At 66.3% G+C, this 56,646-nt stretch carries 49 protein-coding genes (2 of these 49 only partly in view); 21 read left to right on the top strand and 28 right to left on the bottom strand.

Going from position 1 to position 56,646, the window contains the following annotated elements:
• The 4 genes from EYF70_RS06595 to EYF70_RS06580 all read right to left on the bottom strand — a co-directional run.
• On the bottom strand, positions 1 to 91 hold the beginning of the coding sequence (locus tag EYF70_RS06595; RefSeq protein ID WP_371861707.1) for a GDSL-type esterase/lipase family protein. 704 nt of this gene lie to the left of the window's left edge; 91 of the gene's 795 nt are visible here — the first part of the coding sequence; its start codon is at positions 89 to 91; the stop codon falls past the left edge of the window.
• A 127-nt stretch (positions 92 to 218) separates the two neighbouring features.
• Complete coding sequence (locus tag EYF70_RS06590) at positions 219 to 1,532, bottom strand: glycoside hydrolase 5 family protein (protein ID WP_131144695.1); 1,314 nt, start codon at positions 1,530 to 1,532, stop codon at positions 219 to 221.
• Positions 1,533 to 1,534: 2 nt separating this feature from the next.
• On the bottom strand, positions 1,535 to 3,784 hold the full coding sequence (locus tag EYF70_RS06585) for a beta-glucosidase family protein (RefSeq protein WP_131144694.1): 2,250 nt from the start codon (positions 3,782 to 3,784) through the stop codon (positions 1,535 to 1,537).
• A gap of 55 nt (positions 3,785 to 3,839) precedes the next feature.
• A complete protein-coding gene (locus EYF70_RS06580) occupies positions 3,840 to 5,114 on the bottom strand; it encodes a sugar MFS transporter (RefSeq protein ID WP_174800446.1) in 1,275 nt (424 codons plus the stop codon).
• A 357-nt stretch (positions 5,115 to 5,471) separates the two neighbouring features.
• On the opposite strand from EYF70_RS06580, the gene EYF70_RS06575 reads away from it, so the two are divergent.
• From EYF70_RS06575 to EYF70_RS06555, 5 genes are all read left to right on the top strand, one after another.
• Complete coding sequence (locus tag EYF70_RS06575) at positions 5,472 to 6,476, top strand: LacI family DNA-binding transcriptional regulator (RefSeq protein ID WP_131144692.1); 1,005 nt, start codon at positions 5,472 to 5,474, stop codon at positions 6,474 to 6,476.
• Positions 6,477 to 6,747: 271 nt separating this feature from the next.
• Positions 6,748 to 7,995, top strand: coding sequence for an AGE family epimerase/isomerase (locus EYF70_RS06570; protein WP_371861706.1), 1,248 nt, complete (start codon positions 6,748 to 6,750; stop codon positions 7,993 to 7,995).
• Positions 7,992 to 8,912, top strand: coding sequence for a carbohydrate kinase family protein (locus EYF70_RS06565; RefSeq protein WP_131144690.1), 921 nt, complete (start codon positions 7,992 to 7,994; stop codon positions 8,910 to 8,912). Before EYF70_RS06570 ends, EYF70_RS06565 begins: the two co-directional genes overlap by 4 nt.
• 39 nt (positions 8,913 to 8,951) lie before the next feature.
• Positions 8,952 to 10,361 carry a PQQ-dependent sugar dehydrogenase gene (locus EYF70_RS06560; protein WP_131144689.1) on the top strand — a complete coding sequence of 470 codons (1,410 nt, stop codon included), beginning with the start codon at positions 8,952 to 8,954 and terminating at the stop codon, positions 10,359 to 10,361.
• 271 nt (positions 10,362 to 10,632) lie between these two features.
• Positions 10,633 to 12,252: a methyl-accepting chemotaxis protein gene (locus tag EYF70_RS06555; protein ID WP_131144688.1), complete on the top strand. Its 1,620-nt coding sequence runs from the start codon at positions 10,633 to 10,635 to the stop codon at positions 12,250 to 12,252.
• A 103-nt stretch (positions 12,253 to 12,355) separates the two neighbouring features.
• Here EYF70_RS06555 and EYF70_RS06550 read toward each other — a convergent pair whose 3' ends face one another.
• The 3 genes from EYF70_RS06550 to rpsO form a co-directional block, all read right to left on the bottom strand.
• The gene (locus EYF70_RS06550) at positions 12,356 to 13,402 is read right to left on the bottom strand and encodes a zinc ribbon domain-containing protein (RefSeq protein WP_131144687.1); all 1,047 of its coding nucleotides are present in this window, start codon (positions 13,400 to 13,402) and stop codon (positions 12,356 to 12,358) included.
• Positions 13,403 to 13,575: 173 nt separating this feature from the next.
• Positions 13,576 to 15,693 (bottom strand): polyribonucleotide nucleotidyltransferase, encoded by a 2,118-nt coding sequence (pnp, locus tag EYF70_RS06545; RefSeq protein WP_131144686.1) that lies wholly within the window; start codon positions 15,691 to 15,693, stop codon positions 13,576 to 13,578.
• A gap of 208 nt (positions 15,694 to 15,901) precedes the next feature.
• Complete coding sequence (gene rpsO / locus EYF70_RS06540; protein WP_131144685.1) at positions 15,902 to 16,171, bottom strand: 30S ribosomal protein S15; 270 nt, start codon at positions 16,169 to 16,171, stop codon at positions 15,902 to 15,904.
• Positions 16,172 to 16,334: 163 nt separating this feature from the next.
• On the opposite strand from rpsO, the gene EYF70_RS06535 reads away from it, so the two are divergent.
• On the top strand, positions 16,335 to 16,820 hold the full coding sequence (locus EYF70_RS06535) for a hypothetical protein (protein ID WP_131144684.1): 486 nt from the start codon (positions 16,335 to 16,337) through the stop codon (positions 16,818 to 16,820).
• Between the two features lie 143 nt (positions 16,821 to 16,963).
• Here the strand turns inward: EYF70_RS06535 and EYF70_RS06530 are convergent, their stop codons facing one another.
• From EYF70_RS06530 to EYF70_RS06520, 3 genes are all read right to left on the bottom strand, one after another.
• Positions 16,964 to 18,499 carry a 2-isopropylmalate synthase gene (locus tag EYF70_RS06530; protein ID WP_131144683.1) on the bottom strand — a complete coding sequence of 512 codons (1,536 nt, stop codon included), beginning with the start codon at positions 18,497 to 18,499 and terminating at the stop codon, positions 16,964 to 16,966.
• A 37-nt stretch (positions 18,500 to 18,536) separates the two neighbouring features.
• Entirely contained in the window at positions 18,537 to 19,406 is an 870-nt protein-coding gene (gene pssA / locus EYF70_RS06525; RefSeq protein ID WP_131144682.1) for a CDP-diacylglycerol--serine O-phosphatidyltransferase, read from the bottom strand.
• A 278-nt stretch (positions 19,407 to 19,684) separates the two neighbouring features.
• A complete protein-coding gene (locus tag EYF70_RS06520) occupies positions 19,685 to 20,449 on the bottom strand; it encodes an SIMPL domain-containing protein (RefSeq protein ID WP_131144681.1) in 765 nt (254 codons plus the stop codon).
• A gap of 150 nt (positions 20,450 to 20,599) precedes the next feature.
• On the opposite strand from EYF70_RS06520, the gene EYF70_RS06515 reads away from it, so the two are divergent.
• Positions 20,600 to 22,234, top strand: coding sequence for an alkaline phosphatase family protein (locus EYF70_RS06515; protein ID WP_131144680.1), 1,635 nt, complete (start codon positions 20,600 to 20,602; stop codon positions 22,232 to 22,234).
• Between the two features lie 271 nt (positions 22,235 to 22,505).
• On the opposite strand, the gene EYF70_RS06510 is transcribed toward EYF70_RS06515, so the two are convergent.
• On the bottom strand, positions 22,506 to 24,740 hold the full coding sequence (locus EYF70_RS06510) for a hybrid sensor histidine kinase/response regulator (RefSeq protein WP_131144679.1): 2,235 nt from the start codon (positions 24,738 to 24,740) through the stop codon (positions 22,506 to 22,508).
• A gap of 182 nt (positions 24,741 to 24,922) precedes the next feature.
• Between EYF70_RS06510 and EYF70_RS06505 the strand changes: the two genes are divergently transcribed.
• Genes EYF70_RS06505 through EYF70_RS06495 form a run of 3 tightly spaced genes read left to right on the top strand, consistent with a single transcriptional unit; the run spans position 24,923 to position 27,359 of the window.
• Positions 24,923 to 25,408 (top strand): nuclear transport factor 2 family protein, encoded by a 486-nt coding sequence (locus EYF70_RS06505; RefSeq protein WP_131144678.1) that lies wholly within the window; start codon positions 24,923 to 24,925, stop codon positions 25,406 to 25,408.
• Positions 25,409 to 25,437: 29 nt separating this feature from the next.
• On the top strand, positions 25,438 to 26,616 hold the full coding sequence (locus EYF70_RS06500; protein WP_131144677.1) for a sensor histidine kinase: 1,179 nt from the start codon (positions 25,438 to 25,440) through the stop codon (positions 26,614 to 26,616).
• A complete protein-coding gene (locus EYF70_RS06495; RefSeq protein ID WP_131144676.1) occupies positions 26,613 to 27,359 on the top strand; it encodes a LytR/AlgR family response regulator transcription factor in 747 nt (248 codons plus the stop codon). The genes EYF70_RS06500 and EYF70_RS06495 overlap by 4 nt, the downstream gene beginning before the upstream one ends.
• A 211-nt stretch (positions 27,360 to 27,570) precedes the next feature.
• Here EYF70_RS06495 and ilvC read toward each other — a convergent pair whose 3' ends face one another.
• The 3 genes from ilvC to EYF70_RS06480 form a co-directional block, all read right to left on the bottom strand.
• Complete coding sequence (gene ilvC, locus EYF70_RS06490) at positions 27,571 to 28,587, bottom strand: ketol-acid reductoisomerase (protein ID WP_131144675.1); 1,017 nt, start codon at positions 28,585 to 28,587, stop codon at positions 27,571 to 27,573.
• Between the two features lie 101 nt (positions 28,588 to 28,688).
• Positions 28,689 to 29,180, bottom strand: coding sequence for an acetolactate synthase small subunit (ilvN, locus tag EYF70_RS06485; RefSeq protein WP_131144674.1), 492 nt, complete (start codon positions 29,178 to 29,180; stop codon positions 28,689 to 28,691).
• Between the two features lies 1 nt (position 29,181).
• Positions 29,182 to 30,903, bottom strand: a complete 1,722-nt coding sequence (locus EYF70_RS06480) for an acetolactate synthase 3 catalytic subunit (protein WP_131144673.1) — start codon at positions 30,901 to 30,903, stop codon at positions 29,182 to 29,184.
• Between the two features lie 658 nt (positions 30,904 to 31,561).
• Between EYF70_RS06480 and EYF70_RS06475 the strand changes: the two genes are divergently transcribed.
• The 5 genes from EYF70_RS06475 to EYF70_RS06455 are packed head-to-tail and all read left to right on the top strand — an operon-like array spanning position 31,562 to position 34,260.
• Positions 31,562 to 32,131 (top strand): RNA polymerase sigma factor, encoded by a 570-nt coding sequence (locus tag EYF70_RS06475; RefSeq protein ID WP_131144672.1) that lies wholly within the window; start codon positions 31,562 to 31,564, stop codon positions 32,129 to 32,131.
• Positions 32,128 to 32,535, top strand: coding sequence for a DUF3619 family protein (locus tag EYF70_RS06470; protein WP_131144671.1), 408 nt, complete (start codon positions 32,128 to 32,130; stop codon positions 32,533 to 32,535). The genes EYF70_RS06475 and EYF70_RS06470 overlap by 4 nt, the downstream gene beginning before the upstream one ends.
• 14 nt (positions 32,536 to 32,549) lie before the next feature.
• Positions 32,550 to 33,371 (top strand): DUF3106 domain-containing protein, encoded by an 822-nt coding sequence (locus EYF70_RS31910; protein ID WP_131144670.1) that lies wholly within the window; start codon positions 32,550 to 32,552, stop codon positions 33,369 to 33,371.
• Complete coding sequence (locus tag EYF70_RS06460; RefSeq protein ID WP_131144669.1) at positions 33,358 to 33,888, top strand: RDD family protein; 531 nt, start codon at positions 33,358 to 33,360, stop codon at positions 33,886 to 33,888. The genes EYF70_RS31910 and EYF70_RS06460 overlap by 14 nt, the downstream gene beginning before the upstream one ends.
• A 54-nt stretch (positions 33,889 to 33,942) precedes the next feature.
• Entirely contained in the window at positions 33,943 to 34,260 is a 318-nt protein-coding gene (locus tag EYF70_RS06455; RefSeq protein ID WP_131144668.1) for an HNH endonuclease signature motif containing protein, read from the top strand.
• A gap of 263 nt (positions 34,261 to 34,523) precedes the next feature.
• Here the strand turns inward: EYF70_RS06455 and EYF70_RS06450 are convergent, their stop codons facing one another.
• The 12 genes from EYF70_RS06450 to EYF70_RS06395 form a co-directional block, all read right to left on the bottom strand.
• Positions 34,524 to 35,201: an RNA pseudouridine synthase gene (locus tag EYF70_RS06450; protein ID WP_131144667.1), complete on the bottom strand. Its 678-nt coding sequence runs from the start codon at positions 35,199 to 35,201 to the stop codon at positions 34,524 to 34,526.
• Entirely contained in the window at positions 35,194 to 36,141 is a 948-nt protein-coding gene (locus EYF70_RS06445) for a class I SAM-dependent methyltransferase (protein ID WP_131144666.1), read from the bottom strand. The genes EYF70_RS06450 and EYF70_RS06445 overlap by 8 nt, the downstream gene beginning before the upstream one ends.
• A complete protein-coding gene (iscX, locus tag EYF70_RS06440) occupies positions 36,128 to 36,322 on the bottom strand; it encodes a Fe-S cluster assembly protein IscX (RefSeq protein ID WP_131144665.1) in 195 nt (64 codons plus the stop codon). The genes EYF70_RS06445 and iscX overlap by 14 nt, the downstream gene beginning before the upstream one ends.
• A gap of 1 nt (position 36,323) precedes the next feature.
• Entirely contained in the window at positions 36,324 to 36,665 is a 342-nt protein-coding gene (gene fdx / locus EYF70_RS06435; RefSeq protein ID WP_130188279.1) for an ISC system 2Fe-2S type ferredoxin, read from the bottom strand.
• A gap of 38 nt (positions 36,666 to 36,703) precedes the next feature.
• Positions 36,704 to 38,584 carry a Fe-S protein assembly chaperone HscA gene (hscA, locus tag EYF70_RS06430; RefSeq protein ID WP_131144664.1) on the bottom strand — a complete coding sequence of 627 codons (1,881 nt, stop codon included), beginning with the start codon at positions 38,582 to 38,584 and terminating at the stop codon, positions 36,704 to 36,706.
• Between the two features lie 79 nt (positions 38,585 to 38,663).
• A complete protein-coding gene (gene hscB / locus EYF70_RS06425; protein ID WP_131144663.1) occupies positions 38,664 to 39,179 on the bottom strand; it encodes a Fe-S protein assembly co-chaperone HscB in 516 nt (171 codons plus the stop codon).
• Positions 39,180 to 39,201: 22 nt separating this feature from the next.
• The gene (iscA, locus tag EYF70_RS06420; protein ID WP_131144662.1) at positions 39,202 to 39,525 is read right to left on the bottom strand and encodes an iron-sulfur cluster assembly protein IscA; all 324 of its coding nucleotides are present in this window, start codon (positions 39,523 to 39,525) and stop codon (positions 39,202 to 39,204) included.
• A 57-nt stretch (positions 39,526 to 39,582) separates the two neighbouring features.
• Positions 39,583 to 39,966 carry a Fe-S cluster assembly scaffold IscU gene (iscU, locus tag EYF70_RS06415; RefSeq protein WP_130188275.1) on the bottom strand — a complete coding sequence of 128 codons (384 nt, stop codon included), beginning with the start codon at positions 39,964 to 39,966 and terminating at the stop codon, positions 39,583 to 39,585.
• Positions 39,967 to 40,127: 161 nt separating this feature from the next.
• Positions 40,128 to 41,393 carry an IscS subfamily cysteine desulfurase gene (locus EYF70_RS06410; RefSeq protein WP_131144661.1) on the bottom strand — a complete coding sequence of 422 codons (1,266 nt, stop codon included), beginning with the start codon at positions 41,391 to 41,393 and terminating at the stop codon, positions 40,128 to 40,130.
• Positions 41,394 to 41,447: 54 nt separating this feature from the next.
• Positions 41,448 to 41,930 carry a Fe-S cluster assembly transcriptional regulator IscR gene (gene iscR, locus EYF70_RS06405; protein ID WP_131144660.1) on the bottom strand — a complete coding sequence of 161 codons (483 nt, stop codon included), beginning with the start codon at positions 41,928 to 41,930 and terminating at the stop codon, positions 41,448 to 41,450.
• Between the two features lie 334 nt (positions 41,931 to 42,264).
• Positions 42,265 to 43,035 (bottom strand): uracil-DNA glycosylase family protein, encoded by a 771-nt coding sequence (locus EYF70_RS06400; RefSeq protein ID WP_131144659.1) that lies wholly within the window; start codon positions 43,033 to 43,035, stop codon positions 42,265 to 42,267.
• A 144-nt stretch (positions 43,036 to 43,179) separates the two neighbouring features.
• Entirely contained in the window at positions 43,180 to 43,578 is a 399-nt protein-coding gene (locus EYF70_RS06395) for a hypothetical protein (protein WP_131144658.1), read from the bottom strand.
• Between the two features lie 282 nt (positions 43,579 to 43,860).
• Between EYF70_RS06395 and EYF70_RS06390 the strand changes: the two genes are divergently transcribed.
• On the top strand, positions 43,861 to 47,673 hold the full coding sequence (locus EYF70_RS06390) for an ATP-binding protein (protein WP_131144657.1): 3,813 nt from the start codon (positions 43,861 to 43,863) through the stop codon (positions 47,671 to 47,673).
• Between the two features lie 161 nt (positions 47,674 to 47,834).
• Entirely contained in the window at positions 47,835 to 49,553 is a 1,719-nt protein-coding gene (locus EYF70_RS06385) for a GGDEF domain-containing protein (protein ID WP_229420726.1), read from the top strand.
• Positions 49,554 to 49,614: 61 nt separating this feature from the next.
• On the opposite strand, the gene maiA is transcribed toward EYF70_RS06385, so the two are convergent.
• Positions 49,615 to 50,259, bottom strand: coding sequence for a maleylacetoacetate isomerase (maiA, locus tag EYF70_RS06380; protein ID WP_131144656.1), 645 nt, complete (start codon positions 50,257 to 50,259; stop codon positions 49,615 to 49,617).
• Positions 50,260 to 50,381: 122 nt separating this feature from the next.
• Between maiA and EYF70_RS06375 the strand changes: the two genes are divergently transcribed.
• Positions 50,382 to 50,960, top strand: coding sequence for a gamma-glutamylcyclotransferase (locus tag EYF70_RS06375; protein WP_131144655.1), 579 nt, complete (start codon positions 50,382 to 50,384; stop codon positions 50,958 to 50,960).
• A 46-nt stretch (positions 50,961 to 51,006) separates the two neighbouring features.
• Here EYF70_RS06375 and EYF70_RS06370 read toward each other — a convergent pair whose 3' ends face one another.
• Positions 51,007 to 52,131 (bottom strand): PA0069 family radical SAM protein, encoded by a 1,125-nt coding sequence (locus EYF70_RS06370; protein ID WP_131148928.1) that lies wholly within the window; start codon positions 52,129 to 52,131, stop codon positions 51,007 to 51,009.
• A gap of 259 nt (positions 52,132 to 52,390) precedes the next feature.
• Between EYF70_RS06370 and EYF70_RS06365 the strand changes: the two genes are divergently transcribed.
• The 3 genes in view from EYF70_RS06365 to EYF70_RS06355 are tightly spaced (each overlapping or abutting the next) and all read left to right on the top strand, a layout consistent with a single transcriptional unit that may run on beyond the window.
• Positions 52,391 to 52,978, top strand: coding sequence for a DUF2760 domain-containing protein (locus tag EYF70_RS06365; protein WP_131144654.1), 588 nt, complete (start codon positions 52,391 to 52,393; stop codon positions 52,976 to 52,978).
• Positions 52,975 to 54,852, top strand: a complete 1,878-nt coding sequence (locus EYF70_RS06360; protein WP_229420725.1) for an Hsp70 family protein — start codon at positions 52,975 to 52,977, stop codon at positions 54,850 to 54,852. The genes EYF70_RS06365 and EYF70_RS06360 overlap by 4 nt, the downstream gene beginning before the upstream one ends.
• Positions 54,849 to 56,646: the 5' portion of an Hsp70 family protein gene (locus EYF70_RS06355; RefSeq protein ID WP_131144653.1), read on the top strand. It continues 1,025 nt past the right edge of the window; only the first 1,798 of its 2,823 coding nucleotides appear in the window; it begins with the start codon at positions 54,849 to 54,851; its stop codon lies off the right edge, out of view. The genes EYF70_RS06360 and EYF70_RS06355 overlap by 4 nt, the downstream gene beginning before the upstream one ends.

Genomic DNA, 56,646 nt, shown 5'->3' with positions numbered 1-56,646 from the left:
GCGCGCACGAACGCTTCTCGTCCGCGGCCGAGGCGGCCCCCGAGAACCCCAGCGCGGCCAGCGCCGCCAGCAACATCACCTTCTTCTTCAACTTCATCTCCTGTGTGGTCGTGAACCGGTGGCGGAATGATAACCCGCCACCGGTCCCCAGGGGCCGCCCGAACCGCTCAGGGCACCTTCAAGCGCCGCACTATCGATCGGCCCGGCCGTTGGCCTGCTTACTTGCGCTCCAGCGCATGCAGCCGGTCGGCATAGCCGCGGATCAGCGCGATGGTCGACTTGTCGGTGTCGAACACGGAATACAGGCCCTGCTCTTCCTGTGGCGGGTCGCCCATCAGGTCATTGCCCTCTTTCCACCAGTAGTCGGCGTTGGCGGCGCGGCCGGCGCCACCCCAGGCCCAGAAGTTGAAGCCGGCGATCGGGTCGCCCTGCTCGGCACGGCCGACCACCACGTCGAACACCACCTTGTAGAAACGGTCGCGCACCGTGGTCGGCGCCTTGATGTCGAACGAGGCACCGTCGCGGTCCATGCCGAATTCCTCCAGCACGATCGGCTTGCCCATCTTTTTCGCGTAGTCGATATGCACGTTCAGGTAATGGCTGCTTTTCTCCAGCGCGCCGTTCCAGGTGGCGTCGACCCGCTTCGAATCGATCCAGCCCCAGTTCTTCGGCCACAGGTGATAGGTCAGGTAGTCGACATCCTTCGATGCGTGGGCTTTCTCGAACAGTTCGGCATCGTGCGCCGAGCCGGCCAGCCCTTCGCTGCCGGTGCTGACCAGGTGGTTCCTGTCGAGGCCACGGATGTAGGCCGCCGTGTCGGCGATCCATTTCACGTAGACCGCCTTTTCCTCCGGCGTGGACGAAGCGTTGCCCGGGCGCGGCTCGTTGGCCAGCTGCCACGACATGATCACAGGATCGCCCGCATACGGCTTGCCGGTCACCGTGTTCTTCCGGTTGATGAAGGTGCGGATCACGTTGCGGTACTCGGCCTGCGCCTTCTCGTTCGTGTAGAAGCGCGCCGTCTCGCGCATGTAGGTCTCGTAGTCCTTCGTCACGTTCGGGTCGAGCGCCGGCGTGCCGGCAAACCAGTTCAGGTACTGGGTCATGCCGCCCGACCATTGCCAGAAATTGTTCAGGTAGATCACCGCCGTCATGTCGCGCTTGGCCATCTCGGCCAGCAGGTAGTCCATGCCGGCCAGCAGGCGCTCGTCGTACTTGCCCGGCGCGCTGGTGGTGGCGGGACGCACGGCGCTCTTCATGTCGGTCTTCTCGGAAACGGCCAGCACGCGCAGGTTGTTGATGCCCATCGCCTTCATGGTATCGAGTTCCTTGAGCAGCCGCGGGCGGTCGTTCGCGCCCAGGTATGCGCCGTACCAGAAATTGGCGCCGGCAATGTAGTACGGGTGGCCGTTGCGGGTGAACTGCGTCTTCTTCACGGCCACGAATTCCGGAGCCGCCGCCGAAGCCGCCGGCGCGGTCGCCACAGCCCCCATCATCAGCAGCGAGGCTGCCAGTGCGATCATCTTTTTCATCGTCATCCTTTCTTCTTCATCGTTATCGGTCGGCCCGCCACGTCCAGCACCTGGGCAGGCAGTTGAATCGTCACAGTCTGTGCTGCGTCGTCGCGCGCGTGGCGCGCCAGTTTCACCTGGTAGCGGCCGCCGGCCACGTGCCAGGTATTGGCGCTGCCCTTCACCATGCCGAACAGGCGCGGGTCGATGGCCAGCGTCACGTTCGTGCTGGCGCCGGGCGCCAGGTCCACCTTCTCCCAGCCGGCCAGGCGCTGGGTACTTTCCCATCTATACGAATCCCATTTCGCGGACAGGGGCGACACGTACACCTGCGGCACGTCCTTGCCCTGCACGCCGCCGGTGTTCGTGACGGTGAAGCGCACCTGCACCTTGCCGTCCACCAGCTGCGCCTTCAGGTCCCGGTAGCCGAACTGCGTGTACGACAGGCCGTGGCCGAACGGGAACAGCGGCGTGTGGCCCTTCAGGTCGAACCACTTGTAGCCGATGGCGGCGCCCTCGTGGTAATCGACGGTGAAGCGCTGCTCGGGCTTGGCCGGGTCGCCGTCCAGCTTCGGTCGCGGCAACTGCTGCTCGGAGGCGGGAAACGTGGCCGGCAGGCGGCCCGACGGGTTCACCTCGCCGAACAGCACGCGGGCGATGGCTTCGCCGCCATTGGTGCCCGGGTACCATGCCTCGACGATTCCGGCCACCCGGTCCACCCACGGCATCAGCACGGGGCCGCTGTTCTCCAGCACCACGGCCGTCTTCGGGTTGGCTGCCGCCACGGCGGCGATCAGCGCGTCCTGGTTGTCGGGCAGCGACAGCGACGTGGCATCCAGCGCTTCGCCGACCCACTGGGTGGCGAAGACGAGCACCACGTCGGCGCCGGCCGCGGCGGCAGCCGCCTTGGCCGGATCGCTGCCGCTGTCGAACACCACCTGCGCACCGGGCACGCGGACCTGGATCGCCTTCAGCGGCGACGACGGGTAGTACATGATCGGGCCGGGCCAGGTGGCCGGCAGCAGGCCGGGCACGGCATTGCCGCCGCGCGGATACACCAGCGACGAGCCGCCGCCGGCCAGCACGCCCTTGTCCGCATGCCCGCCGATGACGACGATCTTCTTCGCCTGCTTCGACAGCGGCAGCAGATTGCCGGCGTTCTTCAGCAGCACGATGCCTTCCTCGGCGTCGGCCTGGCTGACGAGGCCATGGGCCTGGTAGTCGATCGCGCCATCCTGCTTCACGGGATGGTCGACCACGCCCTTCGCGAACATCGTGCGCAGCACGCGCAAGGCCATGTCGTCGAGCCGCTTTTGCGGCACGAAGCCGCTTTCCACCGCCTCTTCCAGCGCGCCGCCGAAATAATGCGAGCGGTCGAATTCAAAGCCGGACTGCTGGTCCAGGCCCGCGTTGGCCGCCTCCACCGTGCTGTGCGTGGCGCCCCAGTCGGACATCACGAAGCCCTTGTAACCCCAGTCGCCCTTCAGCACGCCGTTCAGCAGCCACGGATGCTCGCAGCCATACGGGCCGTTGAGCCGGTTGTAGGCGCACATGAACGACCCGGCATCCGTGAGTTCCAGCGCCACCTGGAATGCGAACAGGTCGGACATGCGCAGCGCGGCCGGATCGATCCGGGCATCGAGCTCGAAGCGGCCGGTTTCCTGGGCGTTCAGCGCGTAGTGCTTGATGGTGGAAATCAGGTGGTTCGATTCGATGCCGCGCACCTGCTCGCCCACCATCACCCCGGCCAGCAGCGGATCTTCCCCGCCGTATTCGAAGTTGCGGCCATTGCGCGGTTCGCGCAGCAGGTTCACGCCGCCGGCGAGCATCACGTTGAAGCCGGAGGCACGCGCCTCGGCGCCGATCATCCGTCCGCCTTCGTAGGCCAGCTTGCGGTTCCACGTGGCCGCGGTGGCGATGCCCGATGGCAGCGCGGTGCGCTCGCGCGGCGTGGGGGTGTTCTGCGTGGCCACGCCGATGCCGGCATCGGTCAGGAACAGCGCCGGCAAGCCCAGGCGCGGAATCGGCGGCACGTAGCCGGCCGAGAACGGGATCGCTTCCGGCACCTTCTTGGTCTTGTTGCCGGCGTGGTCCGCGCCGAAGTGGCTTGACACCCAGTTCAGCTTTTCCTTCTGCGTCATTTCCTTCAGGACCAGCGCGGCGCGCCGGTCGGGGTCCAGGCTGCTGTCCAGCCACGGCCTGGCGGGATCGGCGGCCGCGGCCAGGCATGGCAATGCGGCCAGCGCCATCAGGAGTGCTGCGTTGTGCTTCATGGTTTTCCTTGTTCAAAACGCGATCGGCGATCGGCAATCGGCGATCGGCGACCGGTTACTGTTGCACGTACATGCGGGCATAGCGGATGCCGAAGTACAGGATGAAGACATAGCAGGCGGCCGGCACGAAGAACGACCATTGCAGGCCGATCGCATCGGCCAGCGCGCCCTGCACGAACGGCACGATGGCGCCGCCGACGATGGCCATGCACAGGATGCCCGAGCCCTGCCCCGTCTGCGCGCCCAGCCGGTGCAGCGCCATGCTGAAGATGGTCGGGAACATGATCGAATTGAACAGGCCCACGGCGATCACCGCCCACATCGCCACCGCGCCGGTACTGAAGATGGCCAGCAGCAGCAGCCCGATGCTGGCCGCCGCATTGAAGGCCAGCGCCTTGCCGGGGCTCACGCGCCGCATCACGAAGAAGCCGGCGAAGCGGCCGATCATCGCCGCGGTCCAGTAATAGCTGACATACTTCGCCGCCGCGCCGTGATCCAGGCCGGCGATCTGCGGCTCGCCGATGAAGTTGATCAGGAAGCTGCCGATGGCGACTTCGCCGCCCACGTACAGGAAGATGCCGATCGCGCCCAGCACGAGGTGGCGGTGCGCCAGTACGGATGCGTCCACGGCCTGCGGCGTATCGTCGGCATGGCGGATCACCGGCAGCCGGACCAGTGCGAACAGCACGGCCAGCACCAGCAGCGCGGCGGCCAGCGCCAGGTATGGCCCCTGCACCGCCGCCGCCTCCTGCAGGCGGTAGCGGGCCAGCGCCTCGCCGGTCAGTTGCGCCACGTCGGCCGCGGCCGGGAAGCCTTCCAGGATCAGCAGGCCGCCCAGCGTGGGGGCGATGGCCGTGCCCAGCGAGTTGAACGCCTGCGTCAGGGTCAGCCGGCTCGACGCCGTCGCCGGCGGGCCGAGCACCGTGACGAACGGATTGGCCGCCACCTGCAGCACCGTGATGCCGGCGGCCAGCACGAAGAAAGCGAACAGGAACAGCGCATAGCCGCTCGTTGCCGCCGGATAGAACAGTGCGCAGCCGAGTGCCGCGACCGTGAGGCCGGCCACCGCGCCACCCTTGTAGCCGATGCGGCGGATCAGCGCGCCGGCCGGCAGCGAGACGATGAAATAGGCGCCGAAGAAGCAGAACTGCACGAGCATCGCCTGCACGTAGTTCAGTGTATAGACCGATTTCAGGTGGGGAATCAGCACGTCGTTCAGCGATGTGAGCAGGCCCCACATGAAGAACAGCACCGTGATCACGACGAGGGGGAAGGTTTGCTGCGGCTGCGCGGGCGCGCTGCCCTGCGGCGCCAGCGCCGCGGGTGACATCTGAGCCATCGATCGTCTCCTGGTATCCGGCCACGCCGGGTGTTGTTATGGCAATGATTCTCCATAAGCGTTCAGCACGGGTCAAACATGATCGACGAAACGGGGCCAGTTTAGCGGCGTTCACTAAACAGCCAGCGCCACCGGTTCCCCATGGCGCGCTGCAACATGGGCGGCGCGCGCCCACCTTGTTTAGTAAATGCGACTAAACTGCCGCGCCCCGCCCATCGGCTGTTTGACCATGCGCGCGCCGCTGTGCAAGACTGTGCCCATAAAGAGCGGCCAGTGATTCCGTCACCCAGGCGCCGCTCGACCATAACGGAGGCAATCCATGAGCAGAATTCCAGCGGGCGGCCGTCCATGAGGGCCGCCGGCGCAACCCAGGGCGGCGTCACGATCCGCGACATCGCACGTGCCGCCGGCGTATCGGCGGGAACCATCTCGCGGGCATTGAAGAACGAACCGGGGCTGACCGAAGTCACGCGCCAGATGGTGCTGGAAACGGCCCGCGACCTGGGCTACGACTTCTGCAAGCTGCGGCCGAAGCGGCTGCGGCGCCTCACCTTCCTGCTGCATCGCCAGCACAACACGGCTTCCAGCAGCCCGTTCTACTCGCCGGTGCTGCACGGCGCCGAGGAAGCCTGCCGCAAGCAGGGCATCGTGCTGTCGTTCATGGCGGTCGGCCCGGCGGACGGGCTGGTGGACCAGCTGCGCATGCATGCGCCGGATGCCATCGTCTGTGCCGGATTTTTCGAACCCGAGCTGCTGACGGCGCTGCGCGCCACCGGCAAGCCGATCGTGCTGATCGACATGAAGCTGCGCGGCTACAGTTCCGTGAACCCGGACAACATGATGGGCGGCTACCTGGCCACCCGGCATTTGATCGAGCGTGGCCGCGAGCGCGTGGGCTTCATCTGCGGTTCGCTGTCGCACTACAGCATCCGCGAGCGGGCGCGCGGCTACCGGCAGGCCCTGTTCGATGCCGGCATCCTGGCCGATCCGCGCCTGGAAGCGCCGCTGCCCGATGGCGTGGAACTGGAGCAGGGCGCGTGGGAAGCAATGGAAGCGCTGCTCGCGCTGCCGAAACCGCCGGACGCGGTGTTCTGCTACAACGACAGCGCCGCGCTGGTGGCGATGCGCTGCTGCCTGGCCAAGGGCTTGAAGGTGCCGCATGACGTGGCGATCGTGGGCTTCGACGATATCTCGACGGCCGTGCTAGGCCACCGCCCGCTGACGACGCTGCGCATCAACAAGAAGGAACTGGGTGCGCTGGGCGTGGAGCTGTTGCTGAACGGCCGCGCCGACGATGTGGTGGAACGGGTCGCGCCGGTCGAGCTGGTGGTACGCGCCAGCACGGTTTGCTAGGAGGACAAACTCTGCCAGGAAGACAAACCCTGCCCGGAGGACACACGGACCGCCACGCTTCCAAACCTATCCCGTATTAGCCCGGGCATCGCCTGGTGCGTCTGCCGCGGCCCTGGCCGCGCCGGGCACCGCTTTGCCCGCGAAACGGAATGACAGCACAGCGATGTGCACTGTCTTTCGATGCGTATTGCCGATCGTTTTTTACTGCCGATCGATTTGTATTGCCAGACGATTTTCACTACCCGCTCCAAGCCCGGCACTCATCCTTCAAATGAGCATCGGCACAGCGCAAGAACCTTTTAGAAACGGACGATCGATGTTACCAGATTTCCACTCCCGCGAAACGCTGCTGCGGCATATCCGCGACACCCGCAATTTCTACGATCCCCGCTCGGTCGACCCCAGCGGCGGCTTCTTCCATTTCTACAAGGACGACGGCACGGTCTACGATGCGCACACGCGCCACCTGGTCAGCAGCACGCGCTTCGTGTTCAACTACGCGATGGCCTACCGCCACTTCCACGACGCGGCGGACCTGCAGCGCGCGCGCCATGGCCTGGCCTTCCTGCGCGACGTGCACCGCGACCCCGCCACCGGCGGCTACGCGTGGGAGCTGGACTGGCGCGACGGCGCGAAGACCGTCCGCGACGCCACCAACCATTGCTACGGCCTGGCGTTCGTGGTGCTGGCCTATGCGCATGCGCTGCTGGCCGGCGTGGAGGAAGCGCGCGGCTGGCTGGCGGAAACGTACGACCTGATGGAAGCGCGTTTCTGGGAAGCGGAACACGGCCTGTATGCCGATGAAGCGTCGGCCGCCTGGGAAGTGGCGCCGTACCGCGGCCAGAACGCCAACATGCACTCCTGCGAAGCGATGCTGGCCGCGTACGACGCCACCGGCGAAGTGCGCTACCTGCACCGCGCCGAAACGCTGGCGCGCAACATCACCGTCCGGCAGGCGCAGCGCGCGGACGACCTGGTGTGGGAACACTACCGGCAGGACTGGTCGGTGGACGCCGACTACAACCGCCACGACAGCACCAACATCTTCCGCCCGTGGGGCTACCAGCCCGGCCACCTGACGGAATGGGCCAAGCTGCTGCTGATCCTCGAGCGCCACGCCGGCCAGCTGGCCGGGCCGGCCGACTGGCTGCTGCCGCGTGCCATCCACTTCTTCGACACCGCGCTGGCGAAGGCGTGGGACGATCGGCATGGCGGCATCCACTACGGCTTCGCGCCGGACGGTTCGATCTGCGATGGCCATAAATACTTCTGGGTGCAGGCGGAAAGCTTCGCCGCCGCCGCGCTGCTGGGCGCGCGCACCGGGGAACGGCGCTACTGGGACTGGTACGACCGCATCTGGCAATACAGCTGGGAGCATTTCGTCGACCACGCGCACGGCGCCTGGTACCGCATCCTGGGGCCGGACAATGCCAAGCTGACCGATGAGAAGAGCCCGGCGGGCAAGACCGATTACCACACGATGGGCGCCTGCTACGAAGTGCTGGCGGTGCTACCATGACGGAGCCGGTCTTCATCTCCGCCGGCGAAGCGTTGACCGACCTGATCGTGGCCGATCCTGCGCGCACGCAATGGACCGCGCGCACCGGCGGCTCGACCTGGAACGTGGCGCGGGCCATGGCCAAGCTGGGCGTGCCCAGCGCGTTCGCCGGCGCGATCAGCCGCGACGTGTTCGGCGACGCCTTGTGGGAAGCCTCGATGGCTTCCGGACTGGACGCCCGCTTCCTGCAGCGCCTCGACAAATCGCCGTTGCTGGCCATCGTGCACCAGCTCTCGCCGCCCAGTTATTTCTTCGTGGGCGACGACAGCGCGGACTTGCACTTCGACCCGCGCGCACTGCCGGAAAACTGGCGCACGCACTGCCGCTGGATGCATTTCGGCGGCATCAGCCTGGCGCGGCGGCCGCTGGCGGACGCCCTGGTGGCACTGGCGCGCGAGGCGAAGCGCGCCGGCATCCGCATCAGCTACGACCCGAACTGGCGCCTGCTGATGGACGAACGCTACGACGCCACGCTGCGCGCGATGACGGAACTGGCCGACGTGGTGAAGGTCTCGGACGAAGACCTGGCAGGCCTGTTCCGTACCGATGACATCGAAGCGGCGTTCGCCACGCTGCGCAGTTTCAATCCGGCGGCGCAATACCTGTACACGCGGGGCGAACATGGCGCTTCGCTGCACGTGGGCGACGCGGCATGGCATGCGCCGGCGGTGGCCGTGCCGGTGGCGGACACCGTGGGGGCTGGTGACGCCAGCATCGCCGGTTTCGCCTTCAGCCAACTGGCCGCGCCGGCACGGGCCCCGGGCGAGCACCTGCGTTTCGCCGTCGCGGCCGGCGCCGCGGCCTGCATCGGCGCCGGCGCCACCCCGCCAGCGCTGTCGGACGTGGAAAAACTGGTGCTGGAGGCCAACCTCAGTTGAGATTATGATGGCGGATTGCCAACCCGACCGGAGTAATCGATGAAGTTTGTCCTCCCCTTCGCCCTGCTGGGCGTTGGACTCGCCGCCGCCGCCCATGCCGCGCCGGCCGCGAACCAGGTAGCCGAGGCCGCGCGCCTGTACCAGAACAATTGCGCGTCGTGCCACGGCGTGAAGCTGGAAGGCGCGACGGCGCCCAGCCTGGCCGACAACCAGTGGATCCATGGCACGCCCACCCGCGCCAACCTGTCGAAGATCATCGCCAGGGGCTTGCCGGACAAGGGCATGCCGGGCTGGGAAGGCACGCTGGACAAGGCGCAGATCGCCGCGCTGGCCGATTACGTAGCGCCGGGCGGTCGCAAGAACGCCGCTGCGGCCAAGGCCACGGCACCTTCCGCGCCGACCAAGGCCGACGACGGCCTGGCGCGGCTGATACTGCCAAAAGGCTTCTCGATTTCCGTGTATGCCGAGAACGTGGACACGGCCCGCTCGATGGCCGTGTCGCCCGGCGGCATCGTCTACGTGGGTTCGCGCAAGGCCGGCAAGGTGTACGCGGTGGTCGACGAGAACGGCGACAAGAAGGCCGACAAGGTCGTCACCATCGCCCAGGGCCTGGACAACCCGATCGGCGTGACGCTGCTGGACGGCGCGCTGTACGTGGCCGAGATCGGGCGCGTGATCCGCTTCGACGCGATCGACAAGACCTACGCGAACAAGCCGGCCTACAAGGTGGTCAAGGACGACCTGCCAAACGACAAGTGGCACGGCGAGAAGATCATCAAGGCCGGCCCGGACGGCAAGCTGTACATCCCGGTCGGCTCGCCCTGCAATACCTGCGACAGGGACGACGAGGTGTACTCGAAGATCTGGCGCATGAACCCGGACGGTTCGGGCTGGGAAATGGTGGCCAACGGCATCCGCAACACGGTCGGCTTCGCGTGGCATCCGGTCACGAAGGACCTGTGGTTTACCGATAACGGCCCCGATGAAATGGGCGACAACAACCCTTCCTGCGAATTGAACGTGGCGCCGAAGACGGGCCTGCACTTCGGCTTCCCGTACTGCCATGGCGGCGTGGTGCCGGACCCGAAATTCGGCGCCGGCCGCAGTTGCGCGCAATTCACGGCGCCGGTGGCCAAGCTGGGCCCGCACGTGGCCCCGCTCGGCCTGGCGTTCTACACGGGCACGCAATTCCCGTCCCAGTACCGCAACCAGGTGTTCGTGGCCGAACACGGCTCGTGGAACCGTACGCAGAAGATCGGCTACAAGGTCAGCCTGGTCACCTTGCAGGGTAACCAGGAAGTGACGACGACCACCTTCATCGACGGCTTCCTGCAGGGCGACGACGTGAGCGGGCGGCCGGTGGATATCGCCGTTGCCGCCGATGGCGCGATGCTGATCTCCGACGACCATGCCGGGAAGATCTATCGCGTGACCTATACGGGCAAGTAACCGTCGTACTGCATCGATCAGCAACTCACAGGCGTAAACGCAACAGTGGTGCGACGTCGTACCACTTCATATGTTGCGTTGCGTCAATACGCATGCTAAGGTTGGGGTCTTCGCTCCTGGAAAGAGACGGCCCCAACCTTCCGCCCGCCTCCCAGCCCGCAACACGGAATTCCGGCAGCATCGCGCCACGTCCCTGCGCATTCGTCCGCCAAGCTACTTGGCGATCCGACATCGCCAGGGCACGCTCGCCCTGCTCTCAACGGAACCATCCATGTTCAAGCGTCTTACCATCCGAACCCGCCTCATTGCCACCATGGCCGTGCTGGGCCTGCTGATCGCCGTCACCGGCACCGTGGGCATCTATGGCGTCCATTCCGTCAACGTGGCTCTCGAAGAAACCTACGGCAACCAGATGGCGTCGGCGCAGGCCGTCGCCAGTGCAAAGGTGCAGCTGATGCGCGCGCGGCTGGTACAGGATCGCGCGGTCTTCCATCCGGAATCTGCCGAAGTGCCGGCCCTGCTCAAGCGCGCCGAGGATTTCGTCGCCAAGTCGGACACCGCCTGGAAGGAGTACCTCGCCATTCCGCTGGAAGCGGCGGAACAGGTCCTGTCGGACAAGGTGGCGGCAACGCGCAAGGACCTGATCGACAACGGCCTGCACGCGCTTGCGCAGGCGCTGCGCGCCGGCGACGCCGCGCGTGTCGACCATCTCGCCATGAAGGACATGCAAAAGCTGTTTTCCGCCTACAGCGACGCATCGGACCAGCTCGACGAGCACCTCACGCACCTCGCGCAAAGCAATTTCAAGGAAAGCCAGCGCCTGTATGGCACCGTGATGGCGCTGTCGATCGGCGCGGTCGTCGCGGGCATCGTCCTGATCTTCATGGCCTGCGCCACGCTGATGCGCGCCATCATGGGCCCGCTGCGCGAAGCGCTGGAGCATTTCGATGCGATGGCGGCCGGCGACCTGTCGCGCCGTATCGATACGAGCCGGCAAGACGAAATGGGCACGCTGATGAAAGGCCTGGCCAGCATGCAGGAAAAGCTCGCCGACACGGTGCGCATCGTGCGCGAAGGCAGCGGCTCGATCGCCGTGGCCAGCAACGAGATCGCCGACGGCAACCTGGACCTGTCGCGCCGCACCGAACAGCAGGCGGCGAGCCTGGAAGAAACCGCCTCGTCGCTGGAAGAGCTGACGTCGACCGTGCGTCAGAACGCCGACAATGCGCGCCAGGCCAACGGCATGGCGGTCTCCGCCTCGCAGGTGGCGCAACAGGGCGGCCAGATCGTGGCCAAGGTGATCGACACGATGGGCGCGATCACCACGTCGTCGAAAAAGATCGAGGACATCATCGCCGTCATCGACAGCATCGCGTTCCAGACCAATATCCTGGCGCTGAACGCGGCCGTGGAAGCGGCCCGCGCCGGCGAACAGGGCCGCGGCTTTGCCGTGGTCGCCAGCGAAGTGCGCACGCTGGCCCAGCGTTCGGCCGCCGCCGCCAAGGAAATCAAGGAATTGATCGACGCCTCGGTGGCCAGCGTGGAAGCCGGCTCGACCCTGGTGGGCCAGGCCGGTACCACGATGGACGAGATCGTCACGGGGATCGCGCGCGTGGCGGACATCATGGCGGAGATCATGTCGGCCACGTCCGAACAAAGCACCGGCATCGACCTGATCAACGACGCCGTCACGCAGATGGACCAGGTGACGCAGCAGAACGCCGCCCTGGTCGAGGAAGCCGCGGCCGCCGCCGGCTCCCTGCAGGAGCAGGCCGCCACGCTGGAGCAGACGGTTGCCGTGTTCCGGCTCGATCAACAGGCGCCGGCACGCGTCACCGCCACGGTCTCGCGCTCTGCTGCCCGTCCCACTACCCAACTCGCCTGGCAGTAACAAGTAAAAATCGAACCGGGGTCAGACCCCGGTTTCAGGAAATATTGCCAAAAACCGGGGTCTGACCCCGGTTTTTGGCAACTTTTTAGTTTCTTGGCAGAATTTACGCCTTGTTCGCGGCGGCCTGGGTGCCGCAGCTGTAGCAGAAGCGCGTGAAGGCGTTCTTGCGGGCTTCGCAGCAAGTGCAGCGGTTGAACAGGCCGATGCCGCAGTGCGGGCAGAAGTCCAGTTTCGGATCCTTCAGGTCGACCCCGCGTTCGCAGCCGGGGCAGACGCTCTTCCCCATCCGCGCCAGCGCGATGTCATAGCCGAGGCTTTCGCGCCGCTGCGCATCCGGCTGCGCTTCGGCGGTACGCTGGCGTTCCAGGTAGCGCTGCAGGCCGAGGATGGCTTGCCGGCCGACGACCACCGTCAGCAGGATGCCGACCACGTAGCGCACGTAGCCGCCGTAGCTGGGCAGGTAAGGCACCAGTTCGACAAAGAACGCGAACAGCGCGAAGAAGATGAAGCCCCACACGAACGGCCACCATGTGCTCTTGCGCTTGTTCTTCCACAGCCAGCCGGCAATCAGCAGCAACGGCAGGGTCAGCGCGAGGCGGTAGCCGAACACGCGCAGCTCGCGCATGTGCAAGGCCCGGTCGAAGGCGGGATGCGCTGCCTCCTGGAGGGATTGCAGCTGGGTGTGGGCCGCCGCCCGCGCCTGCCGCGCATTCAGCTGGATCTGCTCCTGTTCCTGCACGCCGGTCAATGCCTTCCGCTCCGCCGCGGCCAGGCCATCGAGCTGGCGCGTGCGGGCGATCAGGTCCGGATCCTGGTCGGGCCGGGCCGTGGCGTGGCGGGTGGAGAGCCAGTTGTCGAATGTTTCGCGGGCCGATGCCGTGTTGGCCTTGGCCACCCGGTGCTGCTGCTCGGCCTGCTCGAGGGCGTTGTCGGCGGCCCGTTCATTGCGCTCGGCGACCGCGATCGTGTCGCGCACGGCCGCCAGCCTGGCGGGATCGATGAACTGCTCCAGTTCGATCGGTTCCTCGACAAGATTCAGGTTGTCGACGACCTTGCCGCCCAGGCCGATCAGGAAGCCGGCAAACAGGAAAGCCACCAGCCATAAACCGCGCTGGAACCATTTTTCGGAGAGACGCAGGGCCTTGCTCATCGTGATGCTCCCGGTTAGTTGGACCGGAACGGAGCATAGCGGCTTTCGCCGGCGCGATGCTGTGGCGGGACTCTAATTATGGGCTGGCGGTTCGCGGAAGACCGGGAAATCGACGCCCATAAAAAAACCGCCGGGCTTGCGCACCGGCGGTTCCTGTCATCCGCAAAGGACGATTACTTGGCGGCGGCGCCTTCTTCGGCGGCAGCCTTCATCGACAGCTTCAGGCGGCCGCGATCGTCCGTTTCCAGGACTTTCACGCGCACTTGCTGGCCTTCCTTCAGGTAGTCGGCCACGGCGTTGACACGCTCGTTGGCGATCTGCGAGATGTGCAGCAGGCCATCCTTGCCCGGCATGACTTGCACGATCGCGCCGAAGTCCAGCAGCTTGAGCACGGTGCCGTCGTAGGTCTTGCCCACTTCGACCGACGCGGTCAGCTCTTCGATGCGGCGCTTGGCTTCCTGGCCGGCGGCAGCGTCGACGGAAGCGATGGTGACCACGCCTTCGTCGCTGATGTCGATCTGCGTGCCGGTTTCCTCGGTCAGCGCGCGGATCACGGCGCCGCCCTTGCCGATCACGTCGCGGATCTTCTCGGGGTTGATCTTGATGGTGATGAGGCGCGGCGCGAAGTCGGACAGTTCCGTCTTCACGTGCGGCATCGCCTTCTGCATCTCGCCCAGGATGTGCTGGCGGCCTTCTTTTGCCTGCGCCAGCGCGACCTGCATGATCTCTTTCGTGATGCCCTGGATCTTGATGTCCATCTGCAGCGCCGTGATGCCGTTGGCGGTGCCGGCGACCTTGAAGTCCATGTCGCCCAGGTGGTCTTCGTCACCCAGGATGTCGGACAGCACGGCGAACTTGCCGCCTTCCTTGATCAGGCCCATGGCGATACCGGCCACGTGCGCCTTCATCGGCACGCCGGCATCCATCAGCGCCAGGCAGCCGCCGCAGACCGAAGCCATCGACGAGGAACCGTTCGATTCGGTGATCTCGGACACCAGGCGCACGGAGTAGCTGAACTCTTCCGGCGACGGCAGCGCGGCGACCAGGGCGCGCTTGGCCAGGCGGCCATGGCCCACTTCGCGGCGCTTCGGCGTACCGACGCGGCCCGTTTCGCCGGTGGCGAACGGAGGCATGTTGTAGTGCAGCATGAAGTCGTCAGTGTACTCGCCCATCAGCGCATCGATCTTCTGCGAATCACGGGCGGTGCCCAGCGTGGCGACGACCAGTGCCTGGGTTTCGCCACGGGTGAACAGCGCGGAACCGTGGGTACGCGGCAGGACCGAGGTGCGGATCGCGATCGGACGCACGGTGCGGGTGTCGCGGCCGTCGATGCGCGGTTCGCCGTTCAGGATCTGCGAACGCACGACCTTGGCTTCCATGTCGAACAGGATGTTGCCCACTTCGACGGAGTCCGGTGCGTCGACGCCTTCGGCGGCGGCTTGCGCGGCCAGGTCGGCGATCACTTCGCTCTGCATGGAACGCAGGGCTTGCTGGCGGGCCTGCTTGTTCTTGGTCTGGTACGCTTCGTTGATCTTGGCTTCGGCGAACTGGGCGACCTTGGCGATCAGCGCTTCGTTCTTGGCCGGCGGGGTCCATTCCTGCTCCGGCTTGCCGCCTTCTTCCACCAGCGCGTGGATCGCGTCGATCACGGCCTTCATCTGGTCGTGGCCATAGACCACGCCGCCCAGCATCACTTCTTCGGACAGCTGCTTGGCTTCCGATTCCACCATCAGCACGGCGGTTTCGGTACCGGCCACGACCAGGTCCATCTCGGACGTCTTCAGCTGGCTGGTGGTCGGGTTCAGGATGTACTGGCCGTTGGCGTAACCCACGCGGGCTGCGCCGATCGGGCCGTTGAACGGCACGCCGGCCACGCACAGGGCGGCGGAGGCACCGATCATCGAGGGGATATCAGGGTCGATTTCGGGATTGACCGACAGAACGTGGATGATGACCTGCACCTCGTTCATGTAACCTTCCGGGAACAGCGGGCGGATCGGGCGGTCGATCAGGCGGGACGTCAGCGTCTCCTTCTCCGACGGACGGCCTTCGCGCTTGAAGAAGCCGCCGGGGATCTTGCCGGCTGCATAGGTCTTCTCGATGTAGTCGACCGTCAGCGGGAAGAAATCCTGGCCGGGCTTGGCATCCTTGCGCGCCACCACGGTCGCCAGCACGACGGTGTCGTCCATCGACACCAAGACCGCACCGGAGGCCTGGCGAGCGATCTCGCCGGTTTCCAGGGTCACGGTATGTTGGCCGTACTGGAAGGTTTTCGTAACTTTGTTAAACATGGGTAATCCCTTTCTATTTGCCGACAGATTTTCAGGCGCTGTCGTTCACCTCACCACGGGCGGCTGGCTGATGCCTGGCGCCTTCTTGCCCTACTTTGCCTGGCAAAACGCAAGTGCGTTCCGCTTGGCAATAAATCATGATCCAGAATGCAAAATGCCCGCGTCAGCGAACTGGCGCAGGCATTTACTGAAGCCGGTGATGCAAGTATTACTTACGCAGGCCGAGCTTGGCGATCAGGTCGCGGTAGCGGGTTGCGTCCTTGTTCTTCAGGTAGGACAGCAGGCTCTTGCGACGGTTGACCATCATGATCAGGCCGCGGCGGGAGTGGTGATCCTTGCTGTGGGCCTTGAAGTGGCCGTTCAGTTCGTTGATGCGTGCGGTCAGCAGTGCAACCTGGACTTCCGGCGAACCGGTGTCGTTCTGGCCACGTGCGTTGTCCGCGATGATCGCGGATTTGTTGATGTTTTCTACGGACATGATAAACCTTTCACATGCGATGAGCGGAGTAAGAAACCCTGCACATCGTGAATTACGATAAATGAATAAGCCTGCCCGAAAGGACAGGCCCGCAAGTATAACGGAATTCGCGCGTCCCGTATCGACTTCTCACTACAATTATTGGATGACCCAGGGGAAAAACATGAAAAATCTGATCGTTGCGGCAATAGTGGGGGCGGCATTGGCCGGCTGCGCGCTGGGGCCGCCGCCACAGCCCGGCGAGCCGATGGCCGCCGTCGAAGCGCGCCTGGGCCACCCCAGCGCCCGCTATGCGGCCGGTGGCGAAACCATCCACGAATACGGTGCCGGGGCGTTCGGCCAGTTCACCTACATGGCGCGCTACGGCGCCGATGGCCGGCTGCTGTCGTACGAACAGGTGCTGACCGACGAGAAATTCGCCACCATCAAGCTCGGTGTCGACGACAAGCGGACCATCCTGCACACGCTCGGGCAGCCGGCCGAGACGATGTACCTGTCGCGCCGCGACCTGGAAGTGTGGAGCTACCGATATAAACAGTCGGGCGTGTGGGATGCGATGATGCACGTCCACTTCAGCCGGGATGGCAAGGTGCGCGAGATGATGGCCGGGCCGGATCCGATGCGCGACCACCGGGAAGGGTTTTTCTGAGGGTGCGGCGGGTGAAACTGGGATAGGCACCAATTCATTCGCAGCACGTGCGCTGCTGGTGCTGGTGTCGGACACCTCTGGTGTCGGACACCAGGCCGCTGGCAGGATCGGGTTCCGCTAACCGAACGGTATCGGGGCTGGCCCTACTCCGTCTGCGGATTGACCCGCGCCTTCGCATGCAGCTTGTTCAGGGCGGCCAGGTAAGCCTTGGCGGAAGCGACCACGATATCCGGATCGGCGCCCACGCCGTTGACGATGCGCCCGGCCTGCGACAGGCGCATGGTGACTTCGCCCTGCGATTGCGAGCTGGGGCTGATCGCGGCGATGGAGAACAGCACCAGCTCGGCGCCGCTCCTGGCCTCGCCTTCGATCGCGTTGACGATCGCGTCCACCGGCCCGTCGCCGCTGCCTTCGCACGCGACTTCCCGCTCGCCCATCGCGAACACGACGCGCGCGTGCGGCAGCTCGCCCGTTTCGCTGCGCTGGGACAGCGACACCAGCCGGTAATGCTCGCCCTCCTCGCGCTCCTCGGTGGAGACGAGGGCCATGATGTCCTCGTCGAAGATCTCAGCCTTCCGGTCGGCCAGGTCCTTGAAGCGGGCGAAGGCGGCATTGACATCGCCTTCCGAATCGAGCTCGATGCCCAGCTCCTGCAGCCGCTGCTTGAACGCATTGCGGCCGGACAGCTTGCCGAGCACGATCTTGTTGGCGGTCCAGCCGACGTCTTCGGCGCGCATGATTTCATAGGTTTCGCGTGCCTTCAGGATGCCGTCCTGGTGGATGCCGGAGGCGTGCGCGAACGCGTTGGCGCCGACCACCGCCTTGTTCGGCTGCACGGCGAAGCCGGTAATCTGCGACACCATCTTCGACGCGGCCACGATCTGCGTGGTGTCGATGCCGCATTCGAGGTTGTAGTAGCCGCCGCGCGTGCGCAGCGCCATCACCACTTCTTCCAGCGCGGTATTGCCGGCGCGTTCGCCCAGGCCATTGATCGTGCATTCGATCTGCCGCGCGCCGCCGATCATCACGCCGGCCAGCGAATTGGCCACGGCCAGGCCCAGGTCGTTGTGGCAGTGCACCGACCAGACGGCCTTGTCGGAGTTGGGGATGCGTTCGCGCAGCCGGCGGATCGATTCGCCGAACAGTTCGGGCACGGCATAGCCCACCGTGTCGGGGAAATTGATCGTGGTGGCACCCTCGGCGATCACCGTTTCCAGCACGCGGCACAGGAAATCCTCCTCCGACCGGCTGCCGTCTTCCGGAGAAAACTCGACATCGTCGGTGAAGCGGCGGGCAAAGCGGATGGCCTGGGTGGCCTGCTCGAGCACCTGCTCGGGTTCCATGCGCAGCTTCATCTTCATGTGCAGCGGCGAGGTGGCGATGAAGGTGTGGATGCGCTTGCGGGCGGCCGGCTCGAGGGCCTCGGCGGCGCGGGAGATGTCGCGGTCATTGGCGCGCGACAGCGAGCAGACGGTGGAATCCTTGATGGCGGCGGAAATGGCGCGGATGGCCTCGAAGTCGCCCGGCGAGGCGGCGGCAAAGCCGGCTTCGATCACGTCCACGCGCAGCTTTTCCAGCTGGCGCGCGATGCGGATCTTTTCTTCCTTGGTCATCGACGCGCCCGGCGACTGCTCGCCGTCGCGCAGCGTGGTATCGAAAATGATCAGGCGGTTGCTCATGGGGTCTCGCTCCTTGATATGGCCGCTGATCCAAAGCTCAACGGCGTTCGTTGTCCTCGGGTTCCTCGTCGACCTGCACGATCGACACCGGCTTGCCTTTCGCCAGCCGCACGGCGAACACCACGTAGCCTGACAGCCCGTACAGCACGAACAGCAGGAACATCACCTTCGGCGGATCCAGCGACACCAGCGTGAAGGCCAGCGCGATGAGGAACACGGTGATGAACGGTACCGACTTCTTGAAGTTGACGTCCTTGAAGCTGTAGTACGGCACGTTGGTGACCATTGTCAGGCCGGCGAACAGTGCCAGCGCCCACGAGGCCCACGGGTAGTACACGCCGTGCTCGCCCATGTCGACCATCACCAGCACGAAGCCGGCGATCAGCGCCGCCGCCGACGGACTCGGCATGCCCTGGAAGTAGCGCTTGTCGACCACGGTGATGTTGGTGTTGAAGCGGGCCAGCCGCAGCGCGGCGCCGGCACAGTAGACGAAGGCGGCGATCCAGCCCAGCTTGCCCAGGCCGCGCAGCGACCATTCATAGATGACGAGCGCCGGCGCGGCGCCGAACGACACCATGTCGGACAGGCTGTCGTACTGCGCGCCGAATTCGCTTTGCGTGTTGGTGAGGCGGGCCACCCGGCCATCGAGACCGTCGAGCAGCATGGCCACGAAGATGGCCCAGGCGGCGTGCTCGAAGCGCTGGTTCATCGCCATCACGATCGCGTAGAAGCCGCAGAACAGCGCTCCGGTCGTGAAGGCGTTCGGCAGCAGGTAGATGCCGCGGCGCGGCCGGAGCTCGCCCCGCTCGTTGTACTTGCGGGCGAACCTGCTGAAGGCGCTGCGGCGCGGCGCCTTGCCATTGGGGACGGCGCCGGGCTTGGGCCGGCGGCGAGGGAATTTAGCCATTGAGTACCTGGTGCAAAATTATTGCATGAGCGTGCTGCATCATCCGCTACATCAGCGTGCTACATCAGCGTGCTACATGAGCGAGCTACAGGAGCGTGCTGCATGAGCGTACTACATGAGCATGCGACATAAGCCTGCTGCAGAGCGCTGCGCTATTGTTGTGTTCCGCCAGGGCATTCCTGCCCGGCCGGCTGAACCCTATTATAGAGGAGCACGCGGATCGGGGAGCACTCAGGTCGGGTGGCTGGCGTGCGGGACGATCGTCCCGCCCCTCCTGCTCAGCGGAAGCGCACCTTGCCCACCAGGCGCATCTGCAGCGTGGTCTCGCCCGGCTCGAACGATGGCTCGGCCACTTCGGCCGTATCCATCGCGCGCTTGCTCATCGCCATCATCGGCGCCGGGGCGCCGCCTTCCGGATGAGCGTAGTTGCCGGAACCTTCGAAGTCCACGGTATCCAGCACGGCATCGGTCACCGGCCGGCCCATCGCCGTGGCCACCGAGGCGATGCGCTCGTTCAGGTTCCTGTAGGTGGCGGCGATGCGCTGGTCATCCAGCTTCTTCGTCGCCGCCGGCGTCAGGCCGAAGTTGATCGCGTTCAGCGTCAGTACCTTCTGCGCCGCGGCCACGGTCTTCGGCAGGCCGGCCAGGTTGGTCGTCTTCACCTCCACGTAATGTCCCACGCGCCAGGCGGTGGGCACGCGCGGCTTGTTCCCCGCCATCGGCTGCACCGGCCGGTCTTCCGGATACACCGGGTAGGTGTAGTAGTTCATCGTCGTCAGGCTGGCCTTGGGATCTTCGCGCTTCAGGATGTCCAGGCCCTGCTTCATCTTCTGGTTGACGCGCGAGGCGGCGGCGGCCTTGTCCTTGTCCTGTTCCTCGATCGCCAGCACGGCGGTGGCCTGGTCGTTCGGCGCCGTCACCTCGCCGTAGGCGGGAATGATGACGGTGGTGCCGGTGGTCGGCACCTGCGCGCCCGCGTGGGCGGCGCCGAGCAGGAACGTCATTGCGAGTGCGGCGGGGGCCACGGTTTTCAGCAGGGTCATGAGCCTCTCCTCGGTTGAAATGGTGAGCGCACTTTAACCGATCCGCCACGCGCCGCAGGGAACAGTTGGTGAACGTTTGTAACAGCGCGTCATCGCGCCGGCACACGGATCTGGCATGATGGCGGACTGACCGTTTTACGCGACCAAACAATGAAAGCAACCATCTTCCTGCCGCTGGCCCTGTCGATATCGGTGTCCTTGCCCACCCTTGCCTCGGCCGCCCCCGCCAAACCCAACCCCGCGCCGAAACTGGTCGTCGTGATGGCCGTCGACGGCTTGCCGCAGGAGCAGCTGGTGCGCTACCGCGAGCAGTTCGGCAAGGGCGGCTTCCGGCGCCTGCTCGATGGCGGCGCCTGGTTCAGCGATGCGCACCAGGCGCACGGCACCACCGTCACCGCGGTGGGCCATGCCGCCATCCTCACCGGCGCCTACCCGAACCAGCACGGCATCGTGTCCAACTACTGGATCGACCGCGCCACCGGCCAGCAGATCTACTGCACCGAAGACCGCAACCACCACTACATCGGCGAAGAGACCGCGCCCGACGACGGCACCTCGCCGGCCAGGCTGCGCGTCGACACGCTGGGCGACCAGCTGCGCTATGCCACCGGCAACCGCGCCAAGGTGGTGGCCGTTTCCGGCAAGGACCGCGGCGCGATCCTGCTGGCCGGCAAAGGCGGCACCGCCTATATGTACATGGAAGACAGCGGCAATTTCGCCAGCAGCACCTGGTACATGCAGCAGCACCCGCAATGGGTGCAGCGCTACCTGGCCGGCAAGCCGCAAGACCGCTACTACGGGCAGAAGTGGCGCCCGCTGCTGGCCGACAGCGCCTACGCCGGCGATGCGGAAGGACCGCTGTTCGATTTTTCGTACTACAGCGAGAGCGGCAAGCCCGATGCCGGCTACTACAAGCGCCTCAAGGAAGGGCCGGCCGTAGACGAGCTGACGCTGGACTTCGCCCGCGCCGCCATCGACGGGGAGGCACTCGGCGCCAACCCGGCCGGCGTGCCGGACCTGCTGGGCGTGAGCCTTTCCGGCCATGACTACGTGAACCACCGCCACGGCCCGGAGAGCAAGATGTCGCACGACCACCTGCAGCGGCTGGACCGCATGCTGGCCAGCTTCTTCAGCTACCTGGACCAGCGCGTGGGGGCGGATGAATGGATGATCGTGCTGACGGCCGACCACGGCTTCGCCAACAGCGCCGAATTCTCGCAGCGGCAGCGCATCGATGCAGGCCGCATCGACGGCAAGAAGATGCTGGCCGGGCTGGAACAGCACCTGGCCGCCACGTTCAACGGGGTGAAGCCGATCGCCAACGCCGTGCCGCCGAATATTTATTTCGATGACGCGGCGATCCGCAAGGCCGGGCTGAAACGCGCCGACATCGAGGCGGCCGCCAGCACATGGCTGCTGGCGCAGGCCGGTGTCGCCGACGTGTACACCCGCACGCGCTTCGAGGAAAGCGGCGCCACCGGCACCCGGCAGGACTTGCTGATGCGCCGCGGCTGGCACCGCCATGAATCCGGCGACCTGGTCGTGGTGCCGCGCGCGTACTGGGCATTCGGCTCGGGCACCAGCGGCGCCACGCACGGCACGCCGTACCGCTACGACACCAGCGTGCCGCTGATCATGATGGGCAAGCGCTGGGTCGCGCCGGGCAACTACACGCAGTATGCCGAGGTGGTCGACATCGCGCCGACGCTGGCCGCGCTGCTGCAGGTGCGGGCCCCGGCCGGCGCCGAGGGGCGCGTGCTGACGGAAGCGCTGCGCCGCCGATAGGGCTGGTGCCGGACATTGCTTCCAGCGGAGTCAGTGTCCGGCACGAATGGCGTTAGCTTAAGCGTTACCGGACACATCGAAAGCGCATGCATTCACCCCAACAGCGAAGGGCTGGGGTCAGGGAGGAATGCTGGCATGCATGCCTGCATCGTTCTGCAGGCGCGAAGCAGGCTTCGCGAAACCCCTGCTACACCCCGGCGGGTCTGACCCCGGAGTTTGCACTTGGGGTGGGCTTAACCGCAAGAGTGTACGGCCCCGCTCTCCGCCAGCCTCACCTGAGCGCCTGGTACAACTCGGCGATATCGTAGGGCTTGGCCAGCAGCCGCACGCCGGGCAGGTTGACCCGGCTGTCCGTGTAGCCGGTGGCGAGCACGATCCGCACCTGCGGGAAGCGGGTCAGCACGATGCGCGCCAGTTCCACGCCGCCGATCGCGCCGGGCATCACGATATCGGAAAACACTTGGCGCACCGGCGCGCCCGACTCCAGCACGGCAAGCGCCTCGTCGCCACTGGCCGCCGCGCGCACCTCGAAGCCGGCGGTGACAAGCGCGGCCAGCATGGTTTCCCGCACCAGGGGATCGTCCTCGACGAACAGCACCAGCCCCTCGGCCGCTTGCAGGTCGGGGGACGCGGCCCGGGTGCCCTCTTCCACGGCCGTCGCCGCGCCGGCCGCGCGCGGCAGCCAGATCGTCACCGTCGTGCCGGATCCCGGTGCGCTGTCCAGCACCAGCCTGCCGTTCGACTGGACCGCGAAACCATAGGCCTGCGGCAGGCCCAGGCCGGTGCCCTTGTCGACGCCCTTGGTGGTGTAGAACGGTTCCAGCGCGCGCGCCAGCGTATCCTGGCTCATGCCGGTGCCGGTATCGGCCACCGACACGCGCAGGTAGTCGCCCGGCGCCAGCTCCCCTGCCAGTCCTTTTCCTTGTACCTGTCCCTGCACCGCGGCCGGCAGCGTTTCGTTGCGCAATGCGACGCTCACCCTGCCGCCGGCCGGCATCGCATCGCGCGCGTTGATGACGAGGTTGAGCAGGGCCAGTTCCATCTGCAGCGGATCGATGGTGACGGGCCACAGGCCGTCCGGCGCCGGCTGCAGGTCGAGCGCCAGTTCCACATTGTTCGGCAGCGCGTTCTTCAGCATCGGCAGCACGTTGTGCACGGCAATTGCCGGGTCGACGGTGGCCAGCCGCGCGTCCTGCACCGTCCCGAACGAGCGCATCTGCCCGGTCAGCGTGGTGGCGCGCGCGATGGCGCGCTGGCATGTCTCGGCCAGCGCCTGCACCCGCGCGCGGTCCTGCGTCAGCGGAATCAGTTGCAAGGCGCCGGACAGGGTTTGCAGCACATTGTTGAAATCGTGGGCGATGCCGGCCGTGAGCCGGCCCAGCGCCTCCAGCTTCTGGCCCTGCAGCAGCGCGCGCTGGGCACGCTCGGCCGCGGCCACCGCCTCGGCCACCTTGCGTTCCAGTTCCGCCTCGTTGTCGCGGATCCTGGCGGCGGCATCGGCCAGGGCCCGGCTGACCGCGTCCGCCTCGGCCATGCCGGAACGGAGCGCCGCCACGGGCTCGCCGGCACCCAGCGCCTCGGCACTGCGGCGCAGGCGTTCGATGGGCGCGGCGGTGCGCCGCGCATACCAGTGCGCGCCGGCCATCGACAGCGCCAGCATCAGCACGATCATCGCGGCAAAACCGGTGGCCGCGTAGATCGCCGGCCGGCGTATCTCTTCGAGCGGCACGCTGAGGATCACGGTCCAGCCGGACAGCGGCGCGCGGCTGAAGAACGCCATGGTCTGGATACCCGACAGCGTGACGCCCTGGTGTACGCCGGATTGTTCGCCGGCCTGTATCCGCGCGCGCAGCGCCGGCCGCACGCTCATGCCGATGTACTTCTGCGCATCGCGGCTGCGCGCGATCACGCGGCCCTGGCGGTCCGTCAGCGAGGCGGTCCACTGTTGCGGCAGCCCTTGCTGCACCAGCAGTGGCACCAGCCGCTCCGCCGCCAGGCCCATCGCCAGGTAATAGCGCAGCTGGCCGTCGACCTGCACGGGGATCTGGACCGCGATATCCGGGCGCTTGCCGACCGGCGCGACGAACAGGTCGGACACCACAGTGCCTTGCGGGCCCTTGACGCGGCGCAGCGCCATCAGGTTCGACCGCCCCTTCGGCAGCGGTCCGCCGAACGGCTGCCGGCTGTTGAGCAGCTGGCGGCCTTCCAGGTCGGTCACGACGATCACCGAATGGCCGGGCGGCGCCACGCGCCGGGCCTGGTCGTAGAACGCGCGGAGGTCGCCCCGATGCAACGCCGGTGCCGCCGCCAGGGTGCGCAGGATGCCGTCCATCGCCAGCAGTTCGCGGTCGGCCAGCAGCGACAGCGCGCGCACGGCTTCCCTGGTGCCGGCCACTTCGGCCTTGCGCTGTTCCTGGTACACGTACCACAGCGCGACCGATGCCACCAACACGGCGGGGAACAGGATCGACAGGATCAGCAGCAGCAGGCGGGTTCGGATACGCATGGACGTCGGGATGAGGGTCAGGAAGCGATGATAACGAAACGACAATACCGATTCTATCCGAGCAAGGCTTCGCGCGTTGGAAACGCTTCGGCGCGTACCGCCACCGGTTCACCGCAAAGGGCTCCCGCCGGGCCGGCCGCGGCGCTACATTGCCAGCACCGTCCCTGTCCTGGAGGAACCCGATGAAAAAACTGCTGGCGACCACCCTGCTGCTGTCAGGCCTGCTGCTGTCCGCGTTCGCCCCGATGGCCCGCGCCGAAACGGGCGGAGACGATCCCGCGGCCGTGATGGAGATCGACACCATCGTCAAGGCTTTCCAGGCCGCGATCATCGCCAGGGACCGCGCCGCGCTGGAAGCGATGTTCCTCCCCGCCGACAACAGCTGGCTGACCGTGGCCAGCGAGCGCATCAAGCTGAAGCCGGGCCAGCCGCGCGTCAGGCCGTCCACCTACCGCCAGTTCGCCGAATTCGTCGGCGCCAGCAAGCTGCCCATCGAGGAGCGCTTCCACAACGTGCGCATCCACAGCAACGGCAGCATCGGCACCGTGTACTTCGATTTCGAATTCGTCGAGGATGGCAAGGTCACCAACAGGGGCGCCGAATCCTGGCACATGGTGAAGACGGAAAGCGGCTGGAAAATCAGCTCGATGGTGTTTTCGCTCGGCTGAAGTCCGGCCACTGCGGCTACAATCGCCCGATGTCTCCCCGCTCGTTCGACACGGCCAGTTTGGCCGATCCACCCTTCCACCACGCGCTGCTGGCGGCGCTGCCGATCACCGTGTGCATCGCGATCATGGGGGTGCCGGACGTTGGCCATGAACGGCCGCTGATCTTCCGCACGCTGTACCTGTGCACCTACCTGGCGTGGATCGCGCCCACCGCCTGGCTGCAGCGCGAGCTGTGGCGGCGCGGCCTGCCCTGGTGGGGTACCGCGCTGGCGCTGCTGGCGGCGAGCTACGCGATGTCGGTGGCGAACAGCCTGCTGGGGCAGACGGTCGCCATCCGCCTCGGGCTGCGCGCCACGCATGACTGGGCCATGCTGTTCGCCGGGCTGGATGGCTGCTGGCTGCCGCTGATCGCGTTCTGCGCCAGCCATGCGGTGGTGGCCTATAACAGCGCGCTGGGTGAGGAGCGCACGCGTTCGGCCGAGGCCCTGCTGCTGGCGCGCGATGCCGAACTGCGCGCCCTGCGCTACCAGCTGCAGCCGCACTTCCTGTTCAATACGCTCAACGGCGTGTCCGCGCTGGTGGCCACGGGCCGCGACCGGGATGCCAACCGGATGATCGCGCAGCTGGCGGACCTGCTGCGCGCCACCCTGGCCACCGAGCACGCGCACGAGCACGCGCTGGCCGACGAACTGGCGCTGACCGAGAACTACCTGGAGATCGAGAAGGCGCGGCTGGGCGAGCGGCTGCGCATCGCCATCGAGGTCGGCCCCGGCCTGCTCGATGCGCAGGTGCCCTGCCTGCTGCTGCAGCCGCTGGCCGAGAACGCCGTGCGGCATGGCATCGCCCCCGATCCCGCCGGTGGCGCGCTGGGGCTGACGATCGCGGCCACCGGCGGCACGCTGCACATCCGCGTGGTCAACGACGCGCGCATGGGCGGCGACAATGGCGCGTCCCTGGGCGTGGGCATGCGCAACGTGGCTGAACGGCTGCGCAAGCTGTATGGCGGCGCGTACCGCTTCACGGCCCGCCACGTGGCCGGCGGCCGCTTCGAGGTGTCGATCGAACTGCCGCTGCGGCGCGAATCCGTCGCGGGCGCATCATGGGAGCGTGGATCATGGGTGCGTACGACGGGGGAGCGTACATCAGGGGAGCGTACGACAGGGGAGCGTACGACTGGGGAGCGTACGACAGGGGAGCGTGCGGCATGATGCGCGCGCTCGTCGTCGATGACGAACCGCTGGCGCGCGCCGGCGTGCTGGCCCGGCTGCGGCAATGCCCGGATATCGACGTCGTCGCCGAATATGGCGACGGTCCCGCCGCGCTGGCCGGCATCCGCGATGCCCGGCCCGACCTGGTGTTCCTCGATGTCGAGATGCCCGGCTTGAACGGCCTCGGCGTGCTGGCCGCGCTGCCGGCGGCCGAGCGCCCGCTGGCCGTGCTGCTGACGGCGCACGAGCAGTTCGCCGTGCAGGCCTTCGCGCTGGACGTCGTCGACTACCTGCTGAAACCCGTGGAAGACGAGCGCTTTGCCGACGCGGTGGCGCGGGCGCGGCAGGCCTGGCGCTTCCGCTGCGGCGCACCCGAGGCGCCGGGACCGCAAGCCGGCTACCTGTCGCGCTTCACGGTGCGCTACGGCAGCCGCCTGGTGTTCGTCGACGTGGAAGAGGTGGAATGGATCGACGCGGCGGGCGATTACGCCACGCTGCACGCGGGCGGACGCGAGTACCTGGTGCGCATGGCGCTGCACCGGCTGGTGGAGTCGCTCGACCCGGCCGCGTTCGCCCGCGTGCACCGCTCCGCCATCGTGCGGCTGGACCGCGTGGCCGAACTGCGCACGCTGGGCAACCGCGACGCCATGCTGCGGCTGCGCGACGGCACGCCGCTGCGCGCCAGCCGCACCTATATCGACGCGCTGCTGGCGGCGCTGGAGCGGCAGCGGACTGCCGGCTGACTGGTCAGCCCCGTTTTTCGAAAATATTTCCTGAGATCGGGGACAGTCCCCTTTTTTTGGAAATATTTCCTGGGATCGGGGACAGTCCCCTTTTTTGGGAAACATTTCCGCTGCATCGGTCCATGCGGAGCACCGGACCGCCCTTCCCTCGAGAATGCTTTGGCGAAAAAAAACGGCCCGCAAGGGCCGTTTTTCGTGAGGCGAAAGCCGCTTAGTTCTTCGACTTGTCGACCATCTTGTTGGCGGCGATCCAAGGCATCATCGCGCGCAGTTTCGCACCCACTTCTTCGATCTGGTGCTCGGCCGTCAGGCGGCGGCGCGAGATCAGCGTCGGGGCGCCGGCCTTGTTTTCCAGGATGAAAGACTTGGCGTATTCGCCGGTCTGGATGTCCTTCAGGCACTGGCGCATGGCTTCCTTGGTCTCGGCGGTGACGACGCGCGGGCCGGTCACGTATTCGCCGTATTCGGCGTTGTTCGAGATCGAGTAGTTCATGTTGGCGATGCCGCCTTCGTAGATCAGGTCGACGATCAGCTTCAATTCGTGCAGGCACTCGAAGTACGCCATTTCCGGCGCGTAGCCGGCTTCCACCAGCGTCTCGAAGCCGGCCTTGATCAGCTCGACGGTACCGCCGCACAGCACGGCCTGTTCGCCGAACAGGTCGGTCTCGGTCTCTTCGCGGAAGTTGGTTTCGATGATGCCGGCCTTGCCGCCGCCGTTGGCGGATGCGTACGACAGGGCGATGTCGCGGGCGGTGCCGGACTTGTCCTGGTACACGGCGATCAGGTGCGGCACGCCGCCACCCTGCTTGTACGTGTTGCGCACGGTGTGGCCCGGGGCCTTCGGTGCGACCATGATCACGTCCAGGTCTTCACGCGGCACGACCTGGCCGTAATGCACGTTGAAGCCGTGTGCGAAGGCCAGCACCGCGCCCTGCTTGATGTTCGGTGCCACGTTTTCGTTGTAGACCTGGGCGATGTTCTCGTCCGGCAGCAGGATCATGACGACGTCGGCCGCCTTCACCGCATCGTTGACTTCGGCAACCTTGATGCCGGCCGCTTCGACCTTCTGCCACGACGCGCCACCCTTGCGCAGGCCGACGGTGACGTTCACGCCGGATTCGGTCAGGTTCTGTGCGTGCGCGTGACCCTGCGAGCCGTAGCCAATGATGGCAACGTTTTTACCCTTGATCAGGGAGAGGTCGGCGTCTTTGTCGTAGAAAACTTTCATGGTCATTCCTAAGTATTTTGTGTAAATCGTATTAATCAGTTTTAACCCGGTCGCTTTGACCCGGTCGCTTTAACCCGGTATCAGTACCGCTTGCAGCGTGTTCAGAGCTTCAGGATGCGTTCGCCGCGGCCGATGCCGGAGCCGCCCGTGCGGACGGTTTCCAGGATCGAGGTGCGGTCGATCGCGTCGATGAACGCGTCGAGCTTGCTCTTGGCGCCGGTCAGTTCGATCGTGTAGGTCTTCTCGGTCACGTCGATGATGCGGCCGCGGAAGATGTCGGCGGTGCGCTTCATTTCCTCGCGCTCCTTGCCCACCGCCCGCACCTTGATCAGCATGAGCTCGCGCTCGATGTGCTGGCCTTCGGTCAGGTCGACCACCTTCACCACTTCGATCAGGCGGTTCAGGTGCTTGGTGATCTGCTCGATGATGTCATCCGAGCCGCTGGTGACGATGGTCATCCGCGACAGCGTGGAATCCTCGGTCGGCGCCACGGTCAGCGTCTCGATGTTGTAGCCGCGCGCCGAGAACAGGCCGACGACGCGGGACAGCGCGCCCGCCTCGTTTTCCAGCAAAACAGAAATGATGTGTCGCATATCAGAGGTCCTCCGAACCGAGCAGCATTTCGGACAGGCCCTTGCCCGTCTGGACCATCGGCCACACGTTTTCGCTCTGGTCGGTGATGAAGTTCATGAACACCAGGCGGTCCTTCATGCCGAACGCTTCGCGCAGCGCGCCCTCGACGTCGCCCGCCTTCTCGATGCGCATGCCCACGTGGCCATACGCCTCGGCCAGCTTTTCAAAGTCCGGCAGCGAATCCATGTACGACTCGGAATAGCGCGAACCGTAGTCGAGCTGCTGCCACTGGCGCACCATGCCCAGGAAGCGGTTGTTCAGCATGATGATCTTCGGCGTCAGGTGATACTGCTTGCACGTGGCGAGCTCCTGGATGTTCATCTGGATCGAGCCTTCGCCGGTGATGCAGGCCACCGTGGCATCCGGATTCGCCATCTGCACGCCCATCGCGTACGGCAGGCCGACGCCCATCGTGCCCAGGCCACCGGAATTGATCCAGCGGCGCGGCTTGTCGAACTTGTAGTATTGCGCGGCCCACATCTGGTGCTGGCCGACGTCCGACGTGATGAACGCGTCGCCACGGGTGATCTCGTAGAGTTTCTCGACGACCGATTGCGGCTTGATGATGGTGTCCGATGTCGGATACTTCAGGCACTGGCGGTTGCGCCATTCGGTGATCTGGCCCCACCATTTCGACAGCTGGGCCGGATTCGGCTTGTGGTCGGCGGCGTCGAGCTGGGCCAGGAATTCGATCAGCACGTCCTTGACGTTGCCGACGATGGGAATGTCCACCTTCACGCGCTTGGAAATCGACGACGGATCGATGTCCACGTGGATGATCTTGCGCGGGTTCGAGGCGAAGTGCTTCGGGTTGCCGATCACGCGGTCGTCGAAGCGGGCGCCGATGGCGATCAGCACGTCGCAGTTCTGCATCGCCATGTTGGCTTCATACGTGCCGTGCATGCCGGGCATGCCGACCCACTGGTCGCTCGACGAGCGCGAGCCGCCCAGGCCCATCAGCGTGTTCGTGACGGGGAAGCCGAGGCGCTCGACGAGCTTGTTCAATTCATTGTGCGCATTGGCCAGGATCACGCCGCCGCCGGTGTAGATCATCGGACGCTCGGCCGCCAGCAGCAGCTGCACCGCCTTGCGGATCTGGCCCGAGTGGCCCTTGTCGACCGGCCGGTACGAGCGCATCTCGATCTCCTTCGGATAGGAGAACACATGCTTGTGCATCGAGATATCCTTCGGGATGTCGACCAGCACGGGGCCGGGACGGCCGGTGCGGGCGATATAGAAGGCTTTCTTGACCGTTTCGGCCAGGTCCTTCACATCCTTGACGAGGAAATTGTGCTTGACGACGGGGCGCGTGATGCCGACCGTGTCGCATTCCTGGAATGCATCCTGGCCGATCGCATGGCTCGGCACCTGGCCGGAAATGACGACCATCGGCACGGAATCCATGTACGCGGTCGACAGGCCGGTCACCGCATTGGTGACGCCGGGGCCGGACGTGACGAGGGCGACGCCGACTTTCTGCGAGCTGCGCGAATACGCGTCCGCCGCATGGATGGCGGCCTGCTCATGGCGAACCAGGATATGCTGGAATTTGTCCTGCTTGAAGATGGCGTCGTAGATATAGAGGACTGCTCCTCCGGGATAGCCGAAGACGTGTTCGACGCCCTCTTCGGCCAGGCAGCGCACGAGTATCTCGGCGCCAGTGATGGCTGCTTCGGTGTTCATGAAACATTCCTTTCAAGGTCCATAGGAGATTGAACGGATGCTCTTGCCTGTCGAAGTTAGCCTATCGCCACAGCTCCCTCGAGCGTACTTGCATTTGCGGTCACGCCGGCTGTTCCCCCAACCGTAGTGGGGTGCGAGACGGACGCTGTAACGCAATTATTTCCGCTGGAGTTTCTGCAGCTGTTCGGCCGACCTCTCGCGCTTTTGGCACGGGCTGGAGCAAACTGCTGACATATGAAAGCGGACCGGGCACGGCGGCCTTTTGTGCAGCGGCGCGCGATCTGGGAGCCTCGTGGTGTGCGAAGCATTCCATACGTTACTGCGTTGCACCATCAATGGTCAAGGAATATTATGATTTTTTCGACCTTGTGCGCCGGTTCGGTGCATGGAAAATGGACAAGCGTGGCGAAAAGCGCCAAAAAAATGCGGAAATACGTGAATTTTGCTAGGATGCACAGTCTCGGGAACCGCTGATTTATTCATGGCGGCGATCTTAGCCCTGAGAAAACGCGCCCAGCGGCGCCACAAATGCCCCGCCATACCCCGGTATGACGGGACATTTGCGTCTTGCTGGACACGTTTTTCAAGACTAATCTCATCCACCAGCAATAAATCAGCGCTTCCCTAGAAGACCTCAACGGCACGCAATCCCCTCCTGATGGCAACAGATAAAGAACTTTCAGACTTTCTGGAAAACGTCGAACGACGTGCCTTCAAGCAGGCGGTCTATGCGGTACGCAAGGATGAGGCGGCACTGGACATCGTCCAGGACGCGATGATCAAACTGGCGGAAAAATACGGCGACAAGCCGGCCGCCGAACTGCCGCTGCTGTTCCAGCGGATCCTGCAAACCACCATCCTCGATTACTTCCGCCGCGAAAAGGTGCGAAATACCTGGGTCAGCTTGTTTTCCGGACTGGGGAATTCCCAGGAGGAACATGAGGATTTTGATATACTGGAATCCTACGAGGCCGAACAGGGCACCCAGGCCGCCGAGTCGAGCGCCGACCAGGTCGAACGCATGCAGGTCCTGCAACTCATTGAAGATGAAGTGCAAAAGCTCCCGACGCGTCAACGGGAAGCATTCCTCATGCGTTACTGGCAGGATATGGATGTAGCAGAGACGGCCGCAGCGATGGGATGTTCCGAAGGGAGCGTGAAAACACATTGCTCAAGAGCAAATCACACTCTCGCCGAAGCACTCAAAGCCAAGGGAATCACACTATGAATACCGAAGAAATCAATTTCGCTTACCGCGTGCGCCATGCGCTCAACGAGAAGCTGGACGATTTGCCGGCCTCGACTACCGACCGCCTTGCCGCCGCCCGCCAGGCCGCCCTGGCCCGCAAGAAGCCGCACGTGGAAGTGCGCGTGACCCGTACCGCGACGGTGGCCGCCACCGCCGGCGGCAATGGCTTCTTCTCGGCGCCGTTCGGCTGGATCAGCCGCTTTTCCGTGGTATTGCCGTTGCTGCTCGTGATGGGCGGCATGGTCGGTGTCTACCAGTACGAGCAGCAGCAATCGATCGCCGAGCTGGCGGAACTCGACGCGGCCCTGCTGTCGGACGAATTGCCGCTGTCGGCTTACCTGGATAACGGTTTCAACGCCTATCTTGAAACCCGCGGGCGCTAGGGATGGCGCGTAGGATGGCGCAGAAAAACGGGCGTGCATGGCTGTTGGGCGGTGTCGCGGCGCTGGTCGTCGCGATCGCCGCAGGCTTTGCCGTCCTGCGCCATGGCGGTCCGGCGTCGGCACCGTCGCCCACCGCGTCCGCCTCGACGCTGCTGTCCCCCTCCGTCAACGAATTGCGCTGGCAGGATCTCACGCCCGCACAGCAGGAGGCGCTTGCCCCGCTGAAGTCCGGCTGGGACGACCTCGGCCCCGTGCGCAAGCAGAAGTGGCTCGAGATCGCCGGCCGCTACGCGTCGATGAAACCCACCGAGAAGAAACGCATGCTCGAACGCATGCGTGCCTGGACCGAAATGTCCCCCGAGGAACGCAAGGCCGTGCGCGAGAACTATGCGCGCGCCCAGCGCGCCGTCGGCGGCAAGAAAGCGGCCCAGTGGGAAGAGTACCTGCAGCTGTCGGACGAGGAAAAGCGCAAGCTGGCCAAGGCTGGCACCGCGAAAAAGCAGCAGGTGGCCAAGCCGCCCACGCCGGCGCAAAGCCTGGCCAAGACGCCGCAACCGGTCAAGCCGCATGTACCGGCGGTTCCGCCGCCAGCGGTGGCCACGATGCCGCCGCCCGCTCCCGTGCCACTGCCGCCGCCACTGCCCCAGCCGGCGCAGGAACTCGTGTATCCGCTGGAAGGCGCGGCCACGCCAGCCGTGATGCTGCAGCAAAATCCGCCCGCGCCGGCGCCCGCACCGGCAATGCCGGCGCCACCGGCCGCCACCTCACCGGCGCCGGCAACCGCGCCTGCACCTGCGCACACCGCTTCCCCGGCGGCCCAGAATGCCACCAGATAACGCGGCAGTTTCGATGCCGTCGATCCGGCGCCGCCTGGTCTCGATGGTCTACGAGCTGCTGCTCGCGTTTGCCGCACTGTTCCTGCCATTTCTCGTGTTCGAGTTCGCCGTGGACGCCAGCCATGCCGCCGCGGTCGAGCATGGCCGCCAGGCCCTCGCGTTCTTCGTGCTCGGCGCGTATTTCATCCATCAATGGAGCCGCAACGGCCAGACGCTGGCGATGCAGACGTGGCGCCTGCGCGTCACGCAGGCCGACGGCACGGCGCTGCCGCCAAGGCGCGCCGCGCTGCGCTACCTGCTGGCCTGGATGTGGGTGCTGCCGGCGCTCGTTGCCAGCTGGGCATTCGGTCTCGAACACTGGCATGCGCTGGGCGCCATCGCCATCGGCATCGCCCTGTGGTCGCTGACCGCTTTCCTCGACCGCGACCGCCAGTTCCTGCACGACCGCATCGCCGGCACGCGGCTGGTGCAACTGCCCAAGCCGGCGAAGAAGAAGGCTCCCGCGCAGGCCGCCTGACCTTGCAGGCGGCTTGACCTTGCAGGCGGCCACTGCCGCCCTCACCTGCGCCGGATGATCCCGGACGATTCCCCCACCGAACCGCTGAGCCCCTTGTGTCCGCTATGCGGCCGCCCGCTCGGCACGGTCAACATCGACCGGCACCACCTCGTGCCGAAGACGTTCAAGGGCCGCGCGCAATTCCCCATCCACAAGATCTGCCACCGGAAAATCCATTCGGTATTTACGGAGAAGGAATTGTTCCGCACGTATCACACGTGGGACAAGCTGCGCGAGAACGAGGACATCCGCACCTTCATCGACTGGGTCGCGCGCAAGCCGCCCGAGTTCTATACGACCACGGCGACGGCGAACAGCAAGAAACGGAAATGACAGGACCGGTACCGTCGCATGCCTGAAAACGGTGACAGGCTCTAATGCCGCCGAGATACGGCCACCCCAAGTGCAAATTCTGGGGTCAGACCCGGCGGGTCTGACCCCAGCCCTTCGCTGTTGGGGTGAATTCATGCACTTTCAACGTGTCGGGAAATGCTTGACTTAGCGGCATTCGTGACAGGCTCCGATTATGAAGACAAACGGAGCCTGTCACCGGTTTTCGGCGAATCATGCGAAGTTGGGGGGCGAGGCCGCGGCGGTCAGAACCGCTCGTAGCCCAGCAGGTAGCGCCATTGCCCGACGGGCAGGCTGCCCATCGGGAGGCGGCCGATGCGCAGGCGCCGGATGGCGGTGGGGGTGAGCCCGACGGCGCCGCACATCCGCTCGACCTGGCTGGGCTTCGGGCCTTTGACGGCGAAGCGCAGCCGCCGCTCGTTCTGCCAGCTGACCTTGGTGGCGCCCTGGTTCAGTTGCGCAAGGCCGTTTTCCACGATGGTGCCGTCGACATCGACGATCAGTTCCTGTTCCACCGAACCCGGCTCATCCACCAGCTTGCGGATGACGCGGTAATCCTGCGTGAACACGAACAGGCCGCTGGCCGACGGGTCCAGCGGCAGCACCGGCGTCAGGTTGTGCAGGTGCCGCTTCAGGAAACGCTCCTTTGCCGCGTGCTCGCTACGGGCTTCCGGCACCAGGCAGCGCAGCGCATCGGCGCCGGCCGGCTTGTTCAGCAGGATCGTCACCGGCACGATGTCGAGCAGGGTCGCATCCGCCGCCAGCGCCACCGACTGCGCGGGAGCGACGCGGGCGCCCGGCTCTTCCACCACCACGCCGTCGACCAGCACGAAGCCGCCTTCGATGTACAGCTCGGCCTCGCGCCGCGAGCAGCCCTTCTCGTCCATCACCCGCTTGGACAGGCGGATCGTTTCGTCACTCATCGGGAACCTCATTGGCAACCTCGTTGGCAACCTCATGGGCGGCCTCCGCGCCGGTATAGAAGCGGTGGCCCATCTCCTGCAGCCCGACGGTATCGAGCACTTCCTTCAGGCGGTCGGCGGGACGCTTGCGCGGCAGGTTCTTGTAGGTGGCGATGATCAGCTCGTTCTTCATCGAGTGCTCCCAGCCCACCAGTTCCGTCACGTTGACCTGGTAGCCGTGCGCTTCCAGCTGCAGGCAGCGCAGCACGTTGGTGATCTGGCTGCCGAACTCGCGGGTGTGGATCGGGTGGCGCCAGATTTCCGTCAGCGCGCTCTTGCCGAGCGACTGGCCCTTGTTCTTCTTCAGCACCGAAGCGACTTCCGCCTGGCAGCACGGCACGAGCACGATGTGCCGGGCGCGTTTCTTCAGCGCGAAGTCGATCGCGTCATCCGTTGCCGTATTGCAGGCATGCAGCGCGGTGACGATGTCGACCGTCGGCGGCAGCTCGGACGAAGTCGTCGATTCGGCCACCGACAGCGGCAGGAACGACATGCCCGGGAAATCGAACTTCGCGGCCAGTTCGCGCGAGCGCTGCACCAGCTCGTCGCGCGTCTCGATGCCGTAGATACGGGAATGGCGATGCGCTTCTTCCTGCAGGCCCTTGAAGAACAGGTCGTAGAGGATGAAGCCGAGGTAGGACTTGCCGGCGCCGTGGTCGACCAGCGACACGGCGCCCTTGTCCTTCACCACGTCGTTCAGCAGCGGCTCGATGAACTGGTACAGGTGGTACACCTGTTTCAGCTTGCGCCGGCTGTCCTGGTTCAGCTTGCCGTCGCGCGTGAGGATATGCAGTTCCTGCAGCAGCGCGACGGACTGGCCCGGCTTGACCTCGGGGATGTCCGTCACGACGCTCGGCAAAGGCGCGGCTGCGGCGCCCTTTGCGGCCTTATTGCGCTTCATCGATCCATGCCTGCTGGATCGCTTCCAGGATCTTTTCGCCGCCGCGCTTGTGGTCGTCGTCGAAACCTTCCAGCGTCACCACCCAGTTGTGCAGGTCCGTGAAGCGGATCTGCGTCGGGTCCAGGTGCGGATACTTGTCATACAGCGCTTCCGCGATCGCCGTGATGTCCGTCCATTTCATCTCAGTGCGAGCCTTCGCTGGCGTGGTTGATGGTGTATTTCGGGATTTCGATGACCAGGTCCTCGTCGGCCACGATGGACTGGCACGACAGGCGCGACTGCGCCTCCAGGCCCCAGGCCTTGTCGAGCAGGTCTTCTTCCGTCTCGGTGGCTTCGTTGAGCGAATCGAAACCTTCGCGCACGATCACGTGGCAGGTGGTGCAGGCGCACGATTTCTCGCAGGCGTGCTCGATGTGGATGTCGTTGTCCAGCAGGACATCGCAGACGGATTTGCCGGCTTCCGTCTCGATGACGGCACCTTCGGGGCACAGCTTGGCGTGGGGCAGGATGACGATTTGTGGCACTTGCTACCTCTGTAATGATTGTGGTGTACGCGGTCGTGTTACGCGACCTGGTCGAGCGACTTGCCTGCCAGCGCGCTGCGCACGCTGCGGTCCATGCGGCGCGAGGCGAATTCCTCGGTGCCGTGCGCCAGTTCCTCGACGGCCGCCTTGACCGCCAGGTGGTCAATGGTGCCGGCCACCGATTGGGCCAGGGTATCCCGGGTCTTCCGCATCAGCGCGTCGACCACGGTACGCTCCTCGTCCGACAGCAATGCGGCGTCTTCATCCAGCGCCGACTGGGTGGCCAGCAGGATGCGCTCGGCTTCGACCTGTTCCTCGCGCAGCGCGCGCGCCTTCATGTCGCTTTCGGCGGACGTGTAGGACTCCTGCAGCATGCGCGCGACATCGTCGTCGCCCAGGCCGTACGACGGTTTCACGGTGATCGATGCCTCGACGTTGGAACGCAGCTCGCGTGCCGAGACCGACAGCAGGCCATCGGCATCGACCTGGTAGGTGATGCGGATGCGCGCCGCGCCGGCCGCCATCGGCGGAATGCCGCGCAATTCGAAGCGCGCCAGCGAACGGCAATCGGACACCAGTTCGCGCTCGCCCTGCAGCACGTGCACCGCCAGCGCGGTCTGGCCATCCTTGAACGTGGTGAATTCCTGGGCGCGGGCGCATGGAATCGTCGAGTTGCGCGGGATGATCTTCTCCACCAGGCCGCCCATCGTCTCGATGCCCAGCGACAGCGGGATCACGTCCAGCAGCAGCCAGTCGTCGCCGGCGGCACGGTTGCCGGCCAGCAGGTTGGCCTGGATCGCAGCGCCCAGCGCCACCACCTTGTCGGGATCGATGTTCGCGTGCGGGATCGTGTGGAAGAACTCGCCCACGGCGCGCTGCACGTGCGGCATGCGCGTGGCGCCGCCGACCATGACGACGCCGTCGATATCGTCGGCATCCACGTTCGCATCGCGCAGCGCCTTCTTGACCGCGTTGATCGTCTTGGCGACCAGGTGCTTCGTGATCTCGACAAAGGTCTCGGCGGTGATCACCAGGTGCACGTTCTCGCCGGACGACAGGCTGGCGTCGACCAGCACTTCGCTCTTGGTCGACAGCAGTTCCTTGGCCTCGCGTGCCTTCACCATCAGCACGGCGGTATCCTGCTCGTTCAGCGGCGCCAGCTTCTCCTGCGCATGGATCCAGCAGAACAGGCGGTGGTCGAAATCGTCGCCGCCCAGCGCGGAGTCGCCGCCGGTGGCCAGCACTTCGAACACGCCTTTCGACAGTTTCAGGATCGAGATGTCGAAGGTGCCGCCGCCCAGGTCATACACGGCGAACAGGCCTTCGGAACCATTGTCGAGGCCATACGCGATCGCCGCGGCAGTCGGCTCCGACAGCAGGCGCAGCACGTTCAGGCCGGCCAGCTGGGCCGCATCCTTGGTGGCCTGGCGCTGCGCGTCGTCGAAGTATGCCGGCACCGTGATCACGGCGCCGACCAGGTCGTCGCCCAGCGCATCCTCGGCGCGCTGGCGCAGCGTGGCCAGGATCTGTGCCGAGGTCTCGACCGGGCTTTTCACGCCGGCCACGGTTTTCAGCTGCACCATGCCGGGGGCATCGACGAAGTCGTAGGGCAGGTTCTCGGCGTAGGCGATGTCCTTCAGGCCGCGGCCCATGAAGCGCTTGACGGAAACGACCGTGTTCTTCGGGTCGGTGGTCTGCGCGGCCAGCGCCTTGTAGCCGATGGTGGCATGGCCATTCGGCAGGTAGCGCACCGCGGACGGCAGCAGCGGGCGGCCATCCTCGTCGTTCAGCACCTCGGGAATGGACGAGCGCACGGTGGCGACCAGCGAGTTCGTCGTGCCCAGGTCGATGCCGACCGCCAGGCGGTGCTGGTGCGGGGCGGTGGACATGCCGGGTTCGGAAATTTGCAGAAGAGCCATGTGAAACCTGTTGTTGTTGTGCGCTGGTTGTATGCTGCGTGCCGCCGGGGACTACGCCGCGGCGCTTGAGGAATGTCCGCTAGGCGTCCAGCGCGTCGAAGGCAAAGCGGACTTCTTCGCCGAATTTTTCCAGGAACATCAGCGCGCGCACGCCTTGCGCGGCGGCGTGGTAGTCGCCCGCGTCCAGCTGCGCCTCGATGTCCTTCAACTGGCCCTTGCGGGCGGTGCGCAGCTGGCCGTCGAGCTGGTCCAGCAGCTCCGCGTTGCGCGTGGCGCGCGCCTCGGCCAGTTCCTCGCGCCATTCCATCTGCTGCATCAGGAACGCCATCGGCATCGCCGTGTTCGATTCGGTCTGCAGGTCCACGCCGTGCAGCTCGCACAGGTACTGCGCGCGTCGCTGCGGGTTCTTCAGCGTCTGGTAAGCCTCGTTGGCGCGCGTGGCCCACTGCATCGCGACACGCTTTTCAGCGTCCGTGGCGTTCACGAACTTGTCGGGATGGACACGGCCCTGGACTTCGCGGTAGGCGGCGTCCAGCGCGCCGGCGTCGATGGCGAACTGCCGCGGCAGCTGGAATAACTCGAAGTGATTCTGCACGGTGATGGGTTCCGCAATACGGTCAGACGCGGAAGCTCTCGCCGCAACCGCAGGCGTCTTTTTCGTTCGGGTTGTTGAACTTGAAGCCCTCGTTGAGGCCTTCGCGCGCGAAGTCGAGTTCCGTGCCATCGATGTACGGCATGCTTTTCGGATCGACGAAGACCTTCACGCCGTGCGATTCGAACACCGAGTCTTCCGGCGCCACTTCGTCGACGTATTCCAGCTTGTACGCCAGCCCCGAGCAGCCCGTGGTACGCACGCCGAAGCGCAGGCCGACGCCCTTGCCGCGCCGTTCGATGTAGCGGGAAATGTGCTTTGCTGCTTTTTCGGTCAGGGTGACTGCCATGCGAATTCCTCCTTCATCGGGGCCCGCCACGCGGGCCCCGTCGTACCGTATTGCTGATTAAGCGGAATGCTTTGCCTTGTAATCGCTGACGGCTGCCTTGATGGCATCCTCCGCCAGGATCGAGCAGTGGATCTTCACCGGCGGCAGCGCCAGCTCTTCGGCGATCTGCGTGTTCTTGATGGCCAGCGCTTCGTCCAGCGTCTTGCCCTTGACCCATTCGGTCACCAGCGAGCTCGAAGCGATCGCCGAGCCGCAGCCATAGGTCTTGAACTTCGCGTCTTCGATCAGGCCATTGGCGCCGACCTTGATCTGCAGCTTCATCACGTCGCCGCAGGCCGGCGCGCCGACCATGCCGGTGCCGACGGTGTCATCGCCCTTTTCAAAGGCGCCCACGTTGCGCGGGTTTTCGTAGTGATCGAGTACTTGTTCCGAGTAAGCCATGATATTGCTCCTTAAAATCTGTTTAGTCGCCAGCGTATCGGGGCCTCGAGAAACCGTAATGAGCGACGTCCTATCTGGTTGAGGCGCGGAACCGTACTTTATGTACGGTGAGCACCGCAGACCAGCATAGGGCGTTGCGCAATAGGTTTATCGAGGTCCCATCAGTGCGCAGCCCACTGGATGGAGCTGATGTCGATCCCTTCCTTGAACATGTCCCACAGCGGCGACAGTTCGCGCAGCTTGCCCACTTTCGACTTCATCAGTTCGATGGCGAAGTCGATATCCTGCTCGGTCGTGAATCGGCCGATCGTGAAGCGGATCGAGCTGTGCGCCAGTTCGTCGCTGCGGCCCAGGGCGCGCAGCACGTAGGACGGTTCCAGGCTGGCCGACGTGCAGGCCGAACCGGACGACACTGCCAGGTCCTTCACGGCCATGATCAGCGACTCGCCTTCCACGTAGTTGAACGATACGTTCAGGTTGTGCGGCACGCGGTGATCCATGTCGCCGTTGATGTAGACCTCTTCGATCTCCTGCAGGCCGGTGGCCAGGCGGTCGCGCAGCGCCTTGATGCGGGCGATCTCGTCGTCCATCTCGACCTTGGCCAGGCGGAACGCTTCGCCCATGCCGACGATCTGGTGCACCGGCAGCGTGCCCGAACGCAGGCCGCGCTCGTGGCCGCCACCGTGCATCTGCGCTTCGAGGCGCACGCGCGGCTTGCGGCACACGTACAGCGCGCCGATGCCTTTCGGGCCGTAGGTCTTGTGCGCGGTGAACGTCATCAGGTCGACTTTCAGCGCCTGCACGTCGATGGCCAGCTTGCCGGTCGCCTGCGCGGCGTCGCAGTGGAAGATGATGCCCTTGCCGCGGCAGAAGGCGGCGATCTCGCCGACCGGCTGGATCACGCCGATCTCGTTGTTGACCAGCATGACGGAGACCAGGATCGTATCCGGGCGCACGGCCGCGGCCAGCTGCTCGACGGTGATCAGGCCGTTGTCCTGCGGGTCCAGGTAAGTGGCTTCGAAGCCCTGGCGTTCCAGCTCGCGCACGGTATCCAGCACGGCCTTGTGCTCGGTCTTCACCGTGATGATGTGCTTGCCCTTGGTCTTGTAGAACTGCGCCGCGCCCTTGATCGCCAGGTTGTTGCTCTCAGTTGCGCCGGAAGTCCAGATGATTTCGCGCGGATCGGCATTGATCAGCGCCGCCACGTGGCCGCGTGCCTCTTCCACGGCCGCTTCGGCCGTCCAGCCATACATGTGGCTGCGCGAGGCCGGATTGCCGAACTGCTCGCGCAGGTAGGGAATCATCTTGTCCGCCACCCGGGGGTCGATCGGCGTGGTGGCCGAATAGTCCATGTAGATCGGGAAGTGCGGCGCGGTCTTGAAGTCGACCGGGGCAACCTTGGGGACGTTTTTTTCAGGGGCGTTCATCTTTTCACTCCAGTGCTGTGCGGCGTATGTGGGTATTCTGGGACAACCGGATGCTTACTTTGCCAGGGCGGCGTGTTCATTGCGGTGCACGACCACCACGTTCTGTTCGGCGTTCTTCTGCTTTTGCTGGTCGACCAGGTCTTGCAGCGAGACCGAGTCGAGGTAATCGACCATTTTTTCGTTCAGCGTGGTCCACAGTTCGTGGGTCATGCAGCGGGCGCCGCTGGCGTGGTCCGCGCCATGGCAATTTTCCTTGCCGCCGCACTGGGTCGCATCCAGCGGTTCATCGACGGCGATGATGATGTCGGCCACCGTCACCTTGTCGGCACGGCGGGCCAGGCTGTAGCCGCCGCCCGGACCGCGGATGGATTCCACGATCTCGTGCCGGCGCAGCTTGCCGAACAACTGTTCCAGGTAGGACAGCGATATGGCTTGCCGCTGGCTGATGCCAGAAAGCGTGACGGGACCCTTGCCCTGGCGCATTGCCAGGTCGATCATTGCCGTCACGGCAAAGCGGCCTTTGGTAGTCAGACGCATACGACCTCGAATAAATGCCGCCGGGAACAGCGCAACCCGGCACGTTGCCAACTCGGTGTTCAATGACTCAGCGTTAATCAAGGTGGCAAAAAAACCCGGCGCAAAACGCGGAGCCTTCTGAGCATTGAATTCTGAGTATTGAACTAAGGTAAAATCTCGTGCTTCTTCTAACAGAGTCATCCGCGAACACCCTGCGGCGCCGCAAACAAAACCTGATTAGTTGAACGATTTAGTCAAGTATAACAGCTTCGCTGAATCCTTGCCCGGGGCGGCACCGTTTTCGATGCAAGCCGCCAGGCGCCGCCGGCCCTGGCCGCCCTGCCCGCCCGGGAAGTTAGCTGCGGTGCAACAAACGCATCGGCCCGAACAGCGCATGCATGTCCTGGTTGGCGATGAACGACAGGTTGTACGGATGCTCGGCCACCGCCTGCGGCATCGCGCGCACGGCCGGCAGCTTGTTCAACTGTTCAGCGATCTTTCCCCATAACACCAGCCTGGGTTGCTCCGCCCGCGCCGCGAGCGCATCGATCACGGTCGCAAAGAACGGCAGCCAGGCCCTGGCATCCTTGACCGGCGCCACGTGCGGGCGAAATACCAGCGACGCGTTCAGCAGCAGGAAGCCATGGCCCATCAGCCGCTGCTGCAGTTCGGCCAGCGTGCCGATCGCCGCGCCACTCCGGGCGCGCGTGGCGCACGCGGCCAGTGCCGCACCAGCCGTCTCCGCCTCGTGCAGCTGCCCATCCGCCACCAGCAGCATCTTCATGAAATTGCGCAGCGACGTGGCCCGGTTGACCCGCTTCGACAGGCCGCCATCGGCTTCGTCCGACCACAGGCTGCCCACGGCGCCATCCATGAAGCCGATGCCGGTCGCGCTTTCCGCACGGGGATACGGCCCCTCCCCCACGAGCACGTAGCGCACCTGCTCCAGCGGCAGCGCAAAGGCGGCGAACAGGCGCAGTTCGGTGGGCAGGTAGCTGTCCCCGGCGAGGGCCGGCAGGTAGGCGGGATCGGCGGCGGCGATGGCTTCCAGTCCCTTGATCAATACCGGATGCCAGGAGGAGTCGGCCCTGTCGAGGGCGGCGAGGAAATGCGGGGGGATGGTCATGCGCGGAAGGTGGCAAAAGGCGGGATTCTACCGTACCGCCAGCCACGGATCGTGGGAAGTATTTCCGGGAAACTGTTGCCCGGAAAATGGGGTACGTCCCCATTTTCCGGGCAATATTTCCAGGCAACATTTCCACCGTGGCCGCTAGCCCCCCAGCAGGTCGTGCGCATCCAGGATGGCGAAGGCGATTTCCGGGCGGGCTTCGAGGCAGCGCCGGATCGCGGCGGGTACCGCTTGCCGGGTCTTGCGGCACAGCCCTGGCCGCGGCGCCAGTTCGATGGCGAAGCCGCGCACGGTGCGCACTTCGTTCGGCCCGGGCGCGATCGTCAACGTTACGCCCAGCTGTTCCTGCAGGCGCTGGCCAACCCGGACCAGCTCGGCGTAGCTGCCGATCGCCTCGATCCGCTCGACCAGCCGCTTTTCCTCCTCGCGGGTCAGGCGCAGCACGCGCGCATCCGCCTGCGGATCGGCTTCCAGCAGCTCGCGCCTGCAGTCACAGGCGCCGGGCGGGCACTCCTTGCGGATCGGAAATGGGAACGTCATGGCGGGAAGGTAATGACCATAAAAGTATGGGGCGCACTATTGGGACTGTCAAATGAAGGACTGTCCAATAAGGGACTGTCCAATGAGGGACTGTCAATGCGCCACTGTCCAATACAGGGGCGAGGTAAAGAACGCCAGGTTACGCGCTTGCCTCATGTTGTCATGCACAAACACTGAACTGCCCCAAACGCCCTATCGTGCGCGACTGGCATGGCGGGATGCCGTACAGTGAACAATTATCAATATTGCAGATTCTTTTGCAAACTTCACGCGGAGAGCGGCTTGAGGGACCACGAGCAGTCGGCGCAACCCGTTGTGCCTGCCCACCTGGGCTTCCTTGCCGCCCCCGGCGCGATGGCGGGCCTGATCGCCGCCCATGACTGGTCGGCCACCCCGCTGGGCAGCCTGGAGGCATGGCCGCAGAGCCTGCGCACCACCGTGAGCCTGATGCTGAACTCGAGCCATCCGATCTGGATCGGCTGGGGTCCCGAAGCGACTTTCCTGTACAACGACGCCTACGTGGACGTGCTCAGCCGTGCCAAGCATCCGTGGGCGCTGGGCCTGCCGGCGGCACAGGTGTGGGCGGAGATCTGGGATTTCTGCGGACCGCTGGCCGACAAGGTGTTCCGCCAGGCCGAGGCCACCTTCGTCGCCAATGTGCAGCTGTACATGAACCGCGGCGATTACCTGGAAGAGACGTGGTATTCGTTTTCGTACAGCCCGATCGTCGATGAGTCGGGCGGCGTGGGCGGCCTGTTCTGCCCTTCCACGGATGTCACCGCCAGCAACCTGAACACGCGCCGGCTGGCCACGCTGTCGGCGCTGGCCGCCGCTGCCGGCGAGGACAACGTGGCGCGGGCCTGTGCGACGGCGATGGCGACCATCGGCCGCAATCCGCTCGACATGCCGTTCGCCCTGCTCTACCTCGTGGATGAGGTAACCGGTGCCGCGCAGCTCCAGCAGGCCGCCCACCTGCCACCGTCCGGCCACGCGGCGCCCACCGCCATCGGTCCCGGCGATGCCGGCACGCCCTGGCCCATTGCCGAGGCATGCGCCACCGGCAGCCCCGTGGTGGTGCCGGCCGGTGCCGTGGCGGGACTGCCGGCCGGCGTCGCCGGGCAGCCCGTCACGCAAGCGATCGTGCTGCCGCTGGCCATTCCGGGGCGCACGGCGGCCGCCGGCGTGCTGATTGCCGGCGTGAACCCGGCACGGCCGCTCGATGCCGAGTACCGCACGTTCTACGGCCTGGTGGCCGGCCAGGTCGCCGCGGCGCTGCAGAATGCCACCGCGGCCGAGGAACAGCGCCGGCGTGCCGATGCGCTGGCCGAACTGGACCGCGCCAAGACCGCGTTTTTCTCCAATGTGAGCCACGAATTCCGCACGCCGCTGACGCTGATGCTGGGGCCCGTGGAAGATGCGCTGGGCGACGAGACGGCGCCCTTGCCGGCGGCGCAGCGCCACCGGCTGGAACTGGCGCGCGACAATGCGCTGCGCCTGCAGAAGCTGGTCAACACGCTGCTCGATTTTTCGCGCGTGCAGGCCGGCCGCATGCAGGCGGCGTATGCCGAGGTGGATCTGGCGGCGCTGACGTGCGACCTGGCCAGCGGCTTCCGCTCGATCGTCGAAAGCGCCGGCCTGGCACTGGACGTGCACTGCGAGCGGCTGCCGGCGCCGGCCTGGGTGGATACGCAGATGTACGAAAAGATCGTGCTGAACCTGCTGTCGAACGCCTTCAAGTTCACCTTCGAGGGCCGCATCGCGGTCGCGCTGCGGCAGGAAAACGGCCGCGCCGTGCTGACCGTGCGGGACACCGGCGTGGGCATCGCGGCGCACCACCTGGACAAGATCTTCGAGCGCTTCCAGCGTGTCGAAGGGGCGCGCTCGCGTTCGCACGAGGGCTCCGGCATCGGCCTGGCGCTGGTGCGCGACCTGGTGGACCTGCATCACGGCGCGATCACCGTTACCAGCGAGCCCGGCAGCGGCACCTGCTTCACGGTGACGCTGCCGCTGGGCCGCGCGCACCTGCCGGACGAGCGCCTGGCGGGGCGCGCCGACGGCACCGCGTCTTCCGCCACGCTGGCAGCCTATACGACGGAAGCGCGGCGCTGGCTGCCGCGCCAGGACGAGGACGACGAGGACGACGAGCAGGAGGCGGAGGAAGATCGCACGCTGCTGGCGCATGGCGCCCACGTGCTGGTGGCGGACGACAACGCCGACATGCGCGGCTACCTGGAACGCCTGCTGCGCCAGCGCTGGCGCGTGACGGCGGTGGAGAACGGCCGCGCCGCGCTGGAGGCGGCCCGGCGCGAACGGCCCGACCTGGTCGTTTCCGACGTAATGATGCCGGAACTCGATGGCTTCGGCCTGATCGCCGCGCTGCACGGGGACGACGCGCTGCATGACGTGCCGGTATTGCTGCTGTCGGCGCGCGCCGGCGAGGAAGCGCGCATCGAAGGCTTGAATGCCGGCGCCGACGACTACCTCGTCAAGCCATTCTCGGCGCGCGAACTGCTCACGCGTATCGAATCCCAGCTGATCCGCTACCGCATCCGCCAGGTCGAGCGCGCGCATGCCGAGCGGATGGCCGAGGTGTTCATGCAGGCGCCGGCGGCGATCGCGATCCTGCGCGGCACCACCCTGGTGTACGAACTGGTGAACGAGCGCTACGCGGACCTGATCGGCCGGCGCGACGTGCAGGGCACGCCGTTCCGGCAGGCGCTGGCGGAAGTGCCGGACCAGGCGCTGTTCGATGAACTGGAGCACGTGCTGGCCAGCGGCGAGCCGGCGGTGGGCCAGGCCCGCCGTGTGTGGCTGCAGCGCCAGTCCGGCGCCGAACCGGAAGAATGCTTTTTCGACTACGTGCACCAGCCGATCCGCAACACGGCCGGACAGGTGGACCGCGTGGCCATCGTGGCGTTCGACGTGACGGCGCTGGTGCGCGCGCGCAGCGATGCCGAGGTGGCGAACCGCGCCAAGGACGAGTTCCTGGCGATGCTGGGCCATGAGTTGCGCAACCCGCTGTCGCCGATCCTGGTGGCGCTGGAACTGATGCGGCTGAAAGGCATCGGCTCGCTCGACAGGGAACACGCGGTGATCGAGCGGCAGGCGCGCCACCTCGTGCGCCTGGTGGACGACCTGCTCGACGTGGCCCGCATTGCCCAGGGCAAGTTCGAACTGCGGCGCGAGCAGGTCGAGCTGGCGGCGCTGGTGACGCAGGCGGTGGAAACGGCGAGTCCATTGCTGGAAGAACGGCGGCACCGGCTGCGCCTCGACGTGCCGCCCGCCGGCATGGTGGTGGACGCCGACGCGATGCGCTTCGTGCAAGTGTTGTCGAACCTGCTGACGAATGCCGCCAAGTACACCAGCGATGGCGGCGACATCGCCCTGGAGGCGCGCCGCGCGGGCAACGAGGCGGTGATCCGCGTGACCGACAACGGCATCGGCATCTCGCGCGAGATGCTGCCGCAGCTGTTCGACAAGTTCGTGCAGGAGCGCCAGGCGCTGGACCGCTCGCGCGGCGGCCTGGGGCTGGGCCTGGCGATCGTGAAGAGCATCGTCATGCTGCATGGCGGCACGGTCACCGCCAGCAGTGCCGGTGCCGGCCGGGGCAGCGTGTTCGAGGTGCGCATGCCGCTGGCCGATGCCGTCATCGACCTGCCAGCGCCGCTGCCGGTGCCGGGCATGGCCGCCATCGCGGCGCCGGCGGCGGAGCACCTGGCGGCCGGACGCAGCCGGATCATGCTGGTGGACGACAACCCCAACGTGCTGGACGGACTGCGCGCCGTGCTCGAGCTGCGCGGGCACGCAGTGCACGCGGTATCCGATCCCGCCACCGCCTTGCGGCTGGCCGACAGCCTGGCGCCCGACCTGGCCATCCTCGATATCGGCTTGCCCGGCATGGATGGCTACGAACTGGCGGCCGAGTTGCGGAGCCGGCCGCACCTGCGCGACACGCGGCTGATCGCGCTCACGGCGTATGGCCAGCAGGCCGATCACCGGCGCGCCGTCGCGGCCGGATTTACCGCGCACCTGGCCAAGCCGGTCAGCCCGCGCGAGCTGCAGGCGCTGGTGGAGCAAGAGGTCCGGGTGTCGTAGACCGGCCGTCGCGTGTCTGCAACGGTATAGGCATAGTTTCCACATGGAACTTAAATCGGAAGCCGGCGTGTTACACTTTTCTTGAGGTAGCGGCTTGCGCCGGTGCCGATGCAAGACCGCGGCCTGCCCGCCCCCCGTTCGTAGCCGCTGACTGCCATCCGATGCATTGCAAGCTGTCCTTCGCGCCGCGCCGCGCGCCCCCTTTCCAGTTGCCTTCCCCGCTCTCCCGGCTGGTGGCCGGCTGCTGGCTGGCGCTGGCGTTGGCGCTGGCGCTGTTCCCCGCGCAGGCGGCCGGCGCCGAACGCCGGGTGCTGGTGCTGTACTCGCTGGGCCCGGATGCCATGTCGAACTGGCAACGGCTGCTGCACGACGGGATGGTCGACGAACTGGCCAGGCGCGGCACGGCCGCGATGCCCGTGATCCATGAAGAACGCCTGGATGCGAACCGCGTCGGTGCCGTGGCCGCCACGGCCGGCATGGCGCCGCACTTGCGCAGCAAGTACGCCAGGGTGCGCTTCGACGTGGTGGTGGCCGAGGGGCAGGTCGCCGCCCTGTTCCTGGGCGCGCATCCGGAGCTGTTCCCGGGTGCGGCGCGCTTCTATGTCAACTATGGCCATACCGGCTGGCAGCCGGCGGACGGCACGCCGGTCGCGGTGCACCCCGACTTCGACCGCGCGGTCGGCATCGTCACGCGCACGGCGCCGCAGGTGCGCCGCCTGGTCGTGGTCGGCGACAGCAGCGCGCGCGTGCAGCGCTGGATCGCCGCGATCCGGGGCGCGGCGGCGCGCCATGCGGGCCGGCTGGCGTTCGAGTACTGGACCGACCAGGATTTCGACCAGGTGGCGCGCAAGCTTGCCACGCTGGACCGGGACAGCGCCCTGCTGCTGCTGGCCGCGGGGCTGAACGACAAGGGCGGAAAACTCGATCCGCACGAGCTGGCGCACCGCATTGCCGCCGCCAGCCCGGTACCGGTCTATACGCACCTGGATTCGCTGGTACTGCCCGGCATGGTGGGCGGCTATGTCGTCAGCGGCGAAGGCATCGGGCGGGTGATCGCCCGCATCCTGCTGGGCGGGCGCACCGACGACATTCCCCTGCAGCGCTACGTGTTCGATGCGCCCACGGTCGAGCGCTACGGCCTGCGCGACCTGCCACCGGGCGCCAAGCTGCTGAACCGGCCGGACAGCGTGTGGGAACGGTATCGCTGGCAGATCGTTTCCGGGCTCACGCTGATCGTCTTGCAGGGCGTGCTCATTTCCGCGCTGGTGGTGGCGCTGCGCGAGCGCCGCCGCACGCTGGCCGCGCTGAACGACGAGCGCGACCACCTGGAAGAGCGCGTGCAGCGGCGCACGCTGGAACTGCGCACGGCGAACAGCATGCTGGAGCAACTGGCCACCACCGATCCGCTGACCGGCATCGCCAATCGCCGCAAGATGACGGAGCAGATCGAAGCCGAACTGGAACGGGGCCGGCGCTTCGGCCACCCGGTGTCGGTGCTGATGGTGGACATCGACTTCTTCAAGCGCATCAACGATAGCTTCGGCCACGACACGGGCGACCGGGCCATCGTGGCGGTGGCGACACTGCTGGCCGCGGCGCTGCGGACGATCGATACCGCGGCCCGCTTCGGCGGCGAGGAATTCGTGGTGCTGATGCCGGAGACGGAGGAAGCGGTGGCCGCCGTGGCCGCGGAACGCCTGCGGGCCGCCGTGGCCGCGCTGCGCATCGACGCCGACGATGGCGGCGAAGTGACGCTGACGATCAGCATCGGCGTCGCCTCCGCGGTCACCGGCGACACGCCGTCGACGCTGCTGATGCGCGCCGACCAGGCGCTGTACCGCGCCAAGCAGGACGGCCGAAACCGCGTGGTGCGGTTCTAGCATGGGCGCGGCAGGAGGAGGTTCGCCCCACTGATCCCTTCTGCCGCGCCGGCTTCTACGACTATTCCGCGTCGGGCTGCTGCGACGGGTGGGCCGCCTGGAAGGCCGGGATGCCGGCGCACGCCGCGTCGATCGCGGTGATCGTGGGGAACGGCGCCAGGTCGATGCCGACACGCCTGGCGTTGAAGACCTGCGGCACCAGGCAGCAGTCGGCGATCGTCGGCATGTCGCCGTGGCAGAAGCGGCCCGTGGCGGGGCTGCTCGCCAGTTGCGCTTCCAGCACGCGCATGCCCTCGCCCAGCCAGTGGCGGTACCAGGCGTTCTTGTCGTCTTCCGACAGGCCCAGCGTGCCTTTCAGGTGGCGCAGCACGCGCAGGTTGGTCAGCGGGTGCGTATCGCTGGCAATCGTCTGCGCCAGCGCGCGCACGCGGGCACGCCCCAGCGCATCTTGCGGCAGCAGCGGCATGACCGGATGCACTTCTTCCAGGTATTCGATGATCGCCAAGGATTGCGCCAGCGTGGCGCCGTCCGTTTCCAGCGCAGGGATCAGCTCGCTGGGATTGACGGCCCGGTAGGCGGCGCCATGCTGCTCGCCGCCGTCCTTCAGCAGGTGGACCGGCACCGCATCGTAGGCGACGCCCTTCAGGTTCAGCGCGATGCGCACGCGGTAGGCGGCGGAGCTGCGGAAGTAGGTGTACAGCTTCATGGTGGGGTCTCCGTATTATTCAGCCGACATATTAGCCGCTCCCGCGGGCAACTGGCCATGGCCGGCACGCCGGGCGGACCGGCCGCCTATAATTGCCCCGTCCACGTTTTCACATTGCCTCCATGTCGCACAACACCATCGAGATCAACCGCGCGATGGACCGGTTCGACGGCCACCACAGCGTGTGGCTGTTCGGCTACGGTTCGCTGATCTGGAAAGCCGATTTCCCCTACCTCGAACGCCGCCCGGCCTGCATTGCCGGCTGGGTGCGCCGTTTCTGGCAAGGCTCGCACGACCACCGCGGCACGCTGGAAGCGCCGGGCCGTGTCGTCACGCTGGTGCCCCAGGAAGGCGCGCTCTGCTACGGCATGGCTTACCTGGTGACGCCGGAAGAATTCACGCACCTCGACCACCGGGAAAAGAACGGCTACCTGCGGCTGCCGATCGACATCCGCTTCGACGGCGGCGGCAGCGAGGAAGGCCTGGTCTACATCGCCCGGCACGACAATGCCGCCTACCTGGGCGAGGCGCCGGAACTGGTGATCGCGCGGCAGATCGCCGGCGCGCGCGGCCCCAGCGGGCCGAACGTGGAATACCTGGTGCACCTGGCGCATGCGCTCAGGGAGATGGGGCACGAGGACGAGCATGTGTTCGCGATCGAGCGGCACCTGGCCGGACTCGCCAAACAACAGACCAAATAACGGACCGATAACGGACCGATACGGCGCCGCGACCGCGGCAACCGGCTCAGAACAGGCTCATCTGCCCCACCGCCTCCGCCCGCTTCGCCTTCGCTCCCACCGGCGGCACCACCAGCGGGCGCCGGAATTGCGTGCAATCGAGCTGCCTGAACCGGGTGCCCCGCCCGGCCATGCCGCAGCGCTGGATGGCTTTTTCCACCCGTTGCCGGATCAGGTCCGCCCACAGGCCCTGGCCGCCCATCCGCGTGGCGAACGAGGCATCGTAGTCCTTGCCGCCGTGGATTTCACGCACGCGGTTCATCACGCGCTGGGCACGATCCGGGAAATGCGCTTCCAGCCATTGCTGGAACAGCGGGTTGACTTCCCATGGCAGCCGCAGCACCACGTAGCTGGCCTGGATGGCGCCGGCATCGAAGGCGGCCTCGATCACTTTTTCGATTTCCGGTTCCGTCACGAACGGGATGATCGGCGCCACCGACACGCCGACCGGGATGCCCGCTTCGGTCAGCGTGCGGATTGCCCGCAGCCGGCGCTCCGGGGCCGCGGCGCGCGGTTCCAGCGTGCGCGCGATCTTCGGGTCCAGCGTGGTCAGCGTGATCGACGCGGCGGCCAGGCGCTTTTCCGCCATCGGCGCGAGGATATCGATATCGCGCTCGATCAGGGCCGACTTCGTGATCAGCCCGACGGGATGGCGGCATTCCTGCAACACCTCGAGCACGCGCCGCGTGAGTTTCAGCTCGCGCTCGATGGGCTGGTAAGCATCGGTATTCACGCCCAGCGCGATCGGCTCCACGGCATAGCCGGGCTTCGACAGCTCGCTGCGCAGCAGATCGGCCGCGTTGACCTTTGCATACAGCTTGCTTTCGAAATCGAGCCCGGGAGACAGGCCCAGGTAGCTGTGCGATGGCCGCGCAAAGCAATAGATACAGCCGTGCTCGCAACCGCGGTACGGGTTCAGCGAGACACCGAACGGGATGTCCGGCGACTGGTTGCGCGACAGGATCGACTTCGCCGTTTCGTCGGTGACCTGGGTGCGCCAGACGCGGGGCTCTTCCTCCTCGCGCAGCCAGCCGTCGTCGAAGGTTTCGCGCACATCCACTTCGTAGCGCCCCTGCACGTTGGCCACGGCGCCGCGGCCCTTCAGCGCGCGCAGCGAACGGGGCATCAGCATGACCTGCTCGGCTTGTGGATCAAAGTTGTGGGCAAAGTCGGTGCCTGCTAGATCATTGCCAGCGTTGTCGAGGTGGTTCGTGGTGAAGTTGTCTCGGTGCATGATCGCTCCAGCGTTTCACTATGACTGTATGTATATACAGTATTCTAGGCCGTTCTTCAAGGGTGTGCAACCGCCGCACGCACTTGGCAGTTCGCCAACTGGTATGATTCGCAATTGCCCGTCCGGAGCCAACCCGGACCCACCACACACGAGCAATATGACTACCAAAAATCCGTCCTTCCTGGCCAGGATCCCGCTTGCCTTCAGCGCTTTCTTCAAGACGCTGGGCGACGCCGAATTCGCCGGCCGTTACCAGAATGACCAGATCGGCCCGGTGGCTGCCCCTCCTGCACCGGCGCCCGCGCCTGCGCCAGCCCCGGCACCCGCGCCAGCCCCCGCGCCGGTAGCGCCCCCGCTGCGCGAAGCGACTCCGGATGCCGCGCTGCAACTGCTGTCGCTGCTGCAGCGCGAGGCACGCCTGATCGACTTCACGCAGGAAAACCTGGCCGGCTATTCGGATGCCGACATCGGCGCGGCGGCCCGCGTGGTCCACGAAGGCTGCAGCAAGGTACTCAAGGAACACTTCACGATCGAACCGGCGCGCGCCGAAGCCGAAGGCAGCCGCGTGACGCTGGAAGAAGGCTTCGATGCCGCCGCCGTGCGCCTGACCGGCAACGTGGTCGGCAAGCCGCCGTTCAAGGGCACGCTGAGCCACCGCGGCTGGCGCGCCACGGCCGTGCGCCTGCCGAAGCTGGCCGAAGCGCACGACGCGAAAATCCTGGCACCGGCGGAGGTGGAACTGTGAGCGACGAAAACATTACGCCTCCAGGCAACACCCCCCGTTATGCGATCGGTATCGACCTGGGCACCACGCACAGCGCGCTGTCGTATGTCGACCTGGCCGGCAGCGATGGCGAGAAGACCCGGCAGTCGGTGCTGGGCGTGCCCCAGTTGACGGCACCCGGCACGGTCGAGGACCTGCCGCTGCTGCCCTCGTTCCTGTACTTGCCGCACCCCGATGAACTGCCGCCCGGCGAGCTCGCGCTGCCGTGGAGCGCCGAAGGGGAAACCTCGGTGGCCGGCGAAATGGCGCGCAGCCGCGGCGCCACCACGCCGATCCGCCTGGTGTCCAGCGCGAAGAGCTGGCTGTGCCACCCGGGCGTGGACCGCCGCGCTGCCATCCTGCCGAACGACGCGCCGGAAGAAGTGACGCGCGTCTCGCCGCTGACGGCTTCCACGCGCTACCTGGCCCACCTGCGCCAGGCGTGGAATGCCGCGCATCCCGAAGCACCGTTCGGCGAACAGGCCGTGACGGTGACGATTCCCGCCTCGTTCGACCCGGCCGCCCGCGAACTGACCGCCGAGGCGGCCCGGGCCGCCGGCTACCAGGCCATGACCTTGCTGGAAGAACCGCAGGCCGCGCTGTACAGCTGGATCCAGGGCAGCGAAGGCCGCTGGCGCAAGGAAGTAAAACCCGGCGACATCATCCTCGTCGTCGACGTGGGTGGCGGCACCAGCGACTTCTCGCTGATCGCCATCACCGAGCGCGACGGCGTGCTGGAACCGCACCGCGTGGCCGTGGGCGACCATATCCTGCTGGGCGGCGACAACATGGACCTGGCGCTGGCGCACCTGGTGGCGCGCAAGCTGGCCGCCAACGGCACGCAGCTCGATCCGTGGCAATTGCGCGCGCTGACCTACGGCTGCCGCGCCGCCAAGGAAAACCTGCTGGCCGACGCCAGCGCGGAGAGCTGGCCGATCGTGGTACCGAGCCGCGGCTCGAAGCTGATCGGCGGTTCGATCCGCACCGAACTGACGCGCGACGAAGTCACCACCTTCATCACCGACGGCTTCTTCCCGAAAGTGGAAGCGGCCGCCCGCCCCGCCGTGCGCACCCGCGCCGGCCTGACGCAACTGGGCCTGCCGTATGCGCAGGATGCCGCGGTCACGCGCCACCTGGCCGCCTTCCTGGGCCGCCAGAAGGGTGCCACGGCCGACGTGCCGGGCTTTGCCGAGCGCCAGAACCCGGACCACTCGTTCCTGCACCCGAGCGCCGTGCTGTTCAACGGCGGCGTCTTCAAATCCGAACTGCTGGCCCGGCGCGTGATGGAGACCATCAACGACTGGCTGTACATGGAAGGCGCCGAACCGGCACGCATGCTGGGCGGCGCGGACCTGGACCTGGCCGTGGCGCGCGGCGCGGCGTACTACAGCTATGTGCGGCGCGGCGCCGGCGTGCGTATCCGCGGCGGCACGGCGCGTTCGTACTACGTGGCGGTGGAATCGTCGATGCCGGCCATTCCCGGCATGGAGCCGCCGATCCAGGCCCTGTGCGTGGCACCGTTCGGCATGGAAGAAGGCAGCGAGCTGGAATTGCCGGGGCAGGAATTCGGCCTCGTGGTGGGCGAGCCGGTGCAGTTCCGCTTCTTCGGTTCGTCCACCCGCCGGCAGGACCAGATCGGTACGGTGCTGGACTTCTGGGGTCCGGACGAGCTGGTCGAGCTGAACGAGATCCAGGCCGAACTGTCGCCGGAAGGCCGCCAGCCGGGCGACGTGGTGCAGGTGCGCCTGCATGCGCACGCCACGGAGGCGGGCACGCTGGAACTCCTGGCGGTGGCCAATGACGGCCAGCGCTGGAAGGTCGAATTCGACGTGCGCGGCACCGCCGACGGGCAATGACGCCCTACCTGGTCAGCATCGACCTCGGCACCACCAACACGGTGCTGGCCTACGCGGCGCCCGGCGCCGCCGAGGTACAACTGCTGGACATCGACCAGCTGACGGCGCCGGGCGAAGTACACCGCGCGCTGCTGCTGCCGTCCAGCCGTTACCACCCGGCCGAAGGCGAACTGGGGCCGAAGGAACTGCAACTGCCATGGCTGCAGCCGGACGTGGCCGGTGTCGAGCGCTTCGTCGTCGGACGCTTGGCCCGCACGCTGGGTGCCCAGGTCACGGGGCGCTACGTGGCCAGCGCGAAAAGCTGGCTGTCGCATCCGGGCGTCGACCGCACGGCGCCGATCCTGCCATGGGGTGCGCCCGAGGGCGTGCCCAAGGTCTCGCCGGTGACCGCCAGCGCCAGCTACCTGGCGCACCTGCGCGGTGCCTGGAATGCCCGTTTCCCCGACCACCCCCTGGAAGACCAGCGCATCGTGCTGACAGTACCCGCGTCGTTCGACGAGGGTGCCCGCGCGCTGACGCTGGAAGCGGCCAGGCTGGCAGGCCTGCAGGGCGTGCGGCTGCTGGAGGAACCGCAGGCGGCGCTGTATGACTGGCTGTATCGTCACCGCGCCACGCTGGCCGCGGAACTGGCGGACACGCGGCTGGCGCTGGTGGCCGACGTGGGCGGCGGCACCACCGACTTTTCGCTGGTCCAGGTACGGATGGCGAACAACGAACCCGTGCTGGAGCGGATCGGCGTCGGCAACCACCTGATCCTGGGTGGCGACAACATGGACCTGGCCCTGGCGCACCTGGCGGAATCGCGCCTGGCCGCGCCGGACAGCCAGCAAAAGCTGTCCGCGGGGCGGCTGGCGCAGTTGACGGAGCGCTGCCGCGCCGCCAAGGAGCAGCTGCTGTCGGCGGGCGGGCCCGAACAGGCCAACGTCACGCTGCTCGGCAGCGGTTCCCGGCTGATCGGCGGCAGCCGGTCGGTGGCGCTGACCCGCGCCGACGTGGCGCAGATCGTCGTCGAAGGCTTTTTCCCGCTGAACCAGGATCAGGCCGATGCGCGCCGTTCGCGCGGCGGCATCGTCGAATTCGGCCTGCCCTACGCCAGCGATGCGGCCGTCACGCGCCATCTCGCCAGCTTCCTGCGCCAGCATGCCCAGGCGGCGCGGGCCGCGCTGGGCATCGCCGACGACACCACGTTCCCGGTGCCGGACACGCTGCTGCTGAATGGCGGCGTGTTCCGTGCCGACGTGCTGGCGCAGCGGCTGGCCGACACGCTGACCGGCTGGCGCGGCCAGCAGCAGCTGGGACCGGTCAAGGTGCTGCACAACGATAATCCGGACGTGGCCGTGGCCCGCGGCGGTGTCGCCTATTCGCTGTCGCGGCAAGGCATGGCGCCGTCGATCGCCGGCGGCTCCGCGCGGGCCTACTACCTGCTGCTCGATACCGACAAGGCGCCGGGCGTGAAGCGCCGCGCCGTCTGCATCCTGCCGCGCGGCGCCCAGCCGGGCAGCGAAGTGACGCTGGCCGACCGCACGTTCGGCCTGCGTGTGGGGCGGCCGGTGCGCTTCCACCTGGTCTCCACCGTGGCCGACCTGCGCCACGGCGCCGGCGACCTGGCCGACCTGGATCCGGCCGACTACGTGGCGCTGCCGGCCATTTCCACCGTGCTGAAGACCGACGACACGAAAGTGCCGCGGGAAGTCCCGGTGCGCCTGGCGGCCGCATTGTCCGAGGTCGGCACGCTGGAAGTGCATTGCGTGGAAGCGGCCAGCGGCCGCCGCTGGCTGCTGGAGTTCCAGCTGC

Source organism: Pseudoduganella albidiflava (assembly GCF_004322755.1).
Classification (GTDB): domain Bacteria; phylum Pseudomonadota; class Gammaproteobacteria; order Burkholderiales; family Burkholderiaceae_D; genus Rugamonas; species Rugamonas albidiflava.
The sequence above is the reverse complement of the archived record's forward strand: the minus strand, read 5'-3'. Positions and strand labels throughout refer to the sequence as shown.

What these genes read in the sequence shown, in the direction of transcription:
- EYF70_RS06590 (WP_131144695.1), bottom strand. Translation starts at nt 1,532, where the DNA reads ATGAAAAAGATGATCGCACTGGCAGCCTCGCTGCTGATGATGGGGGCT.
- EYF70_RS06585 (WP_131144694.1), bottom strand. Translation starts at nt 3,784, where the DNA reads ATGAAGCACAACGCAGCACTCCTGATGGCGCTGGCCGCATTGCCATGC.
- EYF70_RS06580 (WP_174800446.1), bottom strand. Translation starts at nt 5,114, where the DNA reads ATGTCACCCGCGGCGCTGGCGCCGCAGGGCAGCGCGCCCGCGCAGCCG.
- EYF70_RS06575 (WP_131144692.1), top strand. Translation starts at nt 5,472, where the DNA reads ATGAGGGCCGCCGGCGCAACCCAGGGCGGCGTCACGATCCGCGACATC.
- EYF70_RS06570 (WP_371861706.1), top strand. Translation starts at nt 6,748, where the DNA reads ATGAGCATCGGCACAGCGCAAGAACCTTTTAGAAACGGACGATCGATG.
- EYF70_RS06565 (WP_131144690.1), top strand. Translation starts at nt 7,992, where the DNA reads ATGACGGAGCCGGTCTTCATCTCCGCCGGCGAAGCGTTGACCGACCTG.
- EYF70_RS06560 (WP_131144689.1), top strand. Translation starts at nt 8,952, where the DNA reads ATGAAGTTTGTCCTCCCCTTCGCCCTGCTGGGCGTTGGACTCGCCGCC.
- EYF70_RS06555 (WP_131144688.1), top strand. Translation starts at nt 10,633, where the DNA reads ATGTTCAAGCGTCTTACCATCCGAACCCGCCTCATTGCCACCATGGCC.
- EYF70_RS06550 (WP_131144687.1), bottom strand. Translation starts at nt 13,402, where the DNA reads ATGAGCAAGGCCCTGCGTCTCTCCGAAAAATGGTTCCAGCGCGGTTTA.
- pnp (WP_131144686.1), bottom strand. Translation starts at nt 15,693, where the DNA reads ATGTTTAACAAAGTTACGAAAACCTTCCAGTACGGCCAACATACCGTG.
- rpsO (WP_131144685.1), bottom strand. Translation starts at nt 16,171, where the DNA reads ATGTCCGTAGAAAACATCAACAAATCCGCGATCATCGCGGACAACGCA.
- EYF70_RS06535 (WP_131144684.1), top strand. Translation starts at nt 16,335, where the DNA reads ATGAAAAATCTGATCGTTGCGGCAATAGTGGGGGCGGCATTGGCCGGC.
- EYF70_RS06530 (WP_131144683.1), bottom strand. Translation starts at nt 18,499, where the DNA reads ATGAGCAACCGCCTGATCATTTTCGATACCACGCTGCGCGACGGCGAG.
- pssA (WP_131144682.1), bottom strand. Translation starts at nt 19,406, where the DNA reads ATGGCTAAATTCCCTCGCCGCCGGCCCAAGCCCGGCGCCGTCCCCAAT.
- EYF70_RS06520 (WP_131144681.1), bottom strand. Translation starts at nt 20,449, where the DNA reads ATGACCCTGCTGAAAACCGTGGCCCCCGCCGCACTCGCAATGACGTTC.
- EYF70_RS06515 (WP_131144680.1), top strand. Translation starts at nt 20,600, where the DNA reads ATGAAAGCAACCATCTTCCTGCCGCTGGCCCTGTCGATATCGGTGTCC.
- EYF70_RS06510 (WP_131144679.1), bottom strand. Translation starts at nt 24,740, where the DNA reads ATGCGTATCCGAACCCGCCTGCTGCTGCTGATCCTGTCGATCCTGTTC.
- EYF70_RS06505 (WP_131144678.1), top strand. Translation starts at nt 24,923, where the DNA reads ATGAAAAAACTGCTGGCGACCACCCTGCTGCTGTCAGGCCTGCTGCTG.
- EYF70_RS06500 (WP_131144677.1), top strand. Translation starts at nt 25,438, where the DNA reads ATGTCTCCCCGCTCGTTCGACACGGCCAGTTTGGCCGATCCACCCTTC.
- EYF70_RS06495 (WP_131144676.1), top strand. Translation starts at nt 26,613, where the DNA reads ATGATGCGCGCGCTCGTCGTCGATGACGAACCGCTGGCGCGCGCCGGC.
- ilvC (WP_131144675.1), bottom strand. Translation starts at nt 28,587, where the DNA reads ATGAAAGTTTTCTACGACAAAGACGCCGACCTCTCCCTGATCAAGGGT.
- ilvN (WP_131144674.1), bottom strand. Translation starts at nt 29,180, where the DNA reads ATGCGACACATCATTTCTGTTTTGCTGGAAAACGAGGCGGGCGCGCTG.
- EYF70_RS06480 (WP_131144673.1), bottom strand. Translation starts at nt 30,903, where the DNA reads ATGAACACCGAAGCAGCCATCACTGGCGCCGAGATACTCGTGCGCTGC.
- EYF70_RS06475 (WP_131144672.1), top strand. Translation starts at nt 31,562, where the DNA reads ATGGCAACAGATAAAGAACTTTCAGACTTTCTGGAAAACGTCGAACGA.
- EYF70_RS06470 (WP_131144671.1), top strand. Translation starts at nt 32,128, where the DNA reads ATGAATACCGAAGAAATCAATTTCGCTTACCGCGTGCGCCATGCGCTC.
- EYF70_RS31910 (WP_131144670.1), top strand. Translation starts at nt 32,550, where the DNA reads ATGGCGCAGAAAAACGGGCGTGCATGGCTGTTGGGCGGTGTCGCGGCG.
- EYF70_RS06460 (WP_131144669.1), top strand. Translation starts at nt 33,358, where the DNA reads ATGCCACCAGATAACGCGGCAGTTTCGATGCCGTCGATCCGGCGCCGC.
- EYF70_RS06455 (WP_131144668.1), top strand. Translation starts at nt 33,943, where the DNA reads ATGATCCCGGACGATTCCCCCACCGAACCGCTGAGCCCCTTGTGTCCG.
- EYF70_RS06450 (WP_131144667.1), bottom strand. Translation starts at nt 35,201, where the DNA reads ATGAGTGACGAAACGATCCGCCTGTCCAAGCGGGTGATGGACGAGAAG.
- EYF70_RS06445 (WP_131144666.1), bottom strand. Translation starts at nt 36,141, where the DNA reads ATGAAGCGCAATAAGGCCGCAAAGGGCGCCGCAGCCGCGCCTTTGCCG.
- iscX (WP_131144665.1), bottom strand. Translation starts at nt 36,322, where the DNA reads ATGAAATGGACGGACATCACGGCGATCGCGGAAGCGCTGTATGACAAG.
- hscA (WP_131144664.1), bottom strand. Translation starts at nt 38,584, where the DNA reads ATGGCTCTTCTGCAAATTTCCGAACCCGGCATGTCCACCGCCCCGCAC.
- iscA (WP_131144662.1), bottom strand. Translation starts at nt 39,525, where the DNA reads ATGGCAGTCACCCTGACCGAAAAAGCAGCAAAGCACATTTCCCGCTAC.
- iscU (WP_130188275.1), bottom strand. Translation starts at nt 39,966, where the DNA reads ATGGCTTACTCGGAACAAGTACTCGATCACTACGAAAACCCGCGCAAC.
- EYF70_RS06410 (WP_131144661.1), bottom strand. Translation starts at nt 41,393, where the DNA reads ATGAACGCCCCTGAAAAAAACGTCCCCAAGGTTGCCCCGGTCGACTTC.
- iscR (WP_131144660.1), bottom strand. Translation starts at nt 41,930, where the DNA reads ATGCGTCTGACTACCAAAGGCCGCTTTGCCGTGACGGCAATGATCGAC.
- EYF70_RS06400 (WP_131144659.1), bottom strand. Translation starts at nt 43,035, where the DNA reads ATGACCATCCCCCCGCATTTCCTCGCCGCCCTCGACAGGGCCGACTCC.
- EYF70_RS06395 (WP_131144658.1), bottom strand. Translation starts at nt 43,578, where the DNA reads ATGACGTTCCCATTTCCGATCCGCAAGGAGTGCCCGCCCGGCGCCTGT.
- EYF70_RS06385 (WP_229420726.1), top strand. Translation starts at nt 47,835, where the DNA reads ATGCATTGCAAGCTGTCCTTCGCGCCGCGCCGCGCGCCCCCTTTCCAG.
- maiA (WP_131144656.1), bottom strand. Translation starts at nt 50,259, where the DNA reads ATGAAGCTGTACACCTACTTCCGCAGCTCCGCCGCCTACCGCGTGCGC.
- EYF70_RS06375 (WP_131144655.1), top strand. Translation starts at nt 50,382, where the DNA reads ATGTCGCACAACACCATCGAGATCAACCGCGCGATGGACCGGTTCGAC.
- EYF70_RS06370 (WP_131148928.1), bottom strand. Translation starts at nt 52,131, where the DNA reads ATGCTGATGCCCCGTTCGCTGCGCGCGCTGAAGGGCCGCGGCGCCGTG.
- EYF70_RS06365 (WP_131144654.1), top strand. Translation starts at nt 52,391, where the DNA reads ATGACTACCAAAAATCCGTCCTTCCTGGCCAGGATCCCGCTTGCCTTC.